Source organism: Sphingomonas sp. UYEF23 (assembly GCF_040546165.1).
GTDB lineage: Bacteria > Pseudomonadota > Alphaproteobacteria > Sphingomonadales > Sphingomonadaceae > Sphingomonas > Sphingomonas glacialis.
In genome coordinates, this window is sequence record NZ_JBEPNG010000002.1 from 284,125 (window position 1) to 337,826 (window position 53,702).

A 53,702-nucleotide genomic window follows, 5' to 3' on the forward strand; every position below is an offset into this window, starting at 1 on the left:
AGACGAGCAAGTCGCTGACGATCGCCGCGCCGCGCGATCTGACCGAGAAGTGGCTGATGCCGCGGCTCGCCGAAATCGCGCGCGGCGACGGCGAACTGCGTTTCGTGCTGATCTCCGCCGACGACATGATCGACTTCACCGAAGCCAATCTCGATCTCGCGATTCGCTGGGGCGATGGCCCGGGCGGGCATGAGGGCGAGGCGATCGCCTCGGCCGGAATGGTGACGGTCGAGCGTGCCGGCGGTGGCGTCGATACGCGGATTGCCTGGCCGGGCTGCGTCGACGACGAAGCGACTTCGCTCGTGCGGGTCGGCGACGCAGGCCTTGCGCTCGATGCCGCAGCGCAAGGGCTGGGGCGCGCGACCGTGCCCGAACTGCTCGCCGCTGCCGATCTGGCGAGCGGGCGCGTCGTCGCCTTGGGCGAGGCGAAGGCGTACCGGCTCGGCTATTGGCTCGTCGCGCCGACGCCGCAGTGGCGGCAGAAGAAGGTCAAGACGCTCGTCGCCGCGCTGACGGCATGACGCCGATCCCGGTCCTCGAAACCGCCCGGCTGCGCTTGCGCGAGCGCACGGTCGCAGACGCCGACGCGCTGTTCGCGAGCTTCGGCGATCCCGCGCTGATGACCTATTGGTCGCACGGCCCGCACGTCTCGGTCGACCAGACCCGCGCGAAGTTCGCTGAGTCGGACAATGGGTGGCGCGGCTGGGCGATCACGCTGCACGGCGACGATCGCGCGATCGGCTTCGTCGCGGCGGGCGAGAAGCGGCCCGGCGTGGTCGAGATCGGCTACATGCTGGCGCGCGACCAGTGGGGCAGCGGGATCGCACGCGAAGCGGTGCGCGCGGTGCTCGATCAGCTGTTCGGCGTCGAGCAGCAGCGCCGTGTGTTTGCCGATACCGACCCCGACAATACCCCCTCCAACGCGCTGCTCGAATCGCTCGGCTTTCAACGCGAGGGACGGCTGCGCGCCGAGTGGGAAACGCATATCGGGGTCCGCGACACGATCCTGTGGGGACTCCTCGCCAGCGAATGGACGAATCGATGACGCAAGACCCGGCCGCCGCGCCGCCGCCCGACCTCAACGACCCCGTACAGCGCGCCGCCTACCAGGCTGAGCTGCGGATGGTCGCGCGGCCGATCCGCTGGATGGGCGTCGCGCTCGCGGTCGCGGGTGCACTGCTCGCGGCGTTGCGCGCACGCTATTGGCCGCAACTGCCGATGATCCTGCCGCTGTTCGTGCTCGGCGTGGCGGCGCTGCATCTGCTCGCGGGGATCGTCGTGCGCGCGAAATACCATCAGGCGCGGATGCAGCGGTAACGCGCGTCAGGATGAGGGAAGGGCGGCATCGCTCGTCAAGTCGAGGACTTCGATCTTGGGGACCGGCCGGCGCGTTCGAATCCGCGAGCCGGTCTCGAACTCCCACGTCGCAGTATAGGTGTAGCGCTCGACTCGCGACGTGCCTGGCCCGGTCGCGTTTGGCGCATACCGCCGGCCCCGGATCGCAGTCATCACGGGTTGCGCCCATTTGCCCGAATAGTGCGGGCTCTGGCGGAGCACCTCGGCCTCGTCGACGGTGCCGTCGGGCGCGATGTTGAAGCCGATATCGACCCATTGATCCGCGAAGTCCTGCACCGCCCCCTTGATCGGCGCCTCGCTGTCGGGGAATTCGAGATAGGCCAGCATCGGACGATCGATCGTGGGGGCGTAGAGCAGGACCGGCTTGGTCGCGCCCTTCGCCAGCGTGCGATAGGTCGCGACCAGCCGATCGACCGCGCCGGGTTCCCCGGTTCGTACCGCGAGCTTCGCCTTGAGCACGGTCGCGGCGGCGCCGAATGGCGCGATCGCGGGGTCGGTCGCGGCGCGGACGGCGTCGCACGCTTTCAGCGCCGCTGCGTAATAGCCGTCGTTGCGGACACGCGAGGCGGCGACATAGGCGTTGGCGATGCTGAGCAGCGCCATGCCTTCCGCCCGGCCGAGGTGCAGCTCGTGCGCGCGGCGCGCGACGGTGCGGTACAGGCCTACCGCGTCCTCGAACCGCCCGGTCTTGAAGTAGGCATCTCCCAGCTCGAGCTTGGCGCCGAGCACGCGCCAGTCGTCGTCTGCGAAACCGGCCTTCAGCGTGCTGACCACGTCGAGCGCGCTCCCGAAATAGGCGCCATCCTCGCCGAGATGCGCCGCGACACGCGAGTGCGCGCGGTAGAGGTCGGAAACGGGCTCAGGATAGGCCTTGGCGAAGCGCCGGTTGCGATCGATCGATTTGAGCATCGTCGCGCGCGCATCACGGTATTGGCCGGCGACGAACTGCGCCTCCGCCACCGCCAGCGTGGCGTCGATGTCCTTGTCGGGCGGGCAATGCTGCTCGAGACACCGCGCGAGCGCGTTTCGCAGATCCTTGAGCGGTGTTCCCGTGACGACGATGTCGAGGCCGCTGGTCGATGGTGCCGGAAGCGGCTGCTGCGCGGACGCTGCGCCAGTGGTGAGCAATGCGACCAGGGCAAACGACGTCGTTCGAAACATGGCAACACTCCTGGCTGCTATAGCTGGCGGGAAAGCTATGCTTCGAAAGGATATATGTCGATTCCAAAGTAATACGCAGTAATCGCCATCAAGATCACGGGTTTGCTGCAGCGAGATCCACCGCCCTGCTGACCAATGCCACGAAGCGTGCATCATTGACCGCCGCCGCGGGATTGTTCCAGCTTGCCGCCAGCGCATACCAGGCGCCCGCCTTGGACTGCAGCAACAGCGTCATCTCGATCACGCCCGGCTCCGAGCCGCCCTTGTAGCCGACATAGCCCCAGCGCGCCGCTTGCGCCGGGCCGACCCCGGGGTTGACGCCGAGGATCGCGCGAGCCTCCGCGCCGGGGCCGGTTTCGGTGGTGCGGCGGATCCAGTCCATCGTGCGAACGAGGTCGGCGGGGCTGGCGAACCATTCGATGTCGAGCATCACCGGTACGCCACGCTGGAACATCCGCGGGTCGATCGCGCTCAGCGGCGTTGCGGCGATGTCCTTGGCGAGCAGCGCACGGCGTCCCGCTTCGTCGAGCGCCAGCCACCGCTTGCCGAGTGCTCCGCCCGGAATCCCCTTGAGCTTGAAGACGTCGAGTGTGCCGAGCAGCGGGCGATTGCGCGCAGCATGGCGCCAGCCGATCACCGGTAACATCGCCTCGACCTTCGCGCGGCCGAGCGCTGCGAGCAGGATGTCGGTCGCGCTGTTGTCGCTGACCGAGATCATCTTCTGCGCGAGTTCGCGCAGCGTGACCTTGGTGCCCGCAGGCTGCTGCGTATAAAACCCGCCGGGGAGCGGGGCGCCGTCGAGCGTGACGAGATCGTCCCACCGCCGTTCGCCCGCATTGGTTGCGCGGATCGCCTCCGACAGGATGGCGAGCTTGAACGCCGAGCCGATCGCGAAGTCGGTGTCCGGCTTGGTCGCTTGCATCACGCTCGGCGTGCCGTCGCCGAGTCGTGCGAGCGCGAACCCGCCGACGCCCGGCAGCGTGCCGATCGTCGCGACGATCTGGTCGAGCGATGCCTCGCGCGAGGTCGTGCCGGTGACGAGCAGGCCGGTGATGCGATGCGCCGCGCTCGGCTCGACCGTCATCGTCATCGCCACGTTTCCACGCGCATAGCGGACGGTGAGACTGGCTTTCTGCGGAGTCGCAGCAATCAGCGACTCGATCGCCAGCGGCGCACCGAAGGCGTCCGACAATTGCTTGGCGATCGTGCGGATCTTCGCGTCGGGGATTTGCGCCAGGAAAGTCGGGTCGAACTCCGCCGCGGTGTCGCCGCCGCCGAGGATCCCGAGCAGCGCCTGCGCGCGCGGGCGGAGCGGGTCGCTCGCCACGGTCGCTGCCGCCGGCGGGGTCTGCGCAACGGCGGGCGCACCGAGGCCTAAGATCGCGATTAGCAAAACGACCTTGCGAATCATCGTGTGTCCCCCGTCACATAGCCTGGATCGCAGCGTATCGCAGTGGTGCGGGGTCGGGAAGCCTCGCTCAGGCGTCGATCGCCGCCTCGTCGAGCCGTGCGGCATTTTCCTGGATGAAGGCGAAACGGTGCGCGGGGTTGGTGCCCATCAGCCGGTCGACCAGATCCTTGACGCCCGCACGCTCCTCATATTCCTGCGGCAACGTGATCCGCAGCATCGCGCGCGACTTGGGGTCCATCGTCGTCTCGCGCAGTTGCATCGGGTTCATCTCGCCGAGACCCTTGAAGCGCCCGATCTCGACCTTCTTGCCCTTGAATTCGGTCTTTTCGAGCAGCTCGCGATGCGCGTCGTCCATCGCGTAGAGGCTCTTGGTGCCCGAGGTGAGGCGATAGAGCGGCGGCTGCGCGAGATAGACATGCCCCGCGCGGACGATTTCGGGCATTTCCTGGAAGAAGAAGGTCATCAACAGCGTGGCGATATGCGCGCCGTCGACGTCTGCGTCGGTCATGATGACGACGCGTTCGTAGCGCAGGTTTTCAGCCACGCATGTCTTGCGCGTCCCGCAGCCGAGCGCCTGGATCAGATCGGCGATTTCCGAATTGCCGGCGATCTTGGCCATCGTCGCCGACGCAACGTTGAGGATCTTGCCGCGGATCGGCAGGATCGCCTGCGTCTTGCGGTCGCGCGCCTGCTTGGCCGAACCGCCTGCCGAATCGCCCTCGACGATGAAGATCTCGGTGCCCTCGGGTCCGGCCGAGGCGCAGTCGGTGAGCTTGCCCGGCAGGCGGAGCTTGCGCGCCGACGTCGCGGTCTTGCGCTTGACCTCGCGCTCGGCTTTGCGCGCGAGCCGCTCGTCCATCCGCTCGATGACATAGGTCAACAGCGCCTTGCCGCGCTCCATATTGTTGCTGAGGAAATGGTCGAAATGGTCGCGCACCGCTTTTTCGACGAGCGGCGTCGCCTCGGGGCTCGAAAGCCGGTCCTTGGTCTGGCTCTGGAATTGCGGATCGCGGATGAAGACCGAGAGCATCAGCTCGCTGCCGGTCATGATGTCCTCGGCCGAGATTTCCTTGGCCTTCTTCTGCCCGACCAGCTCGCCGAACGCGCGGATGCCCTTGACGAGCGCGTTGCGCAGGCCCGCTTCGTGCGTGCCGCCATCGGGGGTCGGGATGGTGTTACAATACCAGCTGTACGAGCCGTCGCTCCACAGCGGCCACGCGACCGCACATTCGACGCGACCCGCCGCGCCGGGGAAATCCTGGCGCGTGACGAAGAAGTCGCTCGTCGCGCACTCGCGCGCGCCGACTTGTTCGCGCAAGTGATCGGCAAGGCCACCGGGGAACTGGAACACCGCTTCGGCGGGGGTGTCATCGCCGATCAGCTCGGGCGCGCACTTCCAGCGAATCTCGACGCCCGCGAACAGATACGCCTTCGAGCGCGCGAGCTTGTGCAGTCGCGCGGGCTTGAAGCTCATCTCGGGGCCGAAGATCTGCTCGTCGGGGATGAAGCTGACCATCGTGCCGCGCCGGTTGGGTGCCGCGCCGACATGCTCGATCGGCCCGAGCGTCTCGCCGCGCGAGAAACGCTGGCGGTAGAGCTCGCGGTTGCGCGCGACCTCGACGATCGTGTCCGACGACAGCGCATTGACGACGCTGACGCCGACGCCGTGCAGACCGCCCGACGTCGCATAGGCCTTGCCGTCGAACTTGCCGCCCGAGTGCAGCGTGGACAGAATCACTTCGAGCGCCGACTTGCCGGGAAATTTCGGATGCGGGTCGACCGGGATGCCGCGGCCATTGTCGACGATGATCAGCCGGTTGCCCGGATGCAGCTCGATCTCGATCCGCGTGGCGTGCCCCGCGACGGCTTCGTCCATCGCATTGTCGAGCACTTCGGCGGCGAGATGGTGATAGGCGCGCTCGTCGGTGCCGCCGATATACATGCCCGGTCGGCGGCGGACGGGCTCCAACCCCTCGAGCACCTCGATCGAGGATGCGTCGTAATCGGTCGGCTGGTGTTTGGGGGTGGCGGCGAACAGGTCTTCGGACATGTCCTTGCTATAGGACCGCGGTGGCACCGCTGCCAACCACTGCGTGACGGCGCAGTAGCAGCGGCCGGGTGTGATATTTTCGCATCAACATGACAGAATGTTCATGTCGATGCGGCCAAGCGCCGCGCTCGCACGTCTCTCCTGCGCTGAAGCAGCAACCCAGGAGTTTCCATGCGTACCAAGTCTCTTCTTTCCGGCGCCACCATGCTCGTTGCCGGCCTCGCTTTCGCCGCCCCCGCCCTGGCGCAGGAGGCCGATCCCAAGCCGTTCGACGGCCTGTATGTCGGCGGCACCGTCGGTTTCGACGCGCAGCCCAACGATGTCGGCTCGAGCATCCTGTTCGACCGCAACCGTGACGGCAATTTCAACGAGCTGGTAACGACCGCAGCTGGCGCGAATGCCTTCGCCCCGACCGCCGCGCAGCCCGGCGCCGGTTTCTGCAACGGTCGCGCGACCAGCACCGGCGCGCTGACCGGCTGCACCAACGACAAGGACAATATCAGCTATTCGGGCCGCGTCGGCTTCGACAAGCAGTATGGCCATTTCGTGATCGGCGTCGTCGGCGAGTTCGGCAAGAGCCAGGTGCGTGACAGCGTCTCGGGCTTCAGCACGACGCCTGCCAGCTACGTCATGACGCGCAAGGTCGACTTCGACGCCAATGCCCGCCTGCGCGCCGGCTATGCGTTCGACAAGACGCTGTTCTATGCGACCGGTGGCGGCGCCTATGCCAAGACCAAGTCGAGCTTTGCCACGAGCAACACCGCCAATGCCTTCGCCGACAATGGCAGCCGGCATGACGCATGGGGCTTCGTCGCGGGCGGCGGCATCGAGCAGAAGCTCGGTCGTCACTTCTCGATCGGTCTCGAGTATCTGTACAACCAGTATAAGGACGATGAGTATCGCGTTCGTGTGACGCAGGGCACTGCGCCGGCGACCAATCCGTTCGTGCTCGCACCGAACACTGGCGGTACCGACTTCAAGCGCAGCGACGACAAGTTCCGCTGGCACAGCGTGCGCGCGACCGCGAACTTCCGCTTCTAGGAACCGCGACGCGTCACTCCGGGCGTTTCCCGGGGTGACGAACGCAAGCAAACAAAAAGGGGCGCCCGGCATCTGCCGGGCGCCCCTTTTTCGTAACGCTTCGCGTGCGTTCAGCGCGCGCGCGGGCCGCCGAACGGGAGCGGCGGGGCGGGGCGGCGATCGCGGCGCGGCAGCTGCGCCTGATACGCGTGGCCGCAATGCCCGACGCAATAGGGGAAACCGGGGTTCACGTTCTCGCCGCAGAAGTGGAAGTCGGGTTCGCCCGGGTGGCCGATCGGCCATTTGCAGATCTTGTCGTTGAGATCGAGCAAGGTCGTCTTGCCCGCCATTTCGGCCGAGGGCTTGGCGGGCACGAGGCGGCGCGGCGGCGCTGGCGTGATCGGCGCTTGCTGCTCGCCGGGCGCCTGGCGCAGGAAGCCGCCGGGACCGACCGAGCGCAGGATCGGGGGCGCGGGACGCACGACGACAGGGGCTGCATCGGCCTCATCGGTGTCGTCGTCGCTATCGGCCTCGACCGCGACCTCCTCTTCTTCAGCCTCGTCTTCGATCTCAGCGACCGGGGGCGCTGCGACGACCGCCGGGCGCGGGGCAGGCGGCGCTGGCTTGGGTGCGGGTGCGACCGGGGCCGCGGCCTTGGGTGGTGCTACTGGTGCGGGCGCGGGTGCCGGCGTCGGTGCGGGCGCGGCGGCGGTGGCGGCCGCTGGCTCGTTCGGCTTGACCGGCGAGGGACGCGACTGCAGGCCAAGGCGGTGCGCCTTGCCGATGACGGCATTGCGGCTGACGCCACCGAGTTCCTCGGCGATCTGGCTCGCGGTCTGGCCTGCTTCCCAGCGCTTGCGCAGCGTATCGATGCGTTCGTCGGTCCAGCTCATTCAATTTTCCCAATCGTCATGCCGGGGTTGCGGGCGGCGGCGGCAGTCTTTAGCGACACCCCCATGAGCAGCCAGCCCCCAATCGGCGAAATTCGTACCCAAATGAACGCTCCCGGCGTTCCGGTCATCCGGAATGTCAATTGGGGCGGTCTTCGAACGCTCTATATCAAGGAGGTGCGCCGTTTCTTCAAGGTGCAGCTGCAGACGATCTGGGCGCCGGCGATCACGACGCTGCTGTTCCTGATCATTTTCACCGTCGCGACGGGCGGAAAGCGCCCGGTGATGGTCGGCGGGGTCGCGGTTCCCTTCGCTGATTTCATCGCCCCCGGGCTGATCGTGATGGGCATGCTGCAGAACGCGTTCGCAAATGCGAGCTTCTCGCTGCTGGTTGGCAAGATCCAGGGCACGATCGTCGATTACCTGATGCCGCCGCTGTCGACCGCCGAGTTGCTCGTCGCGATGGTCGGTGGTGCGGTGACGCGCGCGATTTGCGTGGGGCTTGCCGTGTCGGTCGCGATGGCCTTGTGGCCGGGCGTCCATATCGTGCCCGTCCATCCGCTCGCGATCCTGTGGTTCGGGCTGCTCGGCTCGGCGTTCCTGGCGCTGGTCGGGGTGCTGACCTCGATCTGGGCGGAGAAGTTCGATCATGCCGCCGCCGTCCAGAATTTCGTGATCGCGCCGCTGACGCTGCTGTCGGGCACCTTCTATTCGGTCGATACGCTCGCGCCCGCGTTCCGCGCGTTCAGCCATGTGAACCCGTTTTTCTACATCATCTCGGGCTTCCGCTACGGCTTCCTCGGCACCGCCGACTCGCCCGTGCTGGTCGGCGGCGCGGTGATCCTCGCGATCGACGTCGCGCTCGGGACCCTGTGCTACGCGCTGCTGCGCTCGGGCTGGAAGATCAAGAACTGAGGCGTTCCGTGTTGTGCGCGCTTGGCGTAGCGCGCGGGCAGAAGGAGTCGATGATGCGGATCTGGTGCGCGCTGGGAATGGGGCTGCTCGTCGCGGCGTGCGGCAAGGCTGCGCCAAACGCCGTCCCGACGGCGGGGGCGACGGCGCAAGCCCCGCAGGCACCGCAAGTCCGCATCGCACAAGTCGGCGGGACGGTGTTTGCCGCAACCGTCAGCGGACCCGGCACGGTCGCCGCGCGTGCGGTCGAGGCGATGCCGGGGACCGCTGCACCGGGGGCGAAGGCCGCCAACGCCGGCTATGCCCTGCTCGCCACGCTGCCCGCGGCGGACGCGGCGCGCATCACGCTCGGCGCAAGCGCGCAAATCCGCTTTCCGGCATTCCACGGCGATGTCGTCGTCGGGCGCGTGATCCGGATCGCGCCGCCCAAGGCGGGCGCATCGAAGGTCGAAATCACCTTGCCGCGTGATTCGCGTTTCGCCGCTGGCCAGTCGGCAACCGCGCGAATTGTCGCGACGGGCGCGGGCACGACGATGCTCGCGGTCCCGCCGAGCGCGATCCTCGGCCCGCATACAGGCGCGGCGGCGGTCTATGTCGTCGATCTGTCGAGCGCGCGCGTGCAGCGGCGCGCGGTGACGCTCGGCGAACAGACGCCCGACGGCATCGGCGTAAGCGCCGGGCTGCAAAAGGGCGAGTGGGTCGCGCTGACGCGCGTCGATCAACTCGGCGACGGTATGAAGATCGCGCCGGTCGGCCCGTCGCAATAGCGTCTTCCCGGCCGATGCCGCGCGGTGTTGCGCTTGCGGCGGCATCTTCGTAAAACGGGATTCGGGCGACCGGTTGGGTCGCCCTTTTGCTTTTTCAGGAGACGGCCCGTGTCGACCCCCGCTTTGATGCCTGTGTACCCGCGGTGCGGCGTACGCCCGGTGCGAGGCGAAGGCTGCTATCTGTACGGCGAGCAAGGCGAGCAATATCTCGATTTCGCCGCCGGCATCGCGGTCAACGCGCTTGGCCACGGCCACCCCAAATTGGTTGAGGCGATTGCCAAGCAAGCAGCCACGCTGATGCACGTCTCCAATCTCTACGGTTCGCCGCAGGGCGAGCATCTCGCGCAGCGCATCGTCGAGAATTCGTTCGCCGACACGGTGTTCTTCACCAATTCGGGCACCGAAGCGGTCGAATGCGCGATCAAGACCGCGCGGCGCTATCACTATGCCAACGGCAATCCGCAGCGCACGACGCTGATCACCTTCAACAACGCCTTTCACGGGCGCACGATGGGGGCGATCTCGGCGACCAACCAGCCGAAGATGCGCGACGGCTTCGAGCCGCTGCTGCCGGGCTTCGCCTATGCGCCGTTCAACGATCTCGAAGCGGCGCTGGCGCTGATCGACGACACGACCGCCGGCTTCATGGTCGAGACGATCCAGGGCGAGGGCGGCGTCTCGGCATCCACCACCGAGTTCCTGCAAGGGCTGCGCAAGGCGTGCGACGAGCACGGCCTGCTGCTGGTGCTCGACGAGGTCCAGTGCGGTTATGGTCGGACCGGCAAGATGTGGGCGTATGAACATTACGGCATCACCCCCGACATCCTGTCCTCGGCCAAGGGCATCGCCGGCGGTTTCCCGCTCGGCGCGTGCCTCGCGACCGAGGAAGCCGCCAAGGGGATGGTATTCGGCACGCATGGTTCGACCTATGGCGGCAACCCGCTGGCGATGGCGGCGGGCGAGGCGATCCTCGACGTGATGCTCGAGCCGGGCTTCCTCGAGCATGTGACCGCGATGGGCGAGCGGTTGCGCGCCTCGGTCGAACAGATGATGCCGAATTACGACCAGATCTTCGACAGCCTGCGCGGCAAGGGGCTGATGTTCGGGATCAAGCTCAAGGATGCCGTCGTCGCGCGCGATTTCGTGGCGCATCTGCGCGATCATCACGGGCTGCTGACGGTCGCGGCGGGCGAGAACGTCGTCCGCGTCCTGCCGCCGCTGGTGATCGAGGACGCGCATATCGCCGAATTCGTCCAGAAGCTGAGCGACGGCGCGCGCGATTTCACGCCCGTGGCGGTGGCGGCGTGAGCTAAAACTCCCTCTCCCTTTGGGAGAGGGAAGGGGCCCGCTCGGCGCAGCCGGGTGGGAAGGGTGAGGGCAGCGCACGCCAACACCCTGTCCTCACCCTTCCGCGGCTTCGCCGCTCCCTCCCTCTCCCAGAGGGAGAGGGAATTAAGGATTTAGGATGCGTAACTTCCTCTCGCTTTCCGATGCCGGTCCCGATGGCGTGGCCGCGATGCTGGCCGATGCGCTCGATCGCAAGGCGGCGCGTGCCGGCTGGCCCAAGGGCAAGCCCGACGCCGACGCACCGCTCGCCGGCCACACGCTCGCGATGGTGTTTGAAAAGAGCTCGACTCGTACGCGTGTGTCGTTCGACATGGCGATCCGCCAGCTGGGCGGCAGCTCGGTGATCCTCGACTCCGGCACCACCCAGCTCGGCCGTGGCGAGACCGTTGCCGACACCGCGCGCGTGCTGTCGGGCTATTGCGACGCGATCATGCTGCGTACCGACGATCACGCCAAGCTCGAGGAAATGGCGCAGTATGCGACGATCCCCGTCATTAACGGCCTGACCGACGATTCGCATCCGTGCCAGATCATGGCCGACCTGCTGACGATCCTCGAGGCGGGCAAACCGCTCCCGGGGCTCAAGGTCGCCTGGCTCGGCGATGGCAACAACGTCCTCGCCTCGATCGTCGAGGCCGCCGGGCTGATGCAGTTCGACGTCGTCGCGGCGTGCCCGCAAGGGTTCCAGCCCGACGATGCCGTGATCGGCCGCGGCGCGGGGCGCGCGCGCGTCGTCTCGGACCCCGCGGAGGCGGTGGCGGGCGCCGATGTCGTCATCACCGATACCTGGATCTCGATGGGGCAGGCGCATGCCGATACCAAGCTCAAGGCGATGCTGCCGTATCAAGTCGACGCCGCGCTGATGGCGCAGGCCAATCCAGCAGCGGTGTTCCTCCACTGCCTTCCCGCGCATCGCGGCGAGGAGGTGACGCCCGAGGTGATCGACGGGCCGCAATCGCTGATCTGGCCCGAGGCGGAGAACCGGCTTCATGCGCAGAAATCGGTGCTGCGCTGGTGCTTCGGGCAGATCGGTTGAGTTGATTCTGACGCGCGCACTCTTATCTCCCGTCATCCCCGCGATTGCGGGGATCCCGCTGCTCTTGCAGCGCCAGTAGAAGAAGCGGGATCCCCGCTTTTGCGGGGATGACATGGAAAACACCAACAATACCGACACCGACCGCGCGCTCGGCTTCACCATCCCGCAGCGCCACGCGCGCGGTCGCATCGTGCGGCTGGGGCCGGTGCTCGACACCATCCTCGCGGCGCACGCCTATCCGCCCGCGATCGAGGCATTGCTCGCCGAGGCGCTGACGCTCGCCGCGCTGATCGGCTCGACGCTCAAGGATGCCGGCGGTCAGCTGACGATGCAGGCGCAGACGCAGAACGGCATCGTCACGCTGCTGGTGTGCGATTATCGCGGCGGCGAACTGCGCGGCTATGTCCAATACGATGCCGAGCGGCTCGCCGCAGGGCCGGAAGAGCCGAGCCTGTTCGCGCTGTTCGGTGCAGGCTATCTCGCGATCACCTTCGACCAGGTAACCACCGGCGAGCGCTATCAGGGCATCGTCCCGCTCGACGGCAGCTCGCTGAGCGAAGCGGCCGAGCATTATTTCCTCCAGTCCGAGCAGATCCCGACGCTGGTGCGCGTCGGCGTCGGCCGCGCGGCCGATGGCAAGCGCGTCGCGGGCGGGTTGCTGCTCCAGCATCTCCCCGAGGGCGAGGATGGCCGCGAGCGGCTCCACACCCGGCTCGACCATCCCGAGTGGGAACATGTCGCGATCCTGGGTGGGACGATGGCGGCCGATGAGCTTGCCGACCCGGCGCTGCCGCTCGAGACGCTCGTCTGGCGCCTGTTCAACGAGGAGGAGGAAGTCCGCCTCCACGGCGAGACCGCGTTCGCGCGCGGCTGCCGCTGCTCGCCCGATTACATCGCGCAAGTGCTCGGCAAATTCCCGCCATCCGAGCAGCAGGCGATGGCCGATGAGAACGGCGTGATCTTCGTCGATTGCGCGTTTTGCGCGACCAAATTCCCCGTTCCCGCCGCGAGCGAGATCGTTACGTAAACGCATTGTAACAGGGCGGGTGTATCCCCAGATACGCGTCTGGAAGCGAGCCGGCCGCGCAGAGGCGCGCTGCCGGACAGGGATCGATACAATGCAAGTGCGAAACGTGGTGCGCGCGATGATTGCGGGCTTGGCAGCGACGGGCGGCTTGGCCGCCGCAGCGCCAGCGGGTGCGCCGACACTGGCCGCGCTGGCGCGGATCGAACCGGGTGAATGGCAGTTCAAGGCGCTCGATAGCGATGCGCCGCCGCGGTCGATCTGCATCGCCGATGCACGCCCGCTGATTCAGTTCGGGCATGGCAATGCGCAGTGCCAGCACAAAGTCCTGGTCGACGATGCCAATGTCGCGCGGGTGACCTATGTCTGCCCCGGGACCGGCCATGGGCAGACCAGCGTCAAGGTCGCGACGCAGCGCAATTTCAATCTCGAGACGCAGGGCATTTTGCGCGGTGCGCCGTTCGACGAGCAATATGAGGCGCGTCGCGTTGGTGACTGCGCAGCAGGTGTCGCGCGCCTTAAGTGATCGCGGTAAAGGTCTTTTCAATCTTTCGGCACTAGGACGGGTTCGTGCAATTCTTGTGAGCGCACGCTTTTCTCCCAATCGCCCAGAGATGGGCATCCCCTGGGCCGCCTAAGGGCGGCCCGTTTTTCTGACGGGGCTATACTTGCGTAATGCGAGGGCGAGGGGTACCCGCGGGAGATTATGACAAACGAAAACATTTCGGCAGCGCCTGCAGGCGCCGCACCGCTTGCTGTCGTCTTGGTCTCAGGTGGTCTTGATTCGATGGTCGCTGCGGCCTTTGCGCGCGAGGCGGGCTATCGGCTGCTCGCGCTGTCGGTCGATTATAACCAGCGGCATCGGCTCGAGCTCGCTTCGGCGCGGCGGATCGCGCATGTGCTTGGCGCCGAGCGACACGTCATGTTGCCGCTCGATCTCGCGGCGTTCGGCGGATCGGCGCTGACCGCCGATATCGACGTGCCCAAGGACGGCGTCCAGCCGGGGATCCCGGTGACCTACGTACCGGCGCGCAACACGATCTTCCTCAGCCTTGCGCTCGGCTGGGCCGAAGCTGCGGGCGCGCGCGATCTGTTCATCGGCGTCAATGCGCTCGATTATTCGGGCTATCCCGATTGCCGTCCCGAATTCATCGCCGCGTTCGAGGGGCTCGCCGAACTTGCCACCAAGGCAGGCGTCGAGGGCAGCCCGTTCCGCATCCATGCGCCGTTACAGGACATGACCAAGGCCGACATTGTCCGCGAAGCGGCGCGGTTGAAGATCGATCCGGCGCTCAGCTGGTCGTGCTACGACCCCGCGCCGGGTGGGTTGCATTGCGGCGTGTGCGACAGCTGCCGGTTGCGCAAGAAGGGCTTCGCGGAAGCCGGGTTTCCCGATCCCACCGCCTACGCGGTCTGATCCGATGTCGTACGCGGTCAAGGAAATGTTCCTCACGCTGCAGGGCGAAGGCGTGCAGGCCGGGCGGCGCGCGGTGTTCGTCCGCTTTGCCGGGTGCAATCTGTGGTCGGGGCGCGAGCAGGACCGCGCGAGCGCGATTTGCCGCTTCTGCGATACCGATTTCGTCGGGACCGACGGCGCGGGCGGCGCGAAATTCGCCGATGCGGTCGACCTGGTCGCGGCGGTCGCGGACTTCTGGGGCGCTGACCCGGCGCATCGCTTCGTCGTGCTCACCGGCGGCGAGCCGATGCTGCAAGTCGACGATGCCTTGGTCGACACGCTCCACGCCGCGGGTTTCGAGATCGCAATCGAAAGCAACGGGACGCTCGCGGTACATCCCGGGATCGACTGGGTGTGCATCAGCCCCAAGGCCGGGAGCGAAGTTGTCCAGCGCAGCGGCGACGAATTGAAGCTCGTCTGGCCGCAGCCGGGCAGCGATGTCGCCGAGTTCGAAAGCTGGGATTTCGTGCATCATCTGATCCAGCCGCTCGACAGCATCGCTGCCGAGGCCAATCACGCCGCCGCGATCGACCTCGTCATGGCGCGCCCGCAGTGGCGGCTGACGCTGCAGGCGCACAAGGCGCTGGGCCTGCGCTGAGGCAGGCCCCGACGCACCGCGTCAGCGGAACGTCGTCGAGAATTCCCCGCACTTGCGCTGGAGCCAGGTGCCGCGCTTGTCCCAGCACGCGTCGTCGAGCCGCGGCAGCGACAGCCGCGTGTCGACGCGGACGCGGCGCGCGAAGCGTTCCTCGCCAAACGGGATCAGCGCATTGCGCAGCGAACTCATGTCGCGCACCGCGACCTTGTACAGCTCGCCGCGCGGTGCGTAAGCCGCATCGGTCGCGACGGCTGCCGCGGTCTGGCAGAAGCCGAGCTGGGCGTTGACCGTGGTGAACGCCGAATAGGTCTTCGTGCCATAGCGGTCCATCGCCGCCTGGCCGGGCTTGAGGCCCTTGTTTACGCGCGTGAAATATTTGGTCAGGATGTCGAGCGACTTCTTGAACTCGTCCTTATGGTTGATCAGCGAGATGTTGTAATTCTCGACCGTCAACAGGCTCGGTTCGAACTGGCACTGCAGCGCCGCGACGTTGAGCGCCGAGCGCATGTTCCACACCAGGTTCGCACGAACTTCCTCGTCGGTTGCGCCCGGCAGCGTCGGCAGGCCTGGCTCGTCGCCGCGGATCGGCGGGCCACTGAAATCATGCGGTTTGAAAAAGAACTGTGCCGACGCAGGAGTGACGGCGAGGGCGGCGCCCGCGATTGCGGTGATCGCAGCCAGTTTACGCAACACGGTCATTGAAAGCCTCTCGTTAACGATGCTGCGATTACGGCTTTTTGACGCGCAACCCAACTCTTTTCGTTTCATCGCATGCCGATGCCCGGGCGTTCTGCGCTGGAATCGAAAGGGCCGCCCGGTTGCCCGGACGGCCCTCGCGATAATCGTTCCCTGACGGGAAGATTACATTGCGTTGGTGGTGGTCGTGGTCGTGGTGTTCGAGGTCATCATGGTGTCGTTTGCCATCATGCCTTCGTTGCCAGCGGCGTCGGTCGACGTCATCGTGTCGTTGGTCGTCGCGCCCATCGTGTCGGTCGAGTTCATGTCGGTGACCATCGTGTTGTCGGTCGTCGTCGTCTCGGTCTTCGGGGTGCATGCCGAAATCGCGATCGCGGCAACAGCGATCATCGAACCAGCAGCGACCTTGGAAATGAATGCACGCATTGGAAAGCTCCCTAGATAAATGGTTGGTTGGCCTCGAGACCTTTAATACCCAAACCGTGGTGGACATTAGTCCGGAAACGCCTGACCCTCAAGCCCAGTTTTGTTGCCTGATAGAATGAGTTTGCAGGAACGCTGCAAGGCGCAACGCCAAGGCTGCGTCAAAAGTTGCATAATCGGTCGGCCGGCCGAGCATCTCGGCGCTGGTCACCGCGAAGTCGGGGAGGCCGCAAGGCACGATCCCGCCGAAGTGGGCGAGGTTGGGCGAGAGGTTGATCGAAAAGCCGTGGAGCGTCACCCAGCGCCGAACGCGCACGCCGATCGCCCCGATCTTGGCCTCGACCGGGTCGCCGCCGAGCGGGCCAGCGATGTGCGTCCAGATGCCGACGCGGCCCGGAGCACGAAAGGCGGTGATGCCGAGATCGCCGAGCGTGTCGATCACCCAGCCTTCGAGACCGTGGACGAACTGGCGCACGTCACGCCCGCGCTTGTTGAGATCGAGCACGACATAGCCGATCCGCTGCCCGGGGCCGTGATAGGTGTAGCGCCCGCCGCGCCCGGTCTGCACCACCGGGAATTGCGGGTCGCGCAGTTCGCTCGGGTCGGCGCTCGTCCCGCCGGTGTAGACCGCAGGATGTTCGAGCAGCCAGATCAGCTCGCGCGCTCGGCCTTCGACCACCGCCGCGGCACGCGCCTCCATCTCGGCGAGCGCCTCGGCATAGGGGATCGGCGCGGGGGAAATGCGCCATTCGATGTCGTCGCGAAGATCGGTCACCTGCGCGATGTGGCCCGGCTGCAGGCCGGACGCAAGTGATTGGCAAGCGCGGCGGCGTCGGTCTAAGAGCGGGCGCGCGGTCGGGGCCGCGCGGCGAAGCGGGGAGGAACGACGTGAGCGTGACGATGAGCACCGTGTGGGATCGCACCACGGACTGCCTGAGCGAGCGCCGCGCCGCGATGCTGCCGATCGTGCTGCTCGGGCTGTTCGTGCCGCTGGCCCTGATCGGTACGCTGATGCCGCTGATGGGATCGAGCGGGCATGGCGGCGACCTGCTGCTCGGGATCATCGTCTTGCTGCTGTCGCTGCTGACGAGTTGGGCGGGGCTCGCGCTCACCGCGCTCGCGCTCGATCCGGCGATCTCGCGCGCTGCCGCGGTGCAGGCCGCCAATCGGCGCTTCCTGCCCGTGCTCGGGATCGGGCTGGTGACGCTCGCGGTGGTCGTGGTGCTGGCGATGCCGATCGGGATCGTGCTTGGCCTGAGCGGGATGAACATGGCCGCGCTTTCTGCCGGCACGCTGCAGCCGGGCGACGTCAATGGCGGCGCGCTGGCGTTCGTCTCGCTCTACAGTGTTGTGCTGGCCGTGCTGCTGTTCTGGGCCTATGCGCGCTGCGTGGTGCTGGTGACCCCGATCGTGCTCGAGGAGCGGCGCGGATTGGGCGTCTATCGCCGGAGTTTTGAATTGACGCGGCATATCGCGTGGAAGGTGATCGGCGTGGTGATGCTGTACGGCGTGGTTTCGTGGGTCGCCTCGGCGGCGGCCAAGAGCGTATTCGGGACGGTGTTCGCGCTCGTCCTCGGCGGCGAGGGGACCGTCACGCTCGCCAGCATCCTGACGCAGGTCGTCGTCGCTGGCGTCTCGACTCTGTTCTCGCTGCTCGCGGTGGTGTTCCTCGCCAAGCTGTATCTCGCCGCCCGCGAGGCGATCGTCGCGCGCTCATGAAGCTCGATGCTGCCGCCGTGCTGCGCGACGCCTGGGCGATGGCGAAGCGCGATTCCGACCTGTTGATCGCGGTCGGGGGCGTCTTCCTGCTGGTGCCGCGGGTGGCGCAAGTGATGTTCGTCGACCCGACCCCGCCGCTGCCTGCGTCGAGCTCGGATCCGGTCGCGCTGCAGGCGTGGCTCGATGCGGTCGCTCTGTGGTCGAGGCATAACGACCTGCTCGTGCTCGCGCTGACGCTGGCGTCGTTGTTCGGAACGCTGACGCTGCTGCTGCTCTATACCGATCGCGACCGCCCCGATGTCGCCGGCGCGTTGCGCAAGGCTTTGCCGCTGCTGCCGCGCTACATCCTGCTGGCGCTGGTGGTGACCTTTCCCGTCAACATCGCCTCGCTGCTGCTGATTCCGGGCCTGTATCTGAAAGGGCGGCTGATGCCCATCGGCCCGGCCTTCGTCGGCGAGCGGCCGCTCGGCGTGATCGCGGCGTGGCGGCGCAGCTTTGCGCTCACGCGCGGGCATGGCCTCACGCTGATGGCGTTTGCGTGCGTGCCGTTGATTGCGGGCGACGTGCTGGCGCTGCCGTTCGAATTGCTCGGCTCGGCGATGAACGGCGCGCCGATGGCCAACCCAGTCGTCGCTGCAGTGCTCGACGTGTGCAATGGCGGCGCGCGCAGCGTCGCGACGATCGCCGCGATCCTGCTCGAGGTCGCGCTCTACCGGCGGCTCAGAAGCGGAATCTGAGGCGCCGTCTCGGGCGGGAGATGCCCGGTGATGCGCGGATCGGAGAAGGTTTCGATCGTCCGCTGGATCGCGGTGAAGCCTTGCGCGCGGTAGAAATTGAGCGCGCTCGGATGGTCGAGTGTGCAGGTGTGGAGCCAAACGCGCGCGATCCCCTTCGCCCAGGCGCGCGCGAGCGTTTCCGCCATCAGCCAGCGGCCAAAGCCCTGACCCGCAAGTTCGGGGATGAGCGCGAAATACGAGATTTCGCATGTTGCGGGCTGGCGAAAGTCGAGCTCGACCATCCCCACTTCGATCCCCGCGGGATCGACCACGGCATAGACCGCAACGGCCGGATCATGAATAATCGCGCGCAGGGCGGCTTCGTCGATCACGAGGCGCGAGAACCACAGCCACGGCGCGCCGACGCGGCGGAACAAAACGCGGTAGCGATCGGGCGTCGGCGCCTCCCAGCGTGCGAGCCGTAGCCGCGAGGCGGGGAGGGGGCGCAGCGGCGGCTTTTGCCGCATCTCGAGCGTGGTGACGATCGCCGCGACCTCTGCGTCGCGGACCGGTGTCAGCCCCATTGGCTCACGACCAGGTCGCGAGCGGCGGCAAGCTCATCAGGATCGCATCGATATTGCCGCCGGTCTTGAGCCCGAACAGCGTGCCGCGATCATAGACCAGGTTGAATTCGGCATAGCGCCCGCGCCATTCGAGCATCTGCGCGGTGTCGGCGGGCGTGAACGGCAAGTTCATCCGCCGCCGCACGATCTTCGGGTAAACGTCGAGAAACGCGCGGCCGAGATCCTGGATGAAAGCGAAATTGGCGGCGAAATCGCCCTCGAGATGGTCGCAGAAAATCCCGCCGACGCCGCGGTGCACCTTGCGGTGGGGGATGTAGAAATAGTCCTCGGCCCATTTCGAATAGCGCTCGTAATAGTCCGCGCCGTGCGGGTCGCATGCGGCCTTCATCGCGGCGTGGAATTCGGCGGTGTCCTCGGGATAGGGCAAGGGCGGGTTGAGATCGGCGCCGCCGCCGAACCAGCGCTTGGTGGTGACGAGGAAGCGGCAGTTCATGTGCACCGCGGGGACATGCGGGTTGGCCATGTGCGCAACGAGGCTGATGCCGGTGGCAAAGAAGCTCGGGTCTTCGGCCGCGCCGTGGATCGACTTGGCGAATTCGCCCTCGAACGCGCCACCGACGGTCGAGACGTTGACGCCGACCTTTTCGAAGACCCGGCCCTTCATCACCCCGCGCACCCCGCCGCCGCCGTCACCACCGCTCGGGTCGGTGCGGTCCCACGCGGTGTAGTCGAAATCGGCGTCCGAGCCGGCCTCGCGTTCGATCGCGACGAATTCGGCGCAGATCTGGTCGCGCAATTGCTCGAACCAAATGCGGGCGGTGGTTTGTTCGGGGTCGAGTTGCATGCCGCTGTTGTGACGAGGGATCGCGCCCAAGTCGAGATGGCTTTCCACATCCTCCCCCGAGTTCCGGGGCAGATTTAGGCGGGCCAACCGCCGGTCTGGCGCAGCGCCTCGCTCAGCGCGATTCCCGCCGCCACCGCGATATTGAGCGAGCGCATCCCCGGTACCAGCGGGATCCGCACCGCAAGATCGGCCTGATCGTGCACCGCCTCGGGAACGCCGCTGCCCTCCGATCCCATCAGCAGCACGTCGTCGGCGCAGAACGCTGCGGCGTCGAGCCGCACGCCGCCGCGCGTCGACAGCAGCACGATTCGCTGCGGCACAGTCGCGACGAACGCATCCCAGTCGACATGCCGCCGCACCTCGACCAGTTCGGCATAATCCATCCCCGAGCGGGCGAGCGCCTTCTCGCTCCAAGTGAAGCCCGTCGGCTCGATCACGTCGACGCCGACGCCAAGACAGGCGCCGAGCCGGAAGATGGCGCCGACATTGCCGGCCATGTCGGGTTGATAAAGAGCAATACGCATGCCGCCCCGCTAGCACCCTTAAAATGCAGTTGGCAAAAGCTAGGCGGCCCGGCTAACAGAGCCCTCAAGCTTCCCCGATCGAGGGAAGCGTTCAGGCGTGCCTGTGGATCCGTCGTGCAGGGCGTCGTGTCAAAAATTGATCGCTCGACCGCGCGCAGTGGCGGGGGGCGAAGAACAAGGGCGAGTGGATGGCAAGCGGAAACACCCTGGACGTTCCCCTACATGAGGAACCGCACCATGACGGGGAGCCGCGACGTCGCGATTTCCTCAACATCGCGGCGGTTTCTGTCGCCGGCGTGGGCGCGCTCGCCATCGTCGTCCCCTTGATCAACCAGATGAACCCGTCGGCCGACGTGCTCGCGCTGGCGACGACCGAAGTCGATCTCAGCAAGGTCGAGGCCGGGCAGGGCGTCGTCGTGTCGTTCCGCAAGCAGCCACTCTTCGTCCGCAACCTGACGCCCGCGGAAATCTCCGCCGCCGACAAGGTCGACATCAAGTCGCTGCGCGACCCCGAAACGCTCGAGCAGCGCACGCGCGGTCAAAAGAACTGGCTGATTACGCTCGGCGTCTGCACGCATCTCGGCTGCATCCCGCAGGGCATCACCAGCGGCGAGGATCGCGGCCAGTTCGGCGGCTATTTCTGCCCGTGCCACGGGTCGCAATACGACACCGCGGCACGCATCCGCAAAGGCCCGGCACCGAAGAATCTGCTCGTGCCGGATTACAAATTCACGTCGCCGACGACGGTCGTGGTGGGTTGAGGATAGCGATATGAGTTTTCCCTGGGCCAAGCATTACGAACCCAAGAGCGGGTTCACCAAATGGATCGACCAGCGCCTGCCGCTCCCGCGGCTCGTCTATGGCGCGGTCGGTGCGGGCTATCCCGTGCCGCGCAACCTCAACTATTTCTGGAACTTCGGCGTGCTCGCAGGAGCCGCGCTCGCAATCCAGATCGTCACCGGCATCGTTCTCGCGATGCACTATGCGGCCAATGGCGGCGTGGCGTTCGATTCGGTCGAGCACATCATGCGCGACGTCAACGGCGGCTGGTTCCTGCGCTATGCGCACGCCAACGGCGCCTCGATGTTCTTCGTCGTGGTCTATATCCACATCTTCCGCGGCCTCTTCTACGGATCGTACAAGGCACCGCGCGAGATGATCTGGCTGCTCGGCGTCACGATCTTCCTGCTGATGATGGCGACCGCGTTCATGGGCTACGTCCTCCCCTGGGGGCAGATGAGCTTCTGGGGCGCGCAGGTCATCACCGGCTTCTTCTCGGCGATCCCGGTGGTCGGCGAGACGATCCGGATCTGGCTGCTCGGTGGATACGCCCCCGATGACGCGGCGCTCAACCGCTTCTTCTCGCTCCACTATCTGCTGCCGTTCGTGATCGCGGGCGTCATCATCCTGCACATCTGGGCGCTGCACATTCCCGGCTCGAACAACCCGACCGGCGTCGACGTGAAGGGCGAGCAGGACACCGTCCCGTTCCATCCCTATTACACTGCCAAGGACGGCTTCGGGCTCGGCGTGTTCCTGTTCATCTTCGCAGCGCTCTTGTTCTTCGCGCCCAACAGCCTTGGCCACCCGGATAACTATATCCCGGCCAACGCGCTGCAGACGCCGGCGCACATCGTCCCCGAATGGTATTTCTGGCCGTTCTACGCGATCCTGCGCTCGTTCACCGCGGACTTCCTGTTCATTCCGGCCAAGCTGCTCGGCGTGCTCGCGATGTTCGGCTCGATCCTCATCCTGTTCTTCCTGCCGTGGCTCGACAGCTCGCCGGTGCGGTCGTCCAACTATCGCCCGCTGTACCGCATCTTCTTCTGCATCCTGGTGGTCGACGTGCTGGTGCTCGGCTGGGTCGGTGGATCGGAGATCTCGCCGTTCAAGGTCGCGCTCGGGCAGATCACCGCGGCCTATTATTTCGCACACTTCCTGATCATCCTGCCGATCGTCTCGCGCGCCGAGCGGCCGCAGCCATTGCCGAACTCGATCACCGAGGCGGTGCTGGCGAAAAAGGGTGGCACCAGTCCGGCTCATACCGCGCTCAGCGGTAGCCCGGTTCCGGCCGAATAAGGGGCATTCAGACCAATGGTTCGCGCAATCGCAATCCTCATCGGCGCCGGTATCGTCGCCTGCCTCGCCTGGGCGCTGTTTGGCACCGTCTCGGGCGCCATCACCGACCCGGCGCCCCCCACCGCGGTCGAGGAATTCCATCGCCATCCCAAGGACGTCGAGCTCGCCTCGAACGGCTTGCTCGGCACGTATAACGAGCGTCAGCTCCAGCGCGGCCTGCAGGTCTACAAGGAAGTCTGCTCGAACTGCCACTCGCTCAAGCACGTCGCGTTCCGCGACCTGACCCAGCTCGGCTATTCGGCCGGCCAGGTGAAGAAGTTCGCGGCGGACTGGGCGGTCAAGGCCAAGCAGTTCGACCCCAAGTCGGGCGACACGACCGAGCGTCCCAACACGCCGGCCGATTACTTCCCGGCGGTCTATTATCCCGGCACCGGCAACCCGCCAGATCTCTCGCTGATCACCAAGGCGCGGCACGAAGGTCCGGCCTATGTCTATTCGTTGCTGACGGGGTATCAGGATCAGCCGGCTGCGTTGCTCAAGCACTTCCCCGACGCGAAGGTGCCCGACGGCCTCTATTACAATCCGTATTTCGCGAACCTCAACCTCGCGATGCCGCCACCGCTGACGCAGGATGGGCAAGTCACCTATCTCGACGGCACCAAATCGACCGTCGACCAGAATGCCAAGGACGTCGCGGCATTCCTGACCTGGGCGGCCGAGCCAAACCTGCCGGCACGGCATGGCTATGGCCTCGCAGTCCTCGGCTTCCTGCTGCTGTTCTGCGTGCTTTCCTACGGCGCCTATCAGAACATCTGGCGCGACATTAAGCACTGATCCATACGTCGCCCCGGCGAAAGCCGGGGCCGCTGCGTTGACTCGCGGAACGCCTGGTTCGCGAACCGACATAACGGCCCCGGCCTCCGCCGGGGCGACGAGGAATTTTCGTGTCCGACAATGACGACCTCAAGGCGCTGATCCGGACGATCCCGGACTTCCCCAAGCCCGGCATCCAGTTTCGCGACATCACGACCTTGCTGCTCGACCCGCACGGCTTTGCGCAGGCGATCATGCGGATGGCGGCGACGACGCTCGGGCCGATCGATCTCGTCGCCGGGATCGAGGCGCGCGGCTTCATCTTCGCCGCCGCACTCGCCCGCCCGCTCAACGCCGGCGTGCTGCTGATCCGCAAGGACGGCAAGCTGCCCGGCGCAACGATCGCCGAGGATTACGCGCTCGAATATGGGACCGACCGCATCGTGATGCATGCCGATGCGCTGGCACCTGGCAAGCGCGTGTTGCTGGTCGACGACCTCATCGCCACCGGTGGCACCGCGCGCGCCGCGCTGCGGCTGCTGCGCAAGGCAGGAGCGGTGGTCGAACAAGCGCAGTTCCTCGTCGATCTGCCCGATCTCGGCGGCGCCGATGCGTTGCGCACCGACGGCGTTACGGTCGATTCGCTGATCGCCTTTCCCGGGCACTGAGCACCGGACAGGAACCAAGCACGGGCCGCCGGGTTGAGGATCTACCCCCGCGCCCCGCATGATGTCCGGCGCGTCGTCCAGCAGGAACGCGCCATGTCCTTTATCAAGCTAACCCTCGCCGCAGCCGCCCTTGTCACCGTCGGCGGCCTTTCGGGCTGTGTCGACGATTACGGTTATGGCGGCGTCCAGGTCGGCTACGGCGCAAGCGCGTGGGATCCCTATTATGGCGGCTACAGCGCGGATCCGTATTGGGGCTGGCAGGGCGACTATTATTATCCCGGCTCGGGCTATTACGTGTACGATCGCAACAATTACCGCCACCGCTGGAACGACCAGCAGCGTGGCTATTGGCAGGGGCGCTCGCAGCAGTGGCGTGGTGCGCGGCGCGAGATTCGCCCGATGTGGCGCGATTACGGCATCCAGGGGCGCCCGGGCGGCGGGTTCCGCGGGTCGCCAGGGCGCGGGCCACAGGGCGGTGGCGGCTATCACGGCGGCGGCAATCGCGGCGGTGGGCATCACCGCTGACCGCCGTCAGTCGTCCTTACTGAATCCGCCGCGTCGAACCATTACGCGGCGGGTCGGGTGCGAATGAGGCCAATCGAGACGAAGGTCATCACCGTGACATCGTCCTGGTTGAGTACGGTCATCCGGCTGCGATAGCTCCCCATCTCGGGCCGGCTCTGCGATGCGCGCTTGTCGAGGATCTCGGTTTCGCAGCGCAGCGTGTCGCCCGGATAGACGGGCTTGAGCCAGCGCAGTTCGTCGATCCCGGGCGAGCCGAGACCGGCTTGATCGTGTGCCTTGAGGTTCTCGACAACCATCGCCATCGTCATCGCGCAGGTGTGCCACCCGCTCGCCGACAGCCGGCCGAAATGCGTCTCGGCGGCGGCCGCATCGGAGAGGTGGAACGGCTGCGGGTCATAGGCCTTGGCGAATGCGACGACCTCGTCGTGCAGCACTGCATACTGGCCGAACGACGCTTTGGTACCGACCACGATATCTTCGAAATATTGCATCGCGCGAGTGTCTCGCGCGCCCGCGTCGAAGGCAAGCGCTACTTGGCGAACGCTGCGCGGAACGGCGCGTCGTCGCCGTCGAGCCCAGACCCCGCAGGCAACCTCAGCAGATCGCGCAGCAACGGCGCGACATCGACGTTATCGAAGTCGGGCAGCGTCCCGAGTGGCTTGATCGCGGGGCCGCTGGCGATGAACAGTGCCGCCATCTCGGGCGCGGCATTGTCGAAGCCATGGTTGCCGCCGGGCTTGGCATCGGGCTTCGGCGTGCTGGCGGTGAGCGACCAGCCCGTCTCGGCCAGGCAGAAATAGGGCGGCACGCGTGGGTTGGCGCCGTAGTGCAGCCGCGCCGGGATCTCGCGCTTGCGCCAGCAATCGTAATGCGCGTGATGGCCGAGCAGCGCCCTTTCGAGCGCCGCCTCACGTCCCGGCACCGCATAGAGGCTGGCGAACGGCCCCGATTCGAACAGGCGATAGTCCGCCGGGTTGGCAATGCTGTCGAGCGCGATGGCGCGTGCCGGGCTGGTCGCCGCCATGCCGTGATCGGCGACGATCACCAGATTGGCGGGCTGGCCGAGTGTGCGCAGGCCCGAGACGAGCGCTCCGATCTGGGCGTCGACCTGCTTGACCGCTTCGGTCGTCTCGGGCGCGTCGGGGCCAAAGCTGTGGCCCGCGCTGTCGACGGTATCGAAATAGAGCGTGATGAAGCGCGGGCGCTGCGCCGCCGGACGGCGCAGCCAGTCGATCACGCCCGCGACGCGCTGTTCGCCCGGCACCGCCTGGTCGAATGGCCACCAATCCTCGGGCCGCACCCCGCCATTGGTCGCGCCGTGACCCTTGAGCGTGCCGCCCCACGCGACGTTCGAACCCGGCCAGAACATCGTCGCGCTGCGCACTCCCCCGCGCTCGGCAGTGACCCAGAGCGGCTCGGCGGCGTTCCACCAGAAGGGGTCCTTCGAATCCTCCATCGTGAACTTCTCGCCCGGCCGCGCGACGTCCTCCATCGCGTTCGAGACGATGCCGTTGCGATCGGGCCGGAGGCCGGTGACGAGCGTCCAGTGGTTCGGGAAGGTCTTGGAGGGGAAAGACGGCCGCATCGCCGCGCTGATCCCGCTGGCGGCGAGCGCATCGAGGTTCGGCGTCACCCCGCGCGTGCGGTAATCGGGGCGGAAGCCGTCGATCGAGACGAGGATCGTGACGGGCGTCCGCGCTTCCGCGCGCAGCGCGCTGGGGCGCGGTCCGGGGGCGGGCGCGGTGACGCAGGCCTGGAGGGCAGCGCACAAAGCTGCGGCAATGATCTTGGTGGTAAAACGCATGTGCGATTCCCTGCGACACGATTGCGTCGGCGCTATGACAGGGTGCGCTGGGCGCGCCTAGCGGGCGCCGCCTGCTGTTCTCCCTTTTGATCCTCCTTCTTCCCCGGCGAAGGCCGGGGCCCAGTCGCGGAACGATGGCGAGAAAGCGCGGCGCTCGCTTGCGATCAGCTCGCTCCTGGGCCCCGGCCTTCGCCGGGGAAGAGAAGAAGAAAAGGGGAAAGGGGAAAGGGTAGACGAGAAGGGCAGGCGCGATGGTGCGCCTATCCCCCCAGCGACACCTTGGCGAACAGGCTGAAGCTCACCGGCATCTTGCCATACGCCGCGTCGAGCGCCGCCGGCTTGGCGAACACGCCGACCGAACCGCCGAGCGCGAGATCGAACGGTCCGACGAAGGGCAGGCGATAGGCATAGCCCCCCTCGAGCTTGCCGACGCGGAACTTGCGGTCGTGCAGCGGGTCGGTCCGGTCGGGGAACAGCTCGTCATTTGCGACATTCTCCGCGCGCGCGAAGACCGTGTGGTGCCGGTCGATGTCCCAATTCGCCTCGGCGAGCCATGCCGTCAGCGTGCGCCCGGGCAGCAGATGTTTGTTCGAGAAAGCGAGCAGCGCCGAGACGCCGTGCCGCGCATATTGCACGCTCGCCGTCGTGCGCGCCTCGTCGCGGTCGGGCTCGAGCTGTTCGGGGCTCTTGAGCCGGCCGTGGCTGACCTGCACTGCCCAGGCGGGCGAGGGGGTCCAGGTCGCGCGCACGCTCCACGAATCGAGGCTGGGGCGCTCGATGTTCCAGCGAAACTGGTCGGGCTCGCGCCCGCGAAACGCCGAGGCCTCGAGCTGCCAGCGCGATGCCGCATAGCCAACGGTGACGACGCCGTAGCTGATATGCGTGCTGTCGAACCAATGGTGCGTGATCGGCGAGAGCGGCTGGTAGGTCGCCGAGGTGCGGTGCATGAACGCCGACGGTCCGATCGCCGGCTCGGCGACGGGACCGCCATAGACGAACACGCTGCCGGGCCCGGCATCGACATCGAGCCGCGCCGACAGCTCCATGAAGAGGTCGTGCGGATGCTGGCGATCGGTCAGCTGGATCCTGCCGTCGGCGGTTTCGCCGGTGGCGAAGAGGTTGGGGTAGCCCTTCGCGCCCATCGCCGGTTCTAGGCTCATCATCGAGCGCAGCTGCAACCGCGCTCCGCCATAATCCCGCGCGGCGGAGAGCATCGCCATCGAGGTAACGAACGCTTCGTTCTCGCCGCGCGGCCCGCCCTGGTCGGTATAGACGCCCCAGGCATAGCCGTGGAGCATCAGCATCCAGTCGCCCGCCATGAAGTGCGACCCCCGCATCGCCCCATCGTTGCCGGGGTTGCGCGCGGTGCCCGAGCCTTCGGCATAGGCACCGTCGGGCGGGCCCATCGTCATGCCGGGCATGGCAGCCATGTCTTGGCCGGTGTGCTCGGTGTGGCCGACGTGGTCCGCGTGGTCGACCTGCCCTGTGGCGGCGGGGGCTGCCGGCGGCATCGCCATGCCAGGCATCGCCTCGGATGTCGGATCCGTGGCGGCATCCCCGGCTTGCTTCGCCGGCGACGGCCGGGGCGAAGGCGTGGAGGTGGGTGTCGGCGCGTGCTGCGCGTGATTTTCAGCCGCTCGCGACTGGGCCCCGGCCTTCGCCGGCGAAGCGGAAGGGGGGAGGGGGGGAGTGGCGGGAGCTGCGGCGGGCGTATGCAAGGGTGAAGCGTCATGCTGATGCACCGGCGCCGGAACCGCGCGTTTCGGTTTCGGCTTCGGCTTGGCGGGCATCGGCATGTCCATCTTCATGCCGGGCATCATCTGCGCGAGCGCGCCCGTCGGCAGCAACGCCGCCACGGCACAGCCCGCGATCATCATCGATCGAGTCATTGTCGGTCCTCACGAACAAGAAAGCAAAGCGGGCACATGGCCCGCCGGTTCAGGCTTTCGAGCGCGGAGGGGGCAAAGCGGGCGGCGTGCCAGACGCCGGGTCGAACGCCGCGGCAACGATGCGCCGTGGCGGTGCGGCGGGTGCCAGCGGCGCGGTTACGCCGCGCGCGGCAAGGCTCGCGGGCGGGATGCAGCCGATGCACATGTGCGGGATGGTCGCATGGTCGTCGCGGACCGGCGCGGCGTGGCCGGCATGATGCATCGCCGTGGCCTTCGGCGCGGGCGCGTCATGGCACGGCGCGCTCGCGAATGCCGGGAAGGCAAAGGCTGCCAAGAGCAGCGCAAGGATCAGGCGGGCGAACACGGGAACAGCGCTACGCCGTGTCCGCCCGCACGACAAGGTCAGACGTTGAAGCGGAAGTTGAGCACGTCGCCGTCATGGACGACATACTCCTTGCCTTCCTGACGCAGCTTGCCGGCATCGCGCGCGCCGGTTTCGCCGCCAAGCGCGACATAGTCGTCATAGGCGATCGTCTCGGCACGGATGAAGCCGCGCTCGAAATCGGTGTGGATCTCGCCCGCTGCCTGCGGGGCCTTGGCGCCGGCATGGACGGTCCAGGCGCGCGCTTCCTTCGGGCCGACGGTGAAGAATGTGAACAGCTTGAGCAGCCGATAGCCAGCGACGATCACGCGCGTCAGGCCGGTCTCGGTCAGCCCGAGCTCGGCCAGGAACTCGCCGCGCTCTTCGGCGGCCATCGTCGCGATCTCGGCTTCGATCGCGGCGGAGACGACGACGGCTTCGGCGCCGTCGGCCTTGGCCTTCTCGAACACGCGCGCCGACTGGCTGTTGCCGTTGGCGGCGCTCGCCTCCTCGACGTTGCAGACGTAGAGGACGGGCTTGGCGGTGAGCAGCTGCGCCTGGCTGAAGGCGCGCGTCTCGTCCTCGTCCTTGGGCACGGTCAACCGCGCGGGCTTGCCCTCGCGCAGCAGCTCGAGTGCTTGCCCCAGCACCGAAGCGGCGACCTTGGCCTCCTTGTCGCCCTGCGTCGCCTTTTTGAGCAAATTGGGGACGCGCTTTTCGAGGCTCTCGAGATCCGACAGCATCAGCTCGGTCTCGACCGTCTCGGCATCGGCGATCGGATCGACCTTGCCCTCGACATGCGTGACGTCATCATCCTCGAAGCAGCGCAGCACGTGGACGATCGCATCCACCTCGCGGATGTTGCCGAGGAACTGGTTGCCGAGCCCCTCGCCCTTCGACGCGCCGCGGACGAGCCCGGCGATGTCGACGAAGCCGAGTTGCGTCTCGATGATCTTGGCCGAGCCAGCGACCGCGGCGAGCTTGTCGAGCCGCGGATCGGGCACCGCGACGTTGCCGACGTTGGGCTCGATCGTGCAGAACGGATAGTTCGCCGCCTGCGCCGCTGCGGTCTGCGTCAGCGCGTTGAAGAGGGTGGACTTGCCGACATTGGGCAGCCCGACGATGCCACAGCGAAAACCCATGATATTCCTTGGTGTGCGATGATGTGCGTGAAAGCCCGCCCGATACGGCGTTGCGCCGCGAAAGACCAGCCTGTCGCACCATGAAGGCCCTTGATGAAGGCCCTTGCCGGGAACCCGCAAAGGCATAGGCTGTTGATTCTGGATCAAGTCGCTCGCTTGCCGAGTCGTACGTCGGAGTTTCTTGCTGGGGTCAATGCGATGCGCCGAAAGTCTCTGAAGAGCTGTTGTGTCACGATCCTGCTTTCGGGGGCGGCGCCGGGCGTTGCCAGTGCGGCCGACTTCGAATCGCACATCGTTTCGCTCGAAGACCCGGCGAGCACGCAAGAGCCCGCCGCTGTGCGCGGCACGACCGCTCATGCGCTCGTATCGATGTCCCCGCATACCGAAACGGCTGACCAGCCTGCGGTCTCCTACGATCTGCGGCTGGCGCGGGGCTATCAGACGAACGCGGTGACGACGCTCAAGCAGAATTTGCGCGCGCGCGGCACTGGGATGAAGGACGCCTATGCGCATGGCGATCGCGGGCTGCGGGTGTCGGTCGGATCGAGCTATCACATGCGCTACCGCGCTTCGGACGTCGGGCCGGGCGCCGCGGCTGGCACGGCCGCGCTGATGCGGCTCCCGGTCGGCGCGGTAAATTTGCGCGACGGCTATGAAAATTACGCGCCGGTCGCGATGCTTGGCTATGACGCCGCGGTCAGCGGGCGGATGAAGGTCGGGATCGAGGGTGGCATGATGGTCGGCCGCTCGACCGCGATGTATGCCGACGAGACGGTCCCGGGCCTGCGCGAGGAGAGCCATAGCGCGCGCAATCCCGTGGCGGATCTGGTGATGACCTACGCGTTTTGAACGCCACAGCGTGACTCGTCACCCCGGGCTGGTCCCGGGGTCCACCGCGATACGAATGCCGCAGCCGCAATGCGCGCGGCACGGTGGGCCCCGGCACAAGGCCGGGGTGACGATTGGGTGCTTAGCCGACGCTACCAGCGATAGTTGAAGCTGATGCTCACGCGCTCGGTCTTGGCGGTCCCGGGCGCGACCTCGTGCCGCAGCCAGCTTTCCCACAGCAATACGCTGCCCGCCTGCGGCTCGACATAGACGAAGGTCTTGAGCGCCTCGGCGACATCGTCGCGGCGGCGCGGAGCGGCCATCATCATCGGCAGCCGCGGATCCTCGAACTTGATCGCGCCCGCACCCGGCGGGACGGCGATATAGACCGTTCCCGAGATCACGCTGTGCGGGTGGATATGCCCCGAATGCGTGCCGCCCGGCTTCATCACATTGACCCACAGGCTGTCGAGCTTGAGCTTGCCGCCGTCGAGCTCGAAGCCACAGTCCTCTGCGAAGGCGGCGACATGCTTGTTGAGCAGTTTTACCAGGTCGGCGAACGCCGGGTCGCGCATCGGCAGGTCGTTGAGCGAGGCGTAGGAGGTGTAGCCGCGATAGCCATGCGCCTTCGACCAGCCGCGTCCGGCGCGATCATCCTCGGCAAGCGCGTGGCACGAGCGTTCGAGATCGGCGACCAGCGCCGCGTTCTTGAGCTTCGCCTCGTAGAGCGGGGTAGCGAACAGGCTGCGGGTCGAGGCATTCTTCATGCTGCGCCCTATCCTCCAGTGCGACGCCGTTGCCAAGGTGTCGGATGCACGTCTAGATTTCGCGCGTGACCTTTGCAGATCTCGTCGCGCCGCTCGACAGCGCCGTCTTCCAGTCGCGCTATTGGGGCGTGCAGCCCGTGCATATTCCCGCGCCGCCGGGCGGGCGGGACGCTCTGCTCGATTGGGCGCGCTTTGCCGAACTGCTCGGGGTCGGCGCGCACTGGACCGCGTCGAACCTCAAGCTGATCCTCAACAGCCGACCGATCGTCCCCGATTTCTACCTCGACGGCGATGCGACCATGCCGATCGAGGCGCGGCGGGTCGATCCGGCACGAGTCGACGTGTTCCTCGGCATGGGCGCCAGCCTGGTCGCCAACGATATCGAACGCATCGCGCCCGAAATCCGAGACTGGACGCAAATGCTGGGCGAGCAGTTCGCCGCGCTGACCAACGCGAACGTCTATTGCTCGTTCAAGGGCGTCCAGGCGTTCGCCACGCATTTCGACGTGCACGACGTGTTCGCGGTGCAGTGCGAGGGCGAGAAGGTATGGCGCGTCTATCAGAACCGTGCCGACGCGCCGCTCGTCGCACCGCACGGTGGCGAAGAGGTGCAGCGCCAGATCGACGCGGCGCGCGGGCCCTTGCTCGCCGAGGTGCGGATGCGGCCGGGCGACGTGCTGTATCTGCCGCGCGGCTGTTACCATGATGCCTTGGCGCAGGACGGCGCGTCGCTGCACGTCACCTTCGCGGTCGCGCCGCTGACGGGGATTACGCTACTGCGCGTGCTCGAGACCGAGGCGCGGCGCGATCCGCAGTTTCGCGCGTATCTCGAGGATGCGCGGGTCGATGCGGGCCAGCCGCTCGCGGCGCAGCTGCACGCGCTCGCGACGCGGCTCGGCGAACTCGCCGCCAGTCCGCTGGTCCGCGATGCGGTGATCGACGCGCAGCGTGCGCGGATTCGGCCCACCCATGCCTTCACGCTGCCGCAGCGGCCCGCGCTCGAGTCCTATGCGCGGACGCAACGGCCTGCACGGATCGATTGGCGCGATAGCGGGATGGTCCTGCTCACGCAGAGCGGTGCGCATCCGCTCGGGACGTTCGGCGCGGTGGCCGAATATGCGCTGTCGCGGCCGGCCTTGTCGGCACAGGAATTGCGCGCGCGGTTCGCGCACGTGCCGGTGGCCGAGCATCAGGCGCTGATCGCCCTGCTGGTGCGCGAACGGCTGTTCGAACGCTACACGCCCGAGATGTGACAGCGCGGCGGGCGTTCAGCCCGCGAGGCGCACCGCGACGTCACTCATGAATCGCCCGTCGTCGCCGCTGGCGAGCCACGGCGCTTCGGCCGCGACCGCGCCGAGCATGTCGGCGAGCGGATCCATTTCGGCTTTGGCGTAATTACCGAGCACGTACGGGCTGACTTTGTCTTTATGGCCGGGGTGGCCGATGCCGAGGCGAACGCGGCGGAAGGCGTTGCCGATATGCGCTTCGGTCGAGCGCAGGCCGTTGTGGCCAGCGGTGCCGCCGCCGGTCTTCACCTTGACACGGAACGGGTCGAGATCGAGCTCGTCGTGGAAGACGGTGACGTCGCCCTCGCCAAGCTTATAGAAGCGCATCGCCTCGCCGACGCTGCGGCCGCTCTCGTTCATGAAGGTGGCGGGTTTCAGGAGCAGGATCTTCTCGGTGCCGATGCGGCCTTCCTGGGTCCAGCCCTGGAACGCCTTCTTGACCGCGCCGAAGCCGTGCATCTCGGCGATCGTGTCGAGCACCATGAAGCCGACATTGTGCCGGTTGAGCGCATATTGCGCGCCGGGATTGCCGAGACCAACCCAGATTTGCACGGCGAATGCCTACCTTTTCAAACGAACGGGGCAGCGAAAGCGTCTGCTTCCGCTGCCCCGATTGTGCGCATCCCGCAAGGGGACCGCTGCTTACTCGGCCTTGTCGCCTTCGGCTTCGGCTTCTGCTTCGGCGGCTTCAGCTTCTGCTTCAGCCGACTGAGCTTCGGCAACGGCAGCCTCGAGCTCTTCGTCCTCGACGGTCGGGACCGTCGGCGGAACGATCGTCGCGATCGCGAAGTCGCGGTCGGCGATCGCCGGCGTCACGCCCTTGGGCAGCTTGACGTCCGAGATGTGGATCGAGGCACCGACGTCGAGACCTGCCAGCGAGATCGTGATCTCGGTGGGGATGTCGGCCGCGTCGCAGACCAGCTCGAGCTCGTGGCGCGTGATGTTGAGCACGCCGCCAGCCTTGGCGATACCGGGGGCATCGTCCTCGTCAGCGAACACGATCGGCACGTTGACGTGCACGGTGGTGTGCGCGCCGATGCGCAGGAAGTCGACATGCGTCGGACGATCGGTGACGGCGTCGAACGAGACGTCCTTCGGCAGGGTGCGGATCTGCTGGCCACCGGCGTCGACCATGACGACCGAATTCATGAAGTGACCCGTCATGAGGAGACGCATCAGCGCCTTTTCCTCGACGTGGATCGAGAGGGGTTCTTGCTTGTTGCCGTAGATCACGGCGGGGACGCGGCCTTCGCGACGAAGCAAACGGGAGGCTCCCTTGCCAACCTGTTCGCGCGTCTCGGCTGCGAGCTCCAATTGGTCGCTCATTGCATTACTCCGAAATACGGTTGTGGTGTTTCCGGCCAAGCCTCCAGGGATGACCCTGGCCGAAGCGCGGCGCTATAGGGGAGGCGGGGCTTAAGTGCAAGACGACGGTTCGGCGCTTCCGCCCCACACGTCACCCCAGCGAAAGCTGGGGTCTCCCGGAAGGCGCGCACCCGAAGAACCACGAGACCCCAGCTTGCGCTGGGGTGACGGGTGGAGGGTGAGCCTTCGCACGATATCGCCCGCCCGTTATCCTATTCGACCCGCTCGACCTTCAGTCCCCGCGCCTGCAGCATCGCAACGACCGACCCCGGCCCTACCAGATGCCCCGCGCCAACCGCGACGAACACCCGCCCCGGCCGCGCCAGCCGACGCACGATCGCGCTCGCCCAGCGGGCGTTGCGATCGGTCACCAGCGCCGCCTCCATCGCCGGATCGCGCTGTAACGGCGCGACATCGGCGGCTAGCCCCGCCGCATCGCCGGCCATCCACGCGGTGCGCAGGGCGGCATCGCCCTTCGCCGCCGAGAGGGCGTCGCGCGCTGCAGCGATCAGCAACACCCGCTGCGACTCGGCGGGGAGGCGATCGAACATGCGCAATTGCCCCTCGCGGCTCTCCAGCGCACCGATCGCCTTGCCGGCGAATGCCCGCGTCAGCACCGCCTCGACGCCGTTGGCGGCGCCGGAGTCGGAGAGATGTCCGGCCCCGGCGCTGATCGTCAGCGCCGCCGCCCAGGTCTTCAACCGATCAAGCGTTTCCGGCGATTGCCCCGCGACCGCCATGCCACGCGCGAGCGTCGCGCGATCGGCCGCCGCCACCCGGTCTAGCACCGGCGGCAAACCCGGTTGCTCGGCCAGCGCCAGGAACTGCGCGCGCGCTGCGGCGTCGTCGCCGGGCGGCACTTCGAGGATCAGCGTGTCCGCCGCCGCGATCGCGCCCGCCACCGTGGGCGTCTGCCAGGCGACGCGGGGCGGCAGCGCGTGGATCGATCCGAACAGCCAGATCGTCGTATCGCCGTCCGCCACGCGCCATAGTGCTGGATGCGCGGGCGTGTCGGGCACCTTCGCGCACGCGGCGAGCGCCAGGGCAAGTCCGATCGCGAGACCTGCGCGGATCAATAGCGGATCCGCGTCGCGACGATGCGATGCTTGGCGAGCTGCGCCTGGACGCTGTCCTTGCCCGCGAGGTGCCCAGCGCCGACCGCGATGAACACCGTACCCGGCGTCTTCATCCGCGAATCGATCCAGGTCGCCCAGCGCGCGTTGCGATCGACCAGCAGCACCTTGTAGAGATTCTTCTGCCCGGTCAGATCCTCGTTCATCAGCTTGCTCAAGCCCTCGGCGTCGCCGGCTTTCCATTTGTCGACCATCGCGTTGATCGTGGTGTCGAACTTGTCGAGGTCCTTCACGCTTTCGAGCAGGAAGGCGATCTGGTCGGCCTGTGGCAGATCGTGGAAATAGCCGAGCTGCTGTTCGAGCGTCTCGAGCCCGGTGACCGGCTTGCCCGCGGCCTTGGCGGCAGCATCGAGCGCCATCTCGGCGCCGTCGGCGGCGCTGTAGCCCGCCTTTTGCAGCGAGATCTGCGACATCGTCACCGCAGCGAACCATGGCTCGAAGCGATCGAGCGCGGCGGCGGGAACGCCGAGCTTGGCGAGCGCGGCGGCGTAGGCCGCGCGGCTCTTTTCGGGGAGCTTCTGCGTCAGCGTGGGGCCGGTCGGGTCCATCGCGAGCGGTCCGATCACCTTCTGCGCCTGCTCGGGCGTGGGCAACGGGATTTCGAGCACGAGCTGCCCGCTCGCGTCGAACGCCTTGCGCACCGCCGAATCGAACCAGCTGAGGTTCGGCTTGAGCGCATGGACCGTGCCGAACAAATAGATCGTCGTGTCCTTGTCCTTGACCACCCAGAGCGCGGGGTCGGCGGGAACGGTGGCGACGGGCGCGGGCGCCGCCGAGGCAGGGGCAGGAGCTTGCGGCGCGGTGTTGGCGGCGAGCAGCAGTGCGGCGAGCGTGATCACCGTCTGCCCGAAATCGAGCGTCTTCATGGTTCGATCCTTCTTAAAGGTGTGGCGAGGTCAGCGCAGCTTGCGCCAGGCATAAGCGAGGCCGGTCGAGACCAGCACCGCGAGATACAGCGTCATCGCATCTGGGGCGGGGACGAGGCCGCCCTTCCAGAGGATCAGCCAGACGGGATAGGCCATCAGCAGCACGTTGGCGCCCATCGTCGCGGCCCAGTAATTGTCGAGCCGCTGGAGCTCGTCGATCGTGCGGTAATAGACGAGGCTGCCTGCCGTCACCGCGCCGATCAGCAGCAGCGCGGCAATGATCGCGAACCACGCCGGCAGCGAGCCGCCGGTGGTGAGCGTCGCCTCGTGCGGCTCGATCAGCGCGGCAGTGAAACCGACCGCACCGCCGAGCACGCTGAGCACGGCGAAGGTGATGAACGTGCGGCGCGAGCGCGCGCGATCGGCGGCTTCGCCGGGGCCGATGTCATTCTGCGGCATGGCTATCTTCGGTCTGGTCATCGAAAATCTCCTCGATCGGCATTTCGAACAGGCGCGCCAGCTTGAACGCGAGCGGCAGCGACGGATCGTATTTGCCGGTTTCAATCGCGTTGACCGCCTGCCGCGATACGCCGAGCCGGCCGCCAAGCTCGGCCTGGCTCCAGTCGCGTTCGGCGCGCAGCACCTTCAAGCGGTTCTTCATATTGGTTTCCATCGGAGCCGCATCGTCAAGCGAGCGGCGAAGTCGGGCTTGCTGGATGATCGTACATCGGTCCCTCCATCATGCGACACTGACACTCTGTCAGCTGTCCATGACTAAATGACAGTGAGTCGTGTCCATGTCAAGAAGCCCTTACAAAAGGTCAGTGCAGGCTGACCGGGGGCGGCAAAGCCCAACCCCTGGTTGAAATTCCCGTCGCCCTGCGCCAAAGCCCCCCCGTGACCGACATCGTGACCGACAGACCCCTCAGCTTCCAGGGCATGATCCTCAAGCTCCACGAATACTGGAGCCAGCATGGCTGCCTCATTCTCCAGGCCTATGACATGGAGATGGGGGCGGGGACGTTCCACACCGCCACGACGCTGCGCGCGCTCGGCCCCAAGCCGTGGAACGCCGCCTTTGTCCAGCCGTGCCGCCGCCCGACCGACGGCCGCTATGGCGAGAACCCCAACCGGCTGCAGCATTATTACCAGTATCAGGTGATCCTGAAGCCGAGCCCGTCGAACCTGCAGGAGCTGTATCTCGGCAGCCTCGCGGCGATCGGGATCGATCCGCTCGTCCACGACATCCGCTTCGTCGAGGACGATTGGGAAAGCCCGACGCTCGGCGCGTGGGGGCTCGGCTGGGAAATGTGGTGCGACGGGATGGAAGTCACCCAGTTCACCTATTTCCAGCAGATGGGCGGCTTCGACATGAAGCCCGTCGCGGGCGAGCTCACCTACGGGTTGGAGCGGCTCGCGATGTACGTGCAGAATGTCGACAATGTGTACGACCTGGCGTTCAACGATGCCGGCGTGACGTATGGTGAGGTGTTCCACGAGAATGAGGTCGAGATGTCGACCTGGAACTTCGAGGTCGCCGACACCGACAGCCTGTTCGACGCCTTCCGCAAGCATGTCGCCGAGTGCGAGAACAGCCTTGCCGCCAAGCTGCCGATCCCGGCGTACGAGCAGGCGATCAAGGCGAGCCACGTGTTCAACCTGCTGCAGGCGCGCGGCGTGATCTCGGTCGCCGAGCGCCAGGCCTATATGGGCCGCGTGCGCGATCTCGCGAAGGGCAGCTGCCAGGCGTGGATGGACAAGAATGCCGAGGGCTGGAAGGCCGAGTATCCCGCCTGGAACGCCGCGTGATGGCCAGCGCCGCAGGCACTCTGCCTCTTCCTTCGGCTCTCCGCGTCTCCGCGTCTCCGCGAGAACCAAATTTCTTGTTCACGCGGAGACGCGGAGACGCGGAGAAGAAGAGTTTCTTCGCGTCTTCGCGCCTTCGCGTGAACCAAATTTCTTTTTTACGCGAAGACGCGAAGACGCGAAGCCGTTGCGTTTCGATCGCTGACGGGGTGTGCGCATGACGGACTTTCTGCTGGAGCTGCGCTCCGAGGAAATCCCCGCGCGGATGCAGGATCGCGCGCGTGAGGATCTCGCCAAGCTCTTCACCGCCGAGCTCGCCAAGGCTGGCCTCCAGCCCGGCGCGCTGCAGACCTACGCCACGCCGCGCCGCCTGGTGCTGATCGCGCGCGATCTCCCCGCGCAGACCGCCGCCGTGTCGGAAGAGACCAAGGGCCCCAAGACCAGTGCCCCGCCGCAGGCGCTCGAAGGATTCCTGCGCAAGACCGGCCTGACGCGCGAGCAGCTCGTCGAGCGCGACGGCATCCTGTTCGCGGTGATCGACAAGCCCGGCCGCGCCACCGCCGACGTGCTGGCAGCAGCGATCCCCGCGATCGTCCGCGCCTTCCCCTGGCCCAAGGCGATGCGCTGGGGTGCCAGCTCGACCACGATGGAATCGCTGCGCTGGGTTCGCCCGCTGCAGGGCATCGTCGCTCTGTTCGGTGACGACGTGATCGATTGCGAGATCGCCGGCATCACCAGCGGCGCCGCGACCGTCGGGCATCGCTTCCACCATCCGCACGTCATCACGATCGGCAACGCGAACGACTATGTCGAGAAATTGCGCGCCTGCCATGTGATCGTCGACCAGGCCGAACGCCGCCAGATCATCGCGCTCGGCGCGACGATGGCCGCGCGCAAGGCCGGGCTCGAGCTGGTGCAGGACGAAGGGCTGCTGAGCGAGAATGCTGGCCTCACCGAATGGCCGGTGCCGCTACTCGGCCGCTTCGACGAAGCGTTCCTCGAGGTGCCGCCCGAGGTGATCCAGCTGACGGCGCGCGTGAACCAGAAGTATTTCGTGTGCCGCTCGGCCGACGGCGCTTTGGCGAACGCGTTCATCTGCACCGCCAATATCGACGCGGCCGATGGCGGCGCGAAGATCGTCGAGGGCAACCGCAAGGTGCTCGCGGCGCGGCTGTCCGACGCGAAATTCTTCTACGAGACCGATCTCAAGGTGCCGCTCGAAGAGCAGGCGGCCAAGCTCGACCGGATCGTGTTCCACGAAAAGCTCGGCACGGTCGCCGACAAGGTCGACCGCGTCGCCAAGCTCGCGCGGTGGCTGGTGGAGCAAAACATCGTCGCCCCGGCGAAGGCCGGGGCCGCTGAGGTGTCGGGCGAACCGGGTGCCACGAACGCAGCGGCCCCGGCCTCCGCCGGGGCGACGGATCTGGCCGACCTCGCCGAGCGCGCGGCGCGCCTGTGCAAGGCCGATCTCGTCACCGGCATGGTCGGCGAATTCCCCGAACTGCAGGGCCTGATGGGCGGCTATTACGCCGCCGCGCAAGGCGAGCACCCCGCCGTCGCCGCGGCGATCCGCGATCACTACAAGCCGGTCGGGCAGGGCGATGACGTGCCGACGGACCCGGTGACGGTGGCGGTGAGCTTGGCGGACAAGCTGGATACGATTGGTACCTTTTTTCTAAAGGACATGGCACCAACCGGTTCACGCGATCCGTTCGCTCTCAGGCGTGCTGCCCTGGGTTCAATCGACCTGATTCAACGAAACCACCTTCGGATTGGCCTCAACTGGCCCCTGACTATACCGATGACCGTCATAGTTTGCCGTGAGGTAGCTGCTGCTGCGATATCAGACGCAAGTGAGGCTGCAGCAGCGCTCGGACGCTTGGGTTATGATTTCAACGCGGACATTGTTCGTGAGCTAGAGCAGGTCGCTAAAGATCGTGCGCTTTCGGAAGAAACCAAGGTGCGCGTGTTGGACGGCGTTGTCGAACCGGCTCGTCAGCGAGTGGTCGATTTCTTCGCCGACCGCCTAAAAGTCCAGCAACGCGAAGCTGGCGTCCGGCACGACCTGATCGACGCGGTGTTCGCGCTCGGGGGGGAGGACGATCTCGTCCGCCTGCTCGCGCGCGTGCGGGCGTTGCAGGGGTTTGTCGGGACCGAGGATGGGGCGAATTTGCTCGCCGGCTACAAGCGGGCGGCGAATATCCTGAAGAAGGAGGGCTTCGTCGCCCCGGCGCAGGCCGGGGCCGGCCTGAAATCGGACACACCGGCGGACACGAACGCAGCGGCCCCGGCCTTCGCCGGGTCGACGGACATTTCGCTGTCCTACACGCCAGAACCTGCCGAAACCGCACTCGCCACCGCGCTCGACGCGGCCGAACCGGCAGCCTCGGCCGCAATCGAGCGCGAGGATTTCGAAGCCGCGATGGCCGCGCTCGCAACCCTGCGCGCCCCGATCGACGCGTTCTTCGAAAGCGTCATCGTCAACGACCCTGAACCCGCCAAGCGCACGGCACGGCTCGGTCTGCTTGATCGCGTTCGTGCTGCGGTGCACAACGTGGCCGACTTCTCGAAGATCGAGGGCTAGCCCCCGCGATGATGTGATCATACCGCGACTTTTGCCGACGCCTCCCCAGCGAAAACCCAGGCACTGAGTAGGGAATATCCATGACGTACGTATATCGGTTCGGCGGCGGCGTTTCGGACGGCGGCAAGGGCGATCGCAACCTGCTGGGGGGCAAGGGCGCGAACTTGGCCGAGATGGCGTCGATCGGCCTGCCGGTGCCGCCGGGCTTCACCATCTCGACCGATTTCTGCGAGGTCTATTACGACGAGGGCGGGCAGTTTCCGCAAGGCCTGCGCGACGAAGTCGCCACCGGGATCGCGCATATCGAGGGCGTGACGGGCAAGCGCTTCGGCAATGCTGCCGATCCGCTGCTCGTCTCGGTCCGCTCGGGCGCGCGCGCCTCGATGCCGGGCATGATGGACACCGTGCTCAACCTCGGCCTCAACGACCAGACCGTCGAGGGCCTCGCCACCACGAGCGGCGACGCGCGCTTCGCGTGGGACAGCTATCGCCGCTTCATCCAGATGTATTCGGACGTCGTGCTCGAGCTCGACCATGACGCGTTCGAGGAAGCGCTCGAAATCGCCAAGGAGGACCGCGGCTACTTCCTCGACACCGATCTCACCGCCGATGATCTGCGCGCGCTCGTCGCCGAATATAAGGCGCTCGTTGAAAAGCAGTGGGGCAAGCCCTTCCCGCAGGACGTCCACGATCAGCTGTGGGGCGCGGTCGGCGCGGTGTTCGGCTCGTGGCAGTCCGAGCGCGCCAAGGTCTATCGCCGCCTCAACGACATCCCCGCATCGTGGGGCACCGCGGTCAACATCCAGGCGATGGTGTTCGGCAACATGGGCGACACCTCGGCGACGGGCGTCGCGTTCACGCGCGACCCCGCCAAGGGCGACCGCGCCTATTACGGCGAGTTTCTGATCAACGCGCAGGGCGAGGACGTCGTCGCCGGCATCCGCACCCCGCAATACCTCACCACCGCGGCGCGTGAGGCGGCGGGTGCCAAGCCGCTGTCGATGGAAGAAGCGATGCCGGTGGTGTTCGCCGAGCTCGCCAAGGTGTTCGACCTGCTCGAGACGCATTACCGCGACATGCAGGACATCGAATTCACCGTGCAGCAGGGCAAGCTGTGGATGCTCCAGACGCGCTCGGGCAAGCGCACCGCCAAGGCCGCGCTCAAGATCGCGGTCGACATGGCCGAGGAAGGGCTGATCACGCGCGAGGAAGCCGTCCAGCGGATCGATCCTGCCGCGCTCGACCAGTTGCTCCACCCGACGCTCGACCCCAAGGCGCCACGCGACGTGTTGACCAAGGGCTTGCCCGCATCGCCCGGCGCTGCCTCGGGGCAAGCGGTGTTCGACAGCGACACCGCCGAGAAGCGCGCGAACGCTGGCGACTCGGTGATCCTGATCCGCACCGAGACCTCGCCTGAGGACATTCACGGCATGCACGCGGCGCGCGGCATCCTGACGGCACGCGGCGGGATGACCAGCCACGCCGCCGTCGTCGCGCGCGGCATGGGGCGGCCGTGCGTTTCGGGCGCCGGCTCGATCTCGATCGACGCCAAGGCCGGCGTGATGAAGGTCGGCGACCGGACGATCCGCGAGGGCGATCTCGTCACGATCGACGGCACCACCGGCGAAGTGATGGCGGGCGAAGTGCCGACCGTGCAGCCCGAACTGTCGGGTGATTTCGCCGCGCTGATGGTCTGGGCCGACGGCGTGCGCCGCCTGAAAGTCCGCGCCAATGCCGAGACCCCGCTCGACGCCAAGGTCGCGCGCGAGTTCGGCGCCGAGGGCATTGGTCTGTGCCGCACCGAGCACATGTTCTTCGATGCGCAACGCATCACCGACGTCCGCCAGATGATCCTCGCCGAGGACGAAGCCGGCCGCCGCACCGCGCTCGACAAGCTGCTGCCCGCACAGCGCAGCGATTTCGTCCAGCTGTTCGAGGTGATGGCGGGTCTGCCCGTCACGATTCGCTTGCTCGATCCGCCGCTCCACGAATTCCTGCCGCACCAGGAAGCCGAATTCGCCGAGGTCGCGCGTTCGGCGGGGATCGATATCGACGTGCTCAAGCGTCGCGCTGCCGAGCTCCACGAGTTCAACCCGATGCTCGGCCATCGCGGCTGCCGCCTCGGCGTGACCTACCCCGAAATCTACGAGATGCAGGCGCGCGCGATCTTCGAGGCGGCGATCGAGGTCGCGGTCAAATCGGGCGCGGCACCGATCCCCGAGGTGATGATCCCGCTGGTCGGCACCGCGCGCGAGCTCGAGCTGATGAAGGCCGTGGTCGACAAGGCGGCGGAAGCCGTGTTCGCCGACAAGGGGCACCGCATCGAATACCTCGTCGGCACGATGATCGAGCTGCCGCGCGCCTGCCTGATGGCGGGCGAGATCGCCGAGTCGGCCGAGTTCTTCTCGTTCGGCACCAACGATCTGACGCAGACCACGCTCGGCGTCAGCCGCGACGACGCCGCGCGCTTCCTCACCACCTATGTCGAGCGCGGCATCTACGCGCGCGATCCGTTCGTCTCGCTCGACGTCGAGGGCGTCGGGCAGCTGATCGAGATGGCGGCGGAGCGTGGGCGCGCGGCGCGTCCTGGGATCAAGCTCGGCATTTGCGGCGAGCATGGCGGTGACCCGGCGAGCATCGCGTTCTGCGAGGCGACCGGGCTCGACTACGTTTCGGCCTCGCCGTACCGCGTGCCGATCGCGCGGCTGGCGGCGGCGCAGGCGGCGCTGGCAAAGCAGGGCTGAGCGGGCTCCGCCGCACCGCGTTGCGCGCCATGCTCCCGAAACCCTCCTCCGCATAGCGGGGGAGGGGGGTCGCCAGCCGTCTTCAGGCTGGTGGTGGAGGCGGTACCTCAGGCGCCTGCAGTGCGCCCGTTTCGACGTTTTCCCCCGGCGCATCCGCCGATCCGGCGCGAAGCGCCGCAGCCTGCGCGCGCCATTCGTCGCGCGCGATCAGCCCCGCTGGCAACGCGAGCCGCTGCTCGAGCGCGACCTCGTCGGCGGTCGAGAGCTTCTCGATATCCTCGAACCGCACCAAGCCGAGGCTGAACAGCCGCGTCGCAAGCAGCGCGTCGATCCCGCGGATCCGCGTCAGATCCTCGCGCCCCGGGCGCGGATCGACTCTGGCGTGGGGGATGCCGTTGTCCGCTTCGACAACAGGCTCGTGGGGCGGCGCAACCGTCGCTGGCACGACCTCTGGCGTGACATCGTGCTTCGCGCCGCTCCGCAGCCGCGCGATCGCCTGCTCGGCGTCGGCATGGTCGGCGCAGAGCGACGCAAGCTCGTCCTTCAGGTCGGTCGCGCGCTGCTGCGCCGCGCGGAGCTTGTCCTCGGCATCGCGGTGATAGGCCGCATAGCTGTCGGCCTGCGCCCGCGCGCGCCGTTTCCATTTGGCGGCATTCGGTGCGCTGGCAAACCCGATCAGCCACCCGCTCAACAGCACGACCGTCAGTACGACGAACTGCTCCGATGTAGTAAACAGCATGGCCTGATCCCTCGACAGAACGTCGCGGGATAAAATGCCGGTAAGCGCGTCGTGCGGCAAGGGCGCTTGCCGGCACCCCTGCCGCCGCTGTCGTCAATGGTTGAACGCGTCGGAGATCGAGCAGGCCGCCGGGCCGAGAATGACGACGAACAGCGTCGGCAGGATGAACAGGATCAGCGGGATCGTCATGATCGCGGGGAGGCGCGCGGCCTTTTCCTCGGCGCGCATCATGCGTTCGTTGCGGAACTCGCCCGACAGCACACGAAGCGCAGACGCCAGCGGCGTGCCGTATTTCTCGGTTTGGATCATCGTCGTGACGACGCCCTTGACCGCATCGAGCTTGACGCGCTGGGCGAGGTTCTCGAACGCCTGGCGCCGTTCCGACAGGAAGCCGAGTTCGATCGCGGTGAGGGTGAATTCGTCGCCCAGTTCGGGATAGGCGCGGCCGAGTTCGCGCGCGACGCGGTTGAACGCGGCGTCGACGGTGAGTCCCGCTTCGGCACAGATCACCAGCAAGTCGAGCGCGTCGGGCAAGCCCTTCTGGATCGCCTGGGAGCGTTTGGTGACGAGATTGTTGAGGTAGATATCCGGCGCCTTGTACGACAGCACGAAGTTCACCGCGACCAGCGCGTACGCCTTCCACGGCGTCCAGCCGGCGAACATCTCGGTGCCGTACACGACATAGACGCCGAACACGCCCCAGGTGAGCGGCAGCATCAGCCGGCCGAAGATCACCGCGACGGCATATTCCTTCGAGCGGATGCCGGCCTGCATCAGCTTGACCTGCGCCGCCTTGACCTGGCTGTCCTGGAGCACCTTGAGGCCCGACAGCAGCGCCTTGATCCGGTCGGTCGTCTCGTTCTTGGTGACGAGCTTGGCGCGGCGCTTGGTCGAGGCGGTGATGCCCGCCTTCAGCTGCTCGCGCCGGTCGTTGAGCGCCTTGACGCGCTTCGTCATCGGGTCGCGCGCGGTGGTCGCGGCATAGACCGCGAGCAGCACCATGAACGCGGCGATGCCGGCGAGGAAGGTCGCGACGGTGAAGACGTTGACGCCAAGGATGACGGGGCCAGCGGGATGATTGAGTGGGTTCATCGCATCAGATCTCGAAATTGACCATGCGGCTCATGATGAAGGCGCCAAGCCCCATCCAGAGCAGCCCCCCGCCGCCGACGACCATCAGCCGCTGGTCGATGAAGAAGTTCTGCATGTAGCTGCCGTTGATCATCCAGATCATGCCGAACACGATGAACGGCAGCGATCCGACGATATAGGCCGACGCCTTCGACTCCGACGACATCGCCTTGATCTTCAACTTCATCTGACTGCGCATGCGCAGCACATTGGCGAGGTTGGCGAGCGTTTCGGCCAGATTGCCGCCCGTTTCGCGCTGGATTGCGATGGTGATGACGAAGAACTGGAATTCGGGCGTGCCGAGCCGGTCGGCGGTTTCCTGGAGCGCCGCGTCCATCGTCCGGCCGATCTTCATCTTGTCGGTGATGCTCTTGAATTCGACGCCGACCGGACCGTCGACTTCGGCGCCGACGACGGCGATCGTCTCGGTGATCGGCAGGCCCGAGCGCAGGCCGCGCACGAGCAACTCGATCGCATCGGGAAACTTGCTGGTGAATTGCGCGATGCGGCGCTTGATGAAGAAGCCGACGACCATGTGCGGCACGCCACCCCCGATCACGACGCCGAGCAGCAGCCCGAGCAGCACCGGCAACCCGATGATCGACAGCAGGATCGTCACGCCCATCACGATGCCGATCGTCGCCATGCCGTATTGGCCGACGGTCCAGGTCTTGCCCGTCATCGCCAGCCGCTTCTTGAGCAGGGCAGGGCGGGGCAGGAAGCGCGCCGCGGCAGCATCCATCTTGGTGCCTTGCAGCGACGAGATGCGGCGCATCTGGGCGTCGACCAGCGTATTGGCCGAATCGCCGTGGCGCGCGCGCATCGCCGCGACACGCCGCGTTCGAGCGCGTTCGGGCGAGGGGCCGGCAAAGGCGAACGCGACCAGCATCAGCATGATCAGCGCGCCGCCACCCAGCGAAAGAATGGGCATCAAGTCCATGAGCCTATCAAGCGCTCCGCTTCGTTACGACGGCGTTTACGGCGCCCCCAAAAACTGACCCAAAAACCGACATCGGCGTGGCTTCACGCCTTCTTCTTGCGCGACACCAGCGCCTTGAAGTCGAATTTGCCGACGAGCGAAGTGCCCTTTGCGGCAGGTTTCTTCTTGCTGCCGGTATCGATCGACTCGGCCGAATCGCCGACCGCCATCAATTTCGTCGCGAGGTCGATGATCGGCAGGATCGTCTTCGAACCCTTGCCCGCCTCGGCGAACGGCTTGCCGAGCTTGGCGGACTGCGCCGCGAGCTTTTGATCGAACACGATGCTGAAATCGATCTTGCGCTCGATCGAGCCCTCGAAGTCCTTGCGGCTGATCTCGAGCTGCGCGACCGGCTGGACGCGGTTGGCGACGACCACGACTTGCGTCTGCGGCGCGTTGGACTTCATCCACGACAGCAGCCGGATCGTGTCGCGGGCGGCCGCCAGCGTTAGTTCGGTGACGATCACCGCTACTTGAATGTCCGAGATCAAGTGCGGATGCTGGACCAGCATGGTGCGCGGCAGATCGACCACGGTGCATTCGAACGCGGCGCGCATTTCCTCCTGCAACTGGTAGAAGGCCGATCCGTCGGTCATCAGCGGCGAATTGATCGGCGCCTCGGCCGACAGCACCGACAGGCGCTCGCTTGATTTGACCATCGCGCGTTCGATGAACAGCCCGTCGATTCGGCTGGGATTCTCGATCGCGTCGGTCAGGCCGCGGCCGGGCTCGAGATCGAGCGACAGCGCGCCAGTGCCGAAATGCACGTCGAGATCGAGCAACGCAGTCGTCCGCGCGCCCTTTTCGCTCAGCACCCAGGCGACTGAGGTCGCCAGGCTCGACGCGCCGACGCCACCGCGCGCGCCGATAAACGCGGTCGAGATGTGCGGACGCTCGGTCCCCGCCTCGACCGCTTTCGGCGCGTTGAGGATCGCCTGCGCGTTTGTGAAGGCCTCGCGCAGCATGTCGGGGTTGAGCGGCTTGAGCAGATAATCCTGGATTCCGCTGACGACGAGATCGCGATAGAGCCGGACGTCGTTGACCTGGCCCGCCGCGATCACGACGGTGCCGGGCTCGCACACTTCGGCAAGCGCATTGATGTCGTTGAGCGGGTCGCCGCTTTCGGACAGATCGACGAACAGGATCTGCGGCGAGGCCGAGACCGAGAGCGATTGCACCGCGTTGCGCAGGCCGCCCTTGTTCACCTTTTCGGGCGCCCAGCCCATTTCGGTGACGATCGGCCGTAGCGTCTCGGCGGTGGTCTCGTCGCAGACATAAGCGGAGAAGGGATCGCGAAGACCCATCCGGCCGGGATTGAACGGTGCGTTCATTATTTGCCTCCGGCGCTTTCGGCCTTGATGGTGGTGCCGCCGGCGCCGCTCGGCGGGGCCTTGCGGAAGCTGTCGATCGCCTTTGCCGAAGCGGACTGATCGGCGACGCCGTTGCCCGTCTGGCCGAGCACGAGATCGGCCGGGTTGGCGATCATCGCAGCGAGCGTCGCGTTGCTCGCACAGCCATGATTCGAGGACGTGTTCGCCTCGAAATCGGTCGAGCTATCACGGCTGAAATCGGGGCAACCGGGCACGCTCGCCTTCATCCGCGTCACCACGACGCGGACGGTGCCCGCGGTGATCGGCGCGTTGGTGACGGGCGCGTCGTCCGAGACGAGCAAGCCGTAGTGCGCCACCTGGCGCGCCACCGCCTCACGCACGCCCACGCCATACGGGTTGGGATCGTCGATCGCGACTCGGTCGCCATAGCCGACGTGGAGCGAGGCCATCCAGCCGGCGAGGCGCTGTTCTTCGCCGGGTGCGAGGTCACCGCCGCTGGTCGCGACGTCGAGCGCATAGTCGCTGCGGCTGACGACCGGCTGATGGACCGATTCGAGCCCGCGATTCTGCGTGCCGGCGCATGCGCCGACAAGCAACGCGGGGGCGAGGGCGGTCGCGATCAAGAGAGTGCGCTTGAACATGATCATGTTCCTCCGGCCTTAGTTGCTGAAACCGGGCGCGACATTGGCGCCCCTTTTGGGCTTGCCCGCGGGTGCGGGAAGAGCGGGCAGCGGTGCGCTGTCGCGATCGCCCGGTGTCGACGGCGCGCGCTGCGGCGCCTGCATCGCGCCCTGGAAGGCGGGCTGCATTGGGTCGCGCGGGGCCATCGTCGGCTTGGGACGATCGCCGCCGGTGGTGCCGCCGCCCAATTGCCCCATGAACACGCGGCCGAGATCGGTCGGCGCCTTATAGCCATCGGTCGGCAGGACGATGTCGGCGGCGTTGACCGGCTTGACCAGATACGGCGTGATCACGATAACCAGCTCGGTCTCGTTGCGCTGGAACGCGTTCGAACGGAACAGCGCGCCGACGACGGGCATGTCGCCGAGCGCCGGCGCCTTGTCGATCGAGTTGTTGTGGTTGTTCGACAACAGCCCGGCGATCATCATGCTCTGACCCGATCCGAGCTCGACCGTCGTTTCTGCGCGGCGCGTCGTCAGCGCGGGGATGCTGACGCCCGACAGCGTAACCGCGCCTTGCGACGACAGCTGCGACACTTCGGGGCGAACGTGGAGCGAGATGCGCCCGTCGGAGAGCACCGTCGGCGTGTAGGACAGGCTGACGCCATATTGCTTGTAATCGACCGACACCGCGCCGAGCCCCTGCGAGATCGGGATCGGGAATTCGCCGCCGGCCAGGAACGAGCCGGTCTCGCCCGAGATCACGGTGATGTTGGGATTGGCGAGCGTCGAGACTTGCCCGTCGCGTTCGCCCAGATCGAGCGAGGCGAGCAGATCCATACCGAACGCGCGCCCCGCAATCCCGAGCGCGGTGCCCATGCCGGTCGCGGCCGGGAAGGAGAACTGCGTCTGGCCGGGCTTCAGGCCGCTCGCGATCAGCGTCGGATCGCCGGGCACGCCAGGGACGGTCGTGATGGATGCGGCGCGGCCTTGATTGAGGTTGAAGATCGCGCCGCTGCCGATCTGGCGGTTGGCGAGATTGACGCCGATATTCTTGACGAAGCTGCGGCTGACTTCGGCGATCCGCACTTGCAGATTGACTTGCAGCGGAGTCGCCGCGCGCAGCCGGTTGATCACGCCGATCTTGAGCCCGGTCTCGGCCCCTGGCACGACGCCGGGGTTGAGCAGTCCGCTCACCAGCCGTTGTGCCTGGGCGCTGTCCTCGGGCGAGGCGACCGTGCCGGTCAGCACCGCGATCTGGCCGACCGTGGTGACGCGGATGTCGCTGTCGGGCATGGCGAGCTTCACCATGCGGTCGATCGAGGTCAGGTTCTGGCTGACGCGGATGTTGGCGGCGTAGATCACAGCACCGCTCGCGCTCGTCGCGAAGATCGTCGACTCGCCGAAATCCTTGCCGAACAGATGGATCTGGTGCGGGTTGCTGACATAGACGTCGGCGACACCCGGGTTCGAGATCCAAACGTCGCTAACGCTGGCGGGCAGGTTGATCAACTCGCCCTGGCCGGTCGAAAGCGTGACCTCGGTGGTCGGGCGGACGGTGCCCGAGGGCGCCATGCCGACATGCGTCACGGCACGGCTCGCGCTGCGGGGCGGAGGCCCCTTGCGCAGCGGCTTGCCGCCTGCGGCGAGGATCGGAGCGGGTGCGCTGGCGACCAGCGCTGTCAGGACCGTCGCCGAAACGGCGCGGTGCAGGAAGCCGAGGCTGCGCATTACTTCTTCCCCTCAACGGCGACATCGGTCACCGCATTGCCGCGAACGATATGGACCATCGGTCCGACGCGTACCGAGCCCCCCCCGGGGAAACCGCCGCCTGGAGCGACCATGCCAGCGGCACCCTGCGGGCCGGCCTGGGCTACTTTTCCCGGCACTGAGCTGCGCTGGAAGCGCGAGACATCGGCACCCGTCGCCATCGTCCCGCCACCCGCCGAGGGCGAGGCCGCGATGCGCGTGAGCATTGCCTTTTCGGCCTTGGGGTCTTCGGGCATGGTGACGTTGCCGCTGGCGATCGCCTGTTCGAGATCGCTGTTGTTGTCGGCGATCGAGCGCAGCGACAGCGACAGCGAACCGAGCGTCTGCGCGACCGCAATCTGTTCGGCGATCTTGGGCGTTGCCTCGATCGTCACGTTGGAGAAGGTGCGGACGACCGACTTGCCGTCTTCGCCGACGCCATTGTCGGTGCGCTGGTCGGTGGCGAGCACGCGCAGGTTGCGCATGATCGTCTCCGCCGCCTTGAGCGGGGGACCATCACCGCCGCCGACGACGGCCTGCGTCAGAATCAGATCGATCCGATCGCCTGGAAACACGAAGCCCGCGACGCTCGTCTGAGTCTGCACGGGTACGGTGACGGCGCGCATGCCAGGCCCGAGCGCTGCCGCGAGGAACCCGCGGTCGCCCGGCTTGACCAGCGCGCCTTGCGTCAGCGGCTGACCGGCGGTGATCGCGTTGCGCACCACGGTGCCAAGCAGCGTACGCTGGTCGAAGCCCCCCTTCTTGATGAAGTAGGCATTCTCGACGAGCTCCTTTGGCCAGGGCTGGAACTTCAGCGCGGTGGCATCGAGGATCGTGCCGACCGGCAGCGCCTTGGTCGCGACGAGCACTTCGGGCCCGTCGACCACTGGAGCGGCGACCACGGCATTGGCTTGCGGCGCCGAACTGCCGACGATCAGCGATCGCGCCATGAACGCGGTGATCGCAGCGACGATCAGCGCTCCCACCAGCAATAGGACCTTGCGACTATCCATTTCGAACCTTTCGAACGTGGGCGGTTGAGCCCGCGTTAAGCATTCACACCAAAGTGGTTAAAAAGCGGTTCACGAAGCGCGAACAAGGCGGCGATTGCGATCGCGACGCCATAGGGGATCTCGATCGGGGTGGTCCGACGGCGGAGACGATGCTCGATCATCACCACCGCGGTCAGCGCGCCGCCGACCAGCGACATCACGATCAGCATCCACACCAGCGGCACCAGCGGCAGCCACAAAGCGAGCGCGCCGATCATCTTGACGTCGCCGCCGCCCATCCAGCCCAACTGGAATGTGGCGATGAACAGCGCGAACACGATCAACGCGAGCCCGAACTGCGCGGCCATGTCGGGCCACACCGCGAGCCCGCACGCCCACCAATAGAAGGGCGCGAGCAGTGCGATCGCGGCATTCTTCCAATTGGCGATCTCACGCGTGCGCGCGTCCTGGATCCCGGCCGAAACCAGGATCAGCGCCAATGTCGCCACCAACACGATCGAAAGAGTATCCCCACGCATGCGGGAAAGGCCTAGACGACAGGCCTTTCGAAACCGTAACCATGATCCATGGTTTCCCCCCAGCTGTATCGACGCGCGATTCCCGCCGCGGCGCGGATCACGCGCTGGACCGCGCCCGATGGCTGGGCGCTGCGCCGGTTCGACTGGCCAGCGAACGGGCCCGCGCGCGGGCGGATGCTGTTCCAGGGCGGGCGCGGCGACATCTTCGAAAAATATCTCGAGGCGTTCGCGCATTGGCAGGCGCAAGGCTGGTCGATCACCTCGTTCGACTGGCGCGGGCAGGGTGGCTCGGGCCGGCTCTCGCCCGATCCGCATGTCGGGCACGTCGACGATTTCCAGCTCTATATCGACGATTTCCGCGCGTTCTGGGCGGAATGGCGGGCCGAGCGTGCGGCTGGCACTGGCGGGCCGCATGTCGCGATCGGACATTCGATGGGCGGGCATTTGCTGCTGCGCGCGCTGGTCGAGGGTGCGGCGGAGCCCGATGCGGCGGTGCTGGTCGCGCCGATGCTGGGGCTACACAGCCCGCTCGGTGCGACGCTCGGCGAGCGCCTCGCGGTTCTGCTCGGCGGGATCGGCGATGCCGCGCGGCCGGCGTGGCGCGGCAATGAAAAGCCTGCGACGACCGAAACCCGCCAAGCGCTGCTGACGCACGACCAGGATCGCTACGAAGACGAGCTCTTCTGGCAGGCGAGCAAGCCCGACTTGCTGCTCGGCCCGCCGAGTTGGCGCTGGGTGATCGAGGCATTCCGCTCGACTCGCCGGCTGCGAGCCGATTCGCGGTTGAAAACGCTCTCCGTGCCGCTGCTGTTCGTCGTGCCCGAGAACGACCAGCTCGTCGCGCCCAAGGCCGCTTACGGCGTCGCGGCAAAGCTGCCAGATGCGCAGGTCGCGCGCTTCGGCGTGGAATCGGCGCACGAAATTCTCCGTGAGGTCGATGCGGTGCGCAATCGCGCGCTGGGCGCGATCGACGGCTTTCTCGCGGCGCGGGCACCCGGGCCGCGCGCATGAGGCACTACGATGTCGCGATCGTCGGTGCGGGAATCGCGGGCGCGAGCCTTGCCGCCGCGATTGCGCCGTTCGTGTCGGTCGTGCTGCTCGAGGCCGAGGACGTGGCGGGCTATCACGCGACGGGGCGGTCGGCGGCGTTCTGGTCGGAAACCTATGGTGGCCCGGGGATCCAGCCGCTGACCACGGCGTCGGGGCCGGCGCTGCGCGCAGGCGGGTTCCTGCAGGATCTCGGGTCGCTCCATATCGGCCGCGCCGAGGATGCGCCCGCGATCGACGCGTTCCTTGCCGAATTCGCCGGGAGCGGCGTCGCGCTCGACCGAGTCGACCCGCACGCGCTCGTTCCGGGCCTGCGTCCCGAATGGACGCTCGGCGTGCTCGAGGCGAGCAGCACGTACATCGACGTCGCCGCGCTGCACGCCCATTACCTCGCCCAGGCCAAGCGCGCGGGCGCGACGCTGCTGGTCTCGGCACCGCTGCAAAGCGCCGAGCGGCGCAACGATTGCTGGGAAGTGCAGACCGGGGGCGGGCCGGTGAGCGCGCCGATCCTCGTCAACGCCGCGGGCGCCTGGGCCGATCAGGTCGCTGGACGCGCCGGAGTCGCGCCGATCGGGATCACCGCGTACCGCCGTACCGTCGTGCAGCTCGCGACCGACCCGGCCGCACCCGATACGTTGCCGCACATCGCCGATATTTCGGGAAGCTTCTACTTCAAGCCCGAAGCAGGCGGGCGATTGTGGCTGAGTCCGCATGACGAGACCGAAGCGCTCCCCGGCGATGCCCAGCCCGAGGAACTCGACGTCGCGATCGCGATCGACCGGTTCGAGCATGTCGTCGACTGGACGATCACGCGCGTCGAGCGGCGCTGGGCGGGATTGCGCAGTTTCGCGCCCGATCGCTTGCCCGTTTATGGCTTCGCGGCCGAGTCGCCGGGCTTTTTCTGGTTTGCCGGGCAGGGGGGATTCGGCATCCAGACCGCGCCGGCCGCCGCCGCCCTGGCCGCTGCGCTGCTGCTCGGCAGGGAGCCTGATCCAAGCGTCGCGGGAATCGATCCCGCGCGATATGCTCCGGGTCGGTTCGTCGCGGTAGCGTAACGACCGAATTCGCGCTATGCCTGCGGCTCATCCGGGAGAGCGATGATGGCGCATAAGTTCGTGATCGAGCAGAACAAAGCCGGCGAGTACGTCGCAAAGTTCAAATACAATGCCGAGCTGATCTGGTGGACCGAAGGCTATTCGAGCAAGGCCGGCGCGAAGAACGCGATCGAGTCGGTGCTCAAGAACGGCCCGGGCGCGCCGGTCGAAGAGGCCTGAGGCCGAGGCCTTACCCGCGCCGCCCGGCGAGCACCGCGGCATCGCTTGCCAGCCGATCGGCGCGCTCATTGTCGGGGTGGCCGGCATGGCCCTTGACCCACACCCAG

The 53,702-nt window shown here is 66.8% G+C and carries 58 protein-coding genes (2 of these 58 only partly in view); 27 read left to right on the forward strand and 31 right to left on the reverse strand.

Annotation, left to right across the window (positions count from 1 at the left end; genetic code table 11):
* The 3 genes in view from ABIB28_RS04540 to ABIB28_RS04550 are tightly spaced (each overlapping or abutting the next) and all read left to right on the forward strand, a layout consistent with a single transcriptional unit that may run on beyond the window.
* On the forward strand, positions 1-521 hold the 3' portion of the coding sequence (locus tag ABIB28_RS04540; RefSeq protein ID WP_354286684.1) for a LysR family transcriptional regulator. It extends 271 nt beyond the left edge of the window; only the last 521 of its 792 coding nucleotides appear in the window; the start codon falls outside the window, past its left edge; its stop codon occupies positions 519-521.
* Entirely contained in the window at positions 518-1,045 is a 528-nt protein-coding gene (locus ABIB28_RS04545) for a GNAT family N-acetyltransferase (protein WP_354286686.1), read from the forward strand. The genes ABIB28_RS04540 and ABIB28_RS04545 overlap by 4 nt, the downstream gene beginning before the upstream one ends.
* Positions 1,042-1,317: a hypothetical protein gene (locus ABIB28_RS04550; protein ID WP_354286688.1), complete on the forward strand. Its 276-nt coding sequence runs from the start codon at positions 1,042-1,044 to the stop codon at positions 1,315-1,317. The genes ABIB28_RS04545 and ABIB28_RS04550 overlap by 4 nt, the downstream gene beginning before the upstream one ends.
* A gap of 6 nt (positions 1,318-1,323) precedes the next feature.
* Here ABIB28_RS04550 and ABIB28_RS04555 read toward each other — a convergent pair whose 3' ends face one another.
* From ABIB28_RS04555 to parE, 3 genes are all read right to left on the reverse strand, one after another.
* Complete coding sequence (locus ABIB28_RS04555; RefSeq protein ID WP_354286690.1) at positions 1,324-2,517, reverse strand: hypothetical protein; 1,194 nt, start codon at positions 2,515-2,517, stop codon at positions 1,324-1,326.
* Between the two features lie 94 nt (positions 2,518-2,611).
* Positions 2,612-3,928 (reverse strand): serine hydrolase, encoded by a 1,317-nt coding sequence (locus ABIB28_RS04560; protein ID WP_354286692.1) that lies wholly within the window; start codon positions 3,926-3,928, stop codon positions 2,612-2,614.
* Positions 3,929-3,995: 67 nt separating this feature from the next.
* A complete protein-coding gene (gene parE, locus ABIB28_RS04565; protein WP_354286694.1) occupies positions 3,996-5,978 on the reverse strand; it encodes a DNA topoisomerase IV subunit B in 1,983 nt (660 codons plus the stop codon).
* 171 nt (positions 5,979-6,149) lie between these two features.
* On the opposite strand from parE, the gene ABIB28_RS04570 reads away from it, so the two are divergent.
* A complete protein-coding gene (locus ABIB28_RS04570) occupies positions 6,150-7,019 on the forward strand; it encodes an outer membrane protein (RefSeq protein WP_354286696.1) in 870 nt (289 codons plus the stop codon).
* 110 nt (positions 7,020-7,129) lie between these two features.
* On the opposite strand, the gene ABIB28_RS04575 is transcribed toward ABIB28_RS04570, so the two are convergent.
* Positions 7,130-7,891 (reverse strand): GcrA family cell cycle regulator, encoded by a 762-nt coding sequence (locus tag ABIB28_RS04575; RefSeq protein WP_354286698.1) that lies wholly within the window; start codon positions 7,889-7,891, stop codon positions 7,130-7,132.
* A gap of 63 nt (positions 7,892-7,954) precedes the next feature.
* On the opposite strand from ABIB28_RS04575, the gene ABIB28_RS04580 reads away from it, so the two are divergent.
* The 8 genes from ABIB28_RS04580 (at position 7,955) to queE (ending at position 15,028) form a co-directional block, all read left to right on the forward strand.
* On the forward strand, positions 7,955-8,803 hold the full coding sequence (locus ABIB28_RS04580; protein ID WP_133189749.1) for an ABC transporter permease: 849 nt from the start codon (positions 7,955-7,957) through the stop codon (positions 8,801-8,803).
* Between the two features lie 53 nt (positions 8,804-8,856).
* Positions 8,857-9,567: an efflux RND transporter periplasmic adaptor subunit gene (locus tag ABIB28_RS04585; protein ID WP_354286700.1), complete on the forward strand. Its 711-nt coding sequence runs from the start codon at positions 8,857-8,859 to the stop codon at positions 9,565-9,567.
* A 108-nt stretch (positions 9,568-9,675) separates the two neighbouring features.
* Entirely contained in the window at positions 9,676-10,875 is a 1,200-nt protein-coding gene (locus ABIB28_RS04590; RefSeq protein WP_133189745.1) for an aspartate aminotransferase family protein, read from the forward strand.
* 157 nt (positions 10,876-11,032) lie between these two features.
* On the forward strand, positions 11,033-11,950 hold the full coding sequence (gene argF / locus ABIB28_RS04595; RefSeq protein ID WP_354286702.1) for an ornithine carbamoyltransferase: 918 nt from the start codon (positions 11,033-11,035) through the stop codon (positions 11,948-11,950).
* Between the two features lie 112 nt (positions 11,951-12,062).
* Positions 12,063-12,977 (forward strand): Hsp33 family molecular chaperone HslO, encoded by a 915-nt coding sequence (hslO, locus tag ABIB28_RS04600; protein ID WP_354286704.1) that lies wholly within the window; start codon positions 12,063-12,065, stop codon positions 12,975-12,977.
* A gap of 91 nt (positions 12,978-13,068) precedes the next feature.
* Entirely contained in the window at positions 13,069-13,500 is a 432-nt protein-coding gene (locus ABIB28_RS04605; RefSeq protein ID WP_354286706.1) for a DUF3617 domain-containing protein, read from the forward strand.
* 180 nt (positions 13,501-13,680) lie between these two features.
* A complete protein-coding gene (gene queC, locus ABIB28_RS04610; protein ID WP_133189737.1) occupies positions 13,681-14,391 on the forward strand; it encodes a 7-cyano-7-deazaguanine synthase QueC in 711 nt (236 codons plus the stop codon).
* 4 nt (positions 14,392-14,395) lie between these two features.
* Positions 14,396-15,028, forward strand: coding sequence for a 7-carboxy-7-deazaguanine synthase (gene queE / locus ABIB28_RS04615; RefSeq protein WP_354286708.1), 633 nt, complete (start codon positions 14,396-14,398; stop codon positions 15,026-15,028).
* A 21-nt stretch (positions 15,029-15,049) separates the two neighbouring features.
* Here queE and ABIB28_RS04620 read toward each other — a convergent pair whose 3' ends face one another.
* The 3 genes from ABIB28_RS04620 to lipB form a co-directional block, all read right to left on the reverse strand.
* Complete coding sequence (locus tag ABIB28_RS04620; protein ID WP_354286710.1) at positions 15,050-15,727, reverse strand: hypothetical protein; 678 nt, start codon at positions 15,725-15,727, stop codon at positions 15,050-15,052.
* A 162-nt stretch (positions 15,728-15,889) separates the two neighbouring features.
* The gene (locus ABIB28_RS04625; RefSeq protein ID WP_189675372.1) at positions 15,890-16,150 is read right to left on the reverse strand and encodes a hypothetical protein; all 261 of its coding nucleotides are present in this window, start codon (positions 16,148-16,150) and stop codon (positions 15,890-15,892) included.
* Positions 16,151-16,238: 88 nt separating this feature from the next.
* On the reverse strand, positions 16,239-16,922 hold the full coding sequence (gene lipB / locus ABIB28_RS04630; RefSeq protein WP_354286712.1) for a lipoyl(octanoyl) transferase LipB: 684 nt from the start codon (positions 16,920-16,922) through the stop codon (positions 16,239-16,241).
* Positions 16,923-17,035: 113 nt separating this feature from the next.
* Here lipB and ABIB28_RS04635 point away from each other — a divergent pair, with 113 nt between their 5' ends.
* Positions 17,036-17,866: a DUF7847 domain-containing protein gene (locus ABIB28_RS04635; RefSeq protein ID WP_354286714.1), complete on the forward strand. Its 831-nt coding sequence runs from the start codon at positions 17,036-17,038 to the stop codon at positions 17,864-17,866.
* Complete coding sequence (locus ABIB28_RS04640; RefSeq protein ID WP_354286716.1) at positions 17,863-18,603, forward strand: hypothetical protein; 741 nt, start codon at positions 17,863-17,865, stop codon at positions 18,601-18,603. The genes ABIB28_RS04635 and ABIB28_RS04640 overlap by 4 nt, the downstream gene beginning before the upstream one ends.
* On the opposite strand, the gene ABIB28_RS04645 is transcribed toward ABIB28_RS04640, so the two are convergent.
* The 3 genes from ABIB28_RS04645 to ABIB28_RS04655 form a co-directional block, all read right to left on the reverse strand.
* The gene (locus ABIB28_RS04645) at positions 18,576-19,166 is read right to left on the reverse strand and encodes a GNAT family N-acetyltransferase (protein WP_354286718.1); all 591 of its coding nucleotides are present in this window, start codon (positions 19,164-19,166) and stop codon (positions 18,576-18,578) included. The genes ABIB28_RS04640 and ABIB28_RS04645 overlap by 28 nt on opposite strands.
* A 4-nt stretch (positions 19,167-19,170) precedes the next feature.
* Entirely contained in the window at positions 19,171-20,010 is an 840-nt protein-coding gene (hemF, locus tag ABIB28_RS04650; protein WP_354286720.1) for an oxygen-dependent coproporphyrinogen oxidase, read from the reverse strand.
* 74 nt (positions 20,011-20,084) lie between these two features.
* Positions 20,085-20,534 (reverse strand): tRNA (cytidine(34)-2'-O)-methyltransferase, encoded by a 450-nt coding sequence (locus ABIB28_RS04655; protein ID WP_354286722.1) that lies wholly within the window; start codon positions 20,532-20,534, stop codon positions 20,085-20,087.
* Positions 20,535-20,722: 188 nt separating this feature from the next.
* On the opposite strand from ABIB28_RS04655, the gene petA reads away from it, so the two are divergent.
* From petA to ABIB28_RS04680, 5 genes are all read left to right on the forward strand, one after another.
* The gene (petA, locus tag ABIB28_RS04660; protein ID WP_133189719.1) at positions 20,723-21,295 is read left to right on the forward strand and encodes a ubiquinol-cytochrome c reductase iron-sulfur subunit; all 573 of its coding nucleotides are present in this window, start codon (positions 20,723-20,725) and stop codon (positions 21,293-21,295) included.
* A gap of 10 nt (positions 21,296-21,305) precedes the next feature.
* Positions 21,306-22,613, forward strand: coding sequence for a cytochrome b (locus ABIB28_RS04665; RefSeq protein ID WP_133189717.1), 1,308 nt, complete (start codon positions 21,306-21,308; stop codon positions 22,611-22,613).
* A gap of 15 nt (positions 22,614-22,628) precedes the next feature.
* A complete protein-coding gene (locus ABIB28_RS04670) occupies positions 22,629-23,447 on the forward strand; it encodes a cytochrome c1 (RefSeq protein WP_133189715.1) in 819 nt (272 codons plus the stop codon).
* A gap of 110 nt (positions 23,448-23,557) precedes the next feature.
* Complete coding sequence (locus ABIB28_RS04675) at positions 23,558-24,094, forward strand: adenine phosphoribosyltransferase (RefSeq protein WP_354286725.1); 537 nt, start codon at positions 23,558-23,560, stop codon at positions 24,092-24,094.
* 93 nt (positions 24,095-24,187) lie between these two features.
* Positions 24,188-24,619, forward strand: a complete 432-nt coding sequence (locus tag ABIB28_RS04680) for a hypothetical protein (protein WP_322160231.1) — start codon at positions 24,188-24,190, stop codon at positions 24,617-24,619.
* Between the two features lie 41 nt (positions 24,620-24,660).
* Here ABIB28_RS04680 and ABIB28_RS04685 read toward each other — a convergent pair whose 3' ends face one another.
* The 5 genes from ABIB28_RS04685 to ychF all read right to left on the reverse strand — a co-directional run bounded on the left by ABIB28_RS04685 (position 24,661) and on the right by ychF (position 29,815).
* Entirely contained in the window at positions 24,661-25,110 is a 450-nt protein-coding gene (locus tag ABIB28_RS04685) for a MaoC family dehydratase (protein ID WP_189675362.1), read from the reverse strand.
* Between the two features lie 38 nt (positions 25,111-25,148).
* Complete coding sequence (locus tag ABIB28_RS04690; protein WP_354286728.1) at positions 25,149-26,423, reverse strand: alkaline phosphatase family protein; 1,275 nt, start codon at positions 26,421-26,423, stop codon at positions 25,149-25,151.
* Between the two features lie 260 nt (positions 26,424-26,683).
* The gene (locus ABIB28_RS04695) at positions 26,684-27,940 is read right to left on the reverse strand and encodes a hypothetical protein (protein ID WP_354286730.1); all 1,257 of its coding nucleotides are present in this window, start codon (positions 27,938-27,940) and stop codon (positions 26,684-26,686) included.
* Between the two features lie 421 nt (positions 27,941-28,361).
* The gene (locus ABIB28_RS04700) at positions 28,362-28,676 is read right to left on the reverse strand and encodes a hypothetical protein (RefSeq protein ID WP_322160225.1); all 315 of its coding nucleotides are present in this window, start codon (positions 28,674-28,676) and stop codon (positions 28,362-28,364) included.
* 38 nt (positions 28,677-28,714) lie between these two features.
* Positions 28,715-29,815 carry a redox-regulated ATPase YchF gene (ychF, locus tag ABIB28_RS04705; RefSeq protein ID WP_354286733.1) on the reverse strand — a complete coding sequence of 367 codons (1,101 nt, stop codon included), beginning with the start codon at positions 29,813-29,815 and terminating at the stop codon, positions 28,715-28,717.
* A 198-nt stretch (positions 29,816-30,013) separates the two neighbouring features.
* Between ychF and ABIB28_RS04710 the strand changes: the two genes are divergently transcribed.
* On the forward strand, positions 30,014-30,664 hold the full coding sequence (locus ABIB28_RS04710; RefSeq protein WP_354286734.1) for a hypothetical protein: 651 nt from the start codon (positions 30,014-30,016) through the stop codon (positions 30,662-30,664).
* Between the two features lie 131 nt (positions 30,665-30,795).
* Here the strand turns inward: ABIB28_RS04710 and ABIB28_RS04715 are convergent, their stop codons facing one another.
* Positions 30,796-31,410, reverse strand: coding sequence for a TIGR02466 family protein (locus ABIB28_RS04715; protein ID WP_354286736.1), 615 nt, complete (start codon positions 31,408-31,410; stop codon positions 30,796-30,798).
* A 65-nt stretch (positions 31,411-31,475) separates the two neighbouring features.
* On the opposite strand from ABIB28_RS04715, the gene ABIB28_RS04720 reads away from it, so the two are divergent.
* Positions 31,476-32,663, forward strand: coding sequence for a JmjC domain-containing protein (locus ABIB28_RS04720; RefSeq protein ID WP_354286738.1), 1,188 nt, complete (start codon positions 31,476-31,478; stop codon positions 32,661-32,663).
* Positions 32,664-32,678: 15 nt separating this feature from the next.
* On the opposite strand, the gene pth is transcribed toward ABIB28_RS04720, so the two are convergent.
* The 6 genes from pth to ABIB28_RS04750 all read right to left on the reverse strand — a co-directional run bounded on the left by pth (position 32,679) and on the right by ABIB28_RS04750 (position 36,721).
* A complete protein-coding gene (gene pth, locus ABIB28_RS04725; RefSeq protein WP_354286740.1) occupies positions 32,679-33,248 on the reverse strand; it encodes an aminoacyl-tRNA hydrolase in 570 nt (189 codons plus the stop codon).
* Positions 33,249-33,338: 90 nt separating this feature from the next.
* Positions 33,339-34,022, reverse strand: a complete 684-nt coding sequence (locus ABIB28_RS04730; RefSeq protein WP_133189697.1) for a 50S ribosomal protein L25/general stress protein Ctc — start codon at positions 34,020-34,022, stop codon at positions 33,339-33,341.
* A gap of 251 nt (positions 34,023-34,273) precedes the next feature.
* Complete coding sequence (locus tag ABIB28_RS04735; protein ID WP_354286742.1) at positions 34,274-35,137, reverse strand: TraB/GumN family protein; 864 nt, start codon at positions 35,135-35,137, stop codon at positions 34,274-34,276.
* Positions 35,134-36,060 (reverse strand): TraB/GumN family protein, encoded by a 927-nt coding sequence (locus ABIB28_RS04740; protein WP_354286744.1) that lies wholly within the window; start codon positions 36,058-36,060, stop codon positions 35,134-35,136. The genes ABIB28_RS04735 and ABIB28_RS04740 overlap by 4 nt, the downstream gene beginning before the upstream one ends.
* A 30-nt stretch (positions 36,061-36,090) precedes the next feature.
* The gene (locus tag ABIB28_RS04745; protein WP_354286746.1) at positions 36,091-36,540 is read right to left on the reverse strand and encodes a hypothetical protein; all 450 of its coding nucleotides are present in this window, start codon (positions 36,538-36,540) and stop codon (positions 36,091-36,093) included.
* Positions 36,506-36,721 (reverse strand): helix-turn-helix transcriptional regulator, encoded by a 216-nt coding sequence (locus ABIB28_RS04750; RefSeq protein ID WP_133189689.1) that lies wholly within the window; start codon positions 36,719-36,721, stop codon positions 36,506-36,508. Before ABIB28_RS04750 ends, ABIB28_RS04745 begins: the two co-directional genes overlap by 35 nt.
* Before the next feature lie 248 nt (positions 36,722-36,969).
* Between ABIB28_RS04750 and ABIB28_RS04755 the strand changes: the two genes are divergently transcribed.
* The 3 genes from ABIB28_RS04755 to ppdK all read left to right on the forward strand — a co-directional run bounded on the left by ABIB28_RS04755 (position 36,970) and on the right by ppdK (position 43,194).
* A complete protein-coding gene (locus ABIB28_RS04755) occupies positions 36,970-37,869 on the forward strand; it encodes a glycine--tRNA ligase subunit alpha (RefSeq protein ID WP_354287123.1) in 900 nt (299 codons plus the stop codon).
* Between the two features lie 214 nt (positions 37,870-38,083).
* The gene (gene glyS, locus ABIB28_RS04760; RefSeq protein ID WP_354286748.1) at positions 38,084-40,450 is read left to right on the forward strand and encodes a glycine--tRNA ligase subunit beta; all 2,367 of its coding nucleotides are present in this window, start codon (positions 38,084-38,086) and stop codon (positions 40,448-40,450) included.
* 80 nt (positions 40,451-40,530) lie between these two features.
* Positions 40,531-43,194 (forward strand): pyruvate, phosphate dikinase, encoded by a 2,664-nt coding sequence (gene ppdK, locus ABIB28_RS04765; protein ID WP_354286750.1) that lies wholly within the window; start codon positions 40,531-40,533, stop codon positions 43,192-43,194.
* A gap of 82 nt (positions 43,195-43,276) precedes the next feature.
* On the opposite strand, the gene ABIB28_RS04770 is transcribed toward ppdK, so the two are convergent.
* From ABIB28_RS04770 to ABIB28_RS04805, 8 genes are all read right to left on the reverse strand, one after another.
* The gene (locus ABIB28_RS04770) at positions 43,277-43,933 is read right to left on the reverse strand and encodes a helix-hairpin-helix domain-containing protein (protein WP_354286752.1); all 657 of its coding nucleotides are present in this window, start codon (positions 43,931-43,933) and stop codon (positions 43,277-43,279) included.
* A gap of 93 nt (positions 43,934-44,026) precedes the next feature.
* Positions 44,027-45,025: a type II secretion system F family protein gene (locus ABIB28_RS04775; protein ID WP_354286754.1), complete on the reverse strand. Its 999-nt coding sequence runs from the start codon at positions 45,023-45,025 to the stop codon at positions 44,027-44,029.
* A gap of 4 nt (positions 45,026-45,029) precedes the next feature.
* Positions 45,030-46,004, reverse strand: a complete 975-nt coding sequence (locus ABIB28_RS04780) for a type II secretion system F family protein (protein WP_354286756.1) — start codon at positions 46,002-46,004, stop codon at positions 45,030-45,032.
* Between the two features lie 83 nt (positions 46,005-46,087).
* The gene (locus tag ABIB28_RS04785; RefSeq protein WP_322160206.1) at positions 46,088-47,374 is read right to left on the reverse strand and encodes a pilus assembly protein CpaE; all 1,287 of its coding nucleotides are present in this window, start codon (positions 47,372-47,374) and stop codon (positions 46,088-46,090) included.
* On the reverse strand, positions 47,374-48,015 hold the full coding sequence (locus ABIB28_RS04790) for a CpaD family pilus assembly protein (protein ID WP_354286758.1): 642 nt from the start codon (positions 48,013-48,015) through the stop codon (positions 47,374-47,376). Before ABIB28_RS04790 ends, ABIB28_RS04785 begins: the two co-directional genes overlap by 1 nt.
* A gap of 18 nt (positions 48,016-48,033) precedes the next feature.
* Positions 48,034-49,725: a type II and III secretion system protein family protein gene (locus tag ABIB28_RS04795; RefSeq protein WP_354286760.1), complete on the reverse strand. Its 1,692-nt coding sequence runs from the start codon at positions 49,723-49,725 to the stop codon at positions 48,034-48,036.
* Positions 49,725-50,756 carry a Flp pilus assembly protein CpaB gene (gene cpaB, locus ABIB28_RS04800; protein ID WP_354286762.1) on the reverse strand — a complete coding sequence of 344 codons (1,032 nt, stop codon included), beginning with the start codon at positions 50,754-50,756 and terminating at the stop codon, positions 49,725-49,727. The genes ABIB28_RS04795 and cpaB overlap by 1 nt, the downstream gene beginning before the upstream one ends.
* Positions 50,757-50,791: 35 nt before the next feature.
* Positions 50,792-51,274 carry an A24 family peptidase gene (locus ABIB28_RS04805; RefSeq protein ID WP_322160204.1) on the reverse strand — a complete coding sequence of 161 codons (483 nt, stop codon included), beginning with the start codon at positions 51,272-51,274 and terminating at the stop codon, positions 50,792-50,794.
* 48 nt (positions 51,275-51,322) lie between these two features.
* Here ABIB28_RS04805 and ABIB28_RS04810 point away from each other — a divergent pair, with 48 nt between their 5' ends.
* Genes ABIB28_RS04810 through ABIB28_RS04820 form a run of 3 tightly spaced genes read left to right on the forward strand, consistent with a single transcriptional unit; the run spans position 51,323 to position 53,595 of the window.
* Positions 51,323-52,285 carry an alpha/beta fold hydrolase gene (locus ABIB28_RS04810; RefSeq protein WP_354286765.1) on the forward strand — a complete coding sequence of 321 codons (963 nt, stop codon included), beginning with the start codon at positions 51,323-51,325 and terminating at the stop codon, positions 52,283-52,285.
* A complete protein-coding gene (locus ABIB28_RS04815) occupies positions 52,282-53,376 on the forward strand; it encodes an NAD(P)/FAD-dependent oxidoreductase (RefSeq protein WP_354286767.1) in 1,095 nt (364 codons plus the stop codon). Before ABIB28_RS04810 ends, ABIB28_RS04815 begins: the two co-directional genes overlap by 4 nt.
* 45 nt (positions 53,377-53,421) lie before the next feature.
* The gene (locus ABIB28_RS04820) at positions 53,422-53,595 is read left to right on the forward strand and encodes a YegP family protein (protein ID WP_189675341.1); all 174 of its coding nucleotides are present in this window, start codon (positions 53,422-53,424) and stop codon (positions 53,593-53,595) included.
* Positions 53,596-53,605: 10 nt separating this feature from the next.
* Here the strand turns inward: ABIB28_RS04820 and rnhA are convergent, their stop codons facing one another.
* A protein-coding gene (rnhA, locus tag ABIB28_RS04825) for a ribonuclease HI (protein WP_133189665.1) crosses the window boundary here: on the reverse strand, positions 53,606-53,702 show its end. The gene runs 368 nt beyond the window's last position; only the last 97 of its 465 coding nucleotides appear in the window; the start codon falls outside the window, past its right edge; it ends in the stop codon at positions 53,606-53,608.

What these genes read in the sequence shown, in the direction of transcription:
- ychF (WP_354286733.1), bottom strand. Translation starts at nt 29,815, where the DNA reads ATGGGTTTTCGCTGTGGCATCGTCGGGCTGCCCAATGTCGGCAAGTCC.
- ABIB28_RS04785 (WP_322160206.1), bottom strand. Translation starts at nt 47,374, where the DNA reads ATGAACGCACCGTTCAATCCCGGCCGGATGGGTCTTCGCGATCCCTTC.
- ABIB28_RS04655 (WP_354286722.1), bottom strand. Translation starts at nt 20,534, where the DNA reads ATGCGTATTGCTCTTTATCAACCCGACATGGCCGGCAATGTCGGCGCC.
- ABIB28_RS04665 (WP_133189717.1), top strand. Translation starts at nt 21,306, where the DNA reads ATGAGTTTTCCCTGGGCCAAGCATTACGAACCCAAGAGCGGGTTCACC.
- ABIB28_RS04645 (WP_354286718.1), bottom strand. Translation starts at nt 19,166, where the DNA reads ATGGGGCTGACACCGGTCCGCGACGCAGAGGTCGCGGCGATCGTCACC.
- ABIB28_RS04780 (WP_354286756.1), bottom strand. Translation starts at nt 46,004, where the DNA reads ATGGACTTGATGCCCATTCTTTCGCTGGGTGGCGGCGCGCTGATCATG.
- ABIB28_RS04580 (WP_133189749.1), top strand. Translation starts at nt 7,955, where the DNA reads ATGAGCAGCCAGCCCCCAATCGGCGAAATTCGTACCCAAATGAACGCT.
- ABIB28_RS04685 (WP_189675362.1), bottom strand. Translation starts at nt 25,110, where the DNA reads ATGCAATATTTCGAAGATATCGTGGTCGGTACCAAAGCGTCGTTCGGC.
- queE (WP_354286708.1), top strand. Translation starts at nt 14,396, where the DNA reads ATGTCGTACGCGGTCAAGGAAATGTTCCTCACGCTGCAGGGCGAAGGC.
- ABIB28_RS04715 (WP_354286736.1), bottom strand. Translation starts at nt 31,410, where the DNA reads ATGAAGAATGCCTCGACCCGCAGCCTGTTCGCTACCCCGCTCTACGAG.
- ABIB28_RS04570 (WP_354286696.1), top strand. Translation starts at nt 6,150, where the DNA reads ATGCGTACCAAGTCTCTTCTTTCCGGCGCCACCATGCTCGTTGCCGGC.
- queC (WP_133189737.1), top strand. Translation starts at nt 13,681, where the DNA reads ATGACAAACGAAAACATTTCGGCAGCGCCTGCAGGCGCCGCACCGCTT.
- cpaB (WP_354286762.1), bottom strand. Translation starts at nt 50,756, where the DNA reads ATGGATAGTCGCAAGGTCCTATTGCTGGTGGGAGCGCTGATCGTCGCT.
- ABIB28_RS04775 (WP_354286754.1), bottom strand. Translation starts at nt 45,025, where the DNA reads ATGAACCCACTCAATCATCCCGCTGGCCCCGTCATCCTTGGCGTCAAC.
- ABIB28_RS04670 (WP_133189715.1), top strand. Translation starts at nt 22,629, where the DNA reads ATGGTTCGCGCAATCGCAATCCTCATCGGCGCCGGTATCGTCGCCTGC.
- ABIB28_RS04740 (WP_354286744.1), bottom strand. Translation starts at nt 36,060, where the DNA reads ATGAAGACGCTCGATTTCGGGCAGACGGTGATCACGCTCGCCGCACTG.
- ABIB28_RS04680 (WP_322160231.1), top strand. Translation starts at nt 24,188, where the DNA reads ATGTCCTTTATCAAGCTAACCCTCGCCGCAGCCGCCCTTGTCACCGTC.
- ABIB28_RS04575 (WP_354286698.1), bottom strand. Translation starts at nt 7,891, where the DNA reads ATGAGCTGGACCGACGAACGCATCGATACGCTGCGCAAGCGCTGGGAA.
- ABIB28_RS04640 (WP_354286716.1), top strand. Translation starts at nt 17,863, where the DNA reads ATGAAGCTCGATGCTGCCGCCGTGCTGCGCGACGCCTGGGCGATGGCG.
- ABIB28_RS04805 (WP_322160204.1), bottom strand. Translation starts at nt 51,274, where the DNA reads ATGCGTGGGGATACTCTTTCGATCGTGTTGGTGGCGACATTGGCGCTG.
- ABIB28_RS04560 (WP_354286692.1), bottom strand. Translation starts at nt 3,928, where the DNA reads ATGATTCGCAAGGTCGTTTTGCTAATCGCGATCTTAGGCCTCGGTGCG.
- ABIB28_RS04545 (WP_354286686.1), top strand. Translation starts at nt 518, where the DNA reads ATGACGCCGATCCCGGTCCTCGAAACCGCCCGGCTGCGCTTGCGCGAG.
- ABIB28_RS04605 (WP_354286706.1), top strand. Translation starts at nt 13,069, where the DNA reads ATGCAAGTGCGAAACGTGGTGCGCGCGATGATTGCGGGCTTGGCAGCG.
- parE (WP_354286694.1), bottom strand. Translation starts at nt 5,978, where the DNA reads ATGTCCGAAGACCTGTTCGCCGCCACCCCCAAACACCAGCCGACCGAT.
- ABIB28_RS04810 (WP_354286765.1), top strand. Translation starts at nt 51,323, where the DNA reads ATGGTTTCCCCCCAGCTGTATCGACGCGCGATTCCCGCCGCGGCGCGG.
- ABIB28_RS04815 (WP_354286767.1), top strand. Translation starts at nt 52,282, where the DNA reads ATGAGGCACTACGATGTCGCGATCGTCGGTGCGGGAATCGCGGGCGCG.
- ABIB28_RS04770 (WP_354286752.1), bottom strand. Translation starts at nt 43,933, where the DNA reads ATGCTGTTTACTACATCGGAGCAGTTCGTCGTACTGACGGTCGTGCTG.
- ABIB28_RS04690 (WP_354286728.1), bottom strand. Translation starts at nt 26,423, where the DNA reads ATGCGTTTTACCACCAAGATCATTGCCGCAGCTTTGTGCGCTGCCCTC.
- ABIB28_RS04745 (WP_354286746.1), bottom strand. Translation starts at nt 36,540, where the DNA reads ATGACCAGACCGAAGATAGCCATGCCGCAGAATGACATCGGCCCCGGC.
- ppdK (WP_354286750.1), top strand. Translation starts at nt 40,531, where the DNA reads ATGACGTACGTATATCGGTTCGGCGGCGGCGTTTCGGACGGCGGCAAG.
- ABIB28_RS04550 (WP_354286688.1), top strand. Translation starts at nt 1,042, where the DNA reads ATGACGCAAGACCCGGCCGCCGCGCCGCCGCCCGACCTCAACGACCCC.
- argF (WP_354286702.1), top strand. Translation starts at nt 11,033, where the DNA reads ATGCGTAACTTCCTCTCGCTTTCCGATGCCGGTCCCGATGGCGTGGCC.
- ABIB28_RS04625 (WP_189675372.1), bottom strand. Translation starts at nt 16,150, where the DNA reads ATGCGTGCATTCATTTCCAAGGTCGCTGCTGGTTCGATGATCGCTGTT.
- ABIB28_RS04555 (WP_354286690.1), bottom strand. Translation starts at nt 2,517, where the DNA reads ATGTTTCGAACGACGTCGTTTGCCCTGGTCGCATTGCTCACCACTGGC.
- ABIB28_RS04620 (WP_354286710.1), bottom strand. Translation starts at nt 15,727, where the DNA reads ATGACCGTGTTGCGTAAACTGGCTGCGATCACCGCAATCGCGGGCGCC.
- glyS (WP_354286748.1), top strand. Translation starts at nt 38,084, where the DNA reads ATGACGGACTTTCTGCTGGAGCTGCGCTCCGAGGAAATCCCCGCGCGG.
- ABIB28_RS04695 (WP_354286730.1), bottom strand. Translation starts at nt 27,940, where the DNA reads ATGGCGATGCCGCCGGCAGCCCCCGCCGCCACAGGGCAGGTCGACCAC.
- petA (WP_133189719.1), top strand. Translation starts at nt 20,723, where the DNA reads ATGGCAAGCGGAAACACCCTGGACGTTCCCCTACATGAGGAACCGCAC.
- hemF (WP_354286720.1), bottom strand. Translation starts at nt 20,010, where the DNA reads ATGCAACTCGACCCCGAACAAACCACCGCCCGCATTTGGTTCGAGCAA.
- ABIB28_RS04710 (WP_354286734.1), top strand. Translation starts at nt 30,014, where the DNA reads ATGCGCCGAAAGTCTCTGAAGAGCTGTTGTGTCACGATCCTGCTTTCG.
- ABIB28_RS04820 (WP_189675341.1), top strand. Translation starts at nt 53,422, where the DNA reads ATGGCGCATAAGTTCGTGATCGAGCAGAACAAAGCCGGCGAGTACGTC.
- ABIB28_RS04795 (WP_354286760.1), bottom strand. Translation starts at nt 49,725, where the DNA reads ATGCGCAGCCTCGGCTTCCTGCACCGCGCCGTTTCGGCGACGGTCCTG.
- hslO (WP_354286704.1), top strand. Translation starts at nt 12,063, where the DNA reads ATGGAAAACACCAACAATACCGACACCGACCGCGCGCTCGGCTTCACC.
- ABIB28_RS04750 (WP_133189689.1), bottom strand. Translation starts at nt 36,721, where the DNA reads ATGAAGAACCGCTTGAAGGTGCTGCGCGCCGAACGCGACTGGAGCCAG.
- ABIB28_RS04790 (WP_354286758.1), bottom strand. Translation starts at nt 48,015, where the DNA reads ATGTTCAAGCGCACTCTCTTGATCGCGACCGCCCTCGCCCCCGCGTTG.
- ABIB28_RS04585 (WP_354286700.1), top strand. Translation starts at nt 8,857, where the DNA reads ATGCGGATCTGGTGCGCGCTGGGAATGGGGCTGCTCGTCGCGGCGTGC.
- ABIB28_RS04730 (WP_133189697.1), bottom strand. Translation starts at nt 34,022, where the DNA reads ATGAGCGACCAATTGGAGCTCGCAGCCGAGACGCGCGAACAGGTTGGC.